General features: G+C 70.6%; 52 protein-coding genes (1 of these 52 cut by a window edge). 34 read left to right on the top strand and 18 right to left on the bottom strand.

Annotated elements, in window-relative coordinates; all coding sequences use genetic code 11:
• The first annotated feature begins 225 nt into the window (after positions 1-225).
• Positions 226-1,131 (top strand): haloalkane dehalogenase, encoded by a 906-nt coding sequence (locus QQ657_RS23600; protein ID WP_434056770.1) that lies wholly within the window; start codon positions 226-228, stop codon positions 1,129-1,131.
• A 3-nt stretch (positions 1,132-1,134) separates the two neighbouring features.
• Here QQ657_RS23600 and QQ657_RS23605 read toward each other — a convergent pair whose 3' ends face one another.
• Positions 1,135-1,980 (bottom strand): helix-turn-helix transcriptional regulator, encoded by an 846-nt coding sequence (locus QQ657_RS23605; RefSeq protein WP_491047356.1) that lies wholly within the window; start codon positions 1,978-1,980, stop codon positions 1,135-1,137.
• Positions 1,981-2,082: 102 nt separating this feature from the next.
• On the opposite strand from QQ657_RS23605, the gene QQ657_RS23610 reads away from it, so the two are divergent.
• The gene (locus tag QQ657_RS23610; protein ID WP_284744403.1) at positions 2,083-3,009 is read left to right on the top strand and encodes an SDR family NAD(P)-dependent oxidoreductase; all 927 of its coding nucleotides are present in this window, start codon (positions 2,083-2,085) and stop codon (positions 3,007-3,009) included.
• On the opposite strand, the gene QQ657_RS23615 is transcribed toward QQ657_RS23610, so the two are convergent.
• Entirely contained in the window at positions 3,006-4,298 is a 1,293-nt protein-coding gene (locus QQ657_RS23615) for an aspartate aminotransferase family protein (RefSeq protein WP_284744404.1), read from the bottom strand. The genes QQ657_RS23610 and QQ657_RS23615 overlap by 4 nt on opposite strands.
• Positions 4,299-4,417: 119 nt before the next feature.
• Here QQ657_RS23615 and serS point away from each other — a divergent pair, with 119 nt between their 5' ends.
• Positions 4,418-5,680 (top strand): serine--tRNA ligase, encoded by a 1,263-nt coding sequence (gene serS, locus QQ657_RS23620; protein ID WP_284744405.1) that lies wholly within the window; start codon positions 4,418-4,420, stop codon positions 5,678-5,680.
• Between the two features lie 71 nt (positions 5,681-5,751).
• Positions 5,752-6,756, top strand: coding sequence for a DUF3558 family protein (locus QQ657_RS23625; RefSeq protein WP_284744406.1), 1,005 nt, complete (start codon positions 5,752-5,754; stop codon positions 6,754-6,756).
• Here QQ657_RS23625 and lhgO read toward each other — a convergent pair.
• Both lhgO and QQ657_RS23635 read right to left on the bottom strand, forming a co-directional pair.
• Positions 6,753-7,940 carry an L-2-hydroxyglutarate oxidase gene (gene lhgO, locus QQ657_RS23630; RefSeq protein WP_284744407.1) on the bottom strand — a complete coding sequence of 396 codons (1,188 nt, stop codon included), beginning with the start codon at positions 7,938-7,940 and terminating at the stop codon, positions 6,753-6,755. The genes QQ657_RS23625 and lhgO overlap by 4 nt on opposite strands.
• A 53-nt stretch (positions 7,941-7,993) precedes the next feature.
• Positions 7,994-11,095 carry an AfsR/SARP family transcriptional regulator gene (locus QQ657_RS23635; protein ID WP_284744408.1) on the bottom strand — a complete coding sequence of 1,034 codons (3,102 nt, stop codon included), beginning with the start codon at positions 11,093-11,095 and terminating at the stop codon, positions 7,994-7,996.
• Positions 11,096-11,222: 127 nt separating this feature from the next.
• Between QQ657_RS23635 and QQ657_RS23640 the strand changes: the two genes are divergently transcribed.
• The 5 genes from QQ657_RS23640 to QQ657_RS23660 are packed head-to-tail and all read left to right on the top strand — an operon-like array spanning position 11,223 to position 15,789.
• Positions 11,223-12,356, top strand: coding sequence for a DegT/DnrJ/EryC1/StrS family aminotransferase (locus QQ657_RS23640; RefSeq protein ID WP_284744409.1), 1,134 nt, complete (start codon positions 11,223-11,225; stop codon positions 12,354-12,356).
• Positions 12,357-12,380: 24 nt separating this feature from the next.
• Positions 12,381-13,310 (top strand): NAD-dependent epimerase/dehydratase family protein, encoded by a 930-nt coding sequence (locus tag QQ657_RS23645; protein ID WP_284744410.1) that lies wholly within the window; start codon positions 12,381-12,383, stop codon positions 13,308-13,310.
• 32 nt (positions 13,311-13,342) lie between these two features.
• Positions 13,343-14,539, top strand: a complete 1,197-nt coding sequence (locus QQ657_RS23650) for a glycosyltransferase family 4 protein (protein ID WP_284744411.1) — start codon at positions 13,343-13,345, stop codon at positions 14,537-14,539.
• Positions 14,526-15,155, top strand: coding sequence for an acyltransferase (locus tag QQ657_RS23655; RefSeq protein WP_284744412.1), 630 nt, complete (start codon positions 14,526-14,528; stop codon positions 15,153-15,155). The genes QQ657_RS23650 and QQ657_RS23655 overlap by 14 nt, the downstream gene beginning before the upstream one ends.
• Positions 15,156-15,180: 25 nt before the next feature.
• On the top strand, positions 15,181-15,789 hold the full coding sequence (locus QQ657_RS23660) for a Uma2 family endonuclease (protein ID WP_284744413.1): 609 nt from the start codon (positions 15,181-15,183) through the stop codon (positions 15,787-15,789).
• 254 nt (positions 15,790-16,043) lie between these two features.
• On the opposite strand, the gene QQ657_RS23665 is transcribed toward QQ657_RS23660, so the two are convergent.
• Positions 16,044-16,568, bottom strand: coding sequence for a hypothetical protein (locus tag QQ657_RS23665; protein ID WP_284744414.1), 525 nt, complete (start codon positions 16,566-16,568; stop codon positions 16,044-16,046).
• Positions 16,569-16,687: 119 nt separating this feature from the next.
• Here QQ657_RS23665 and QQ657_RS23670 point away from each other — a divergent pair, with 119 nt between their 5' ends.
• From QQ657_RS23670 to QQ657_RS23680, 3 genes are read left to right on the top strand one after another with little or no spacing between them, the layout of a single operon-like run.
• Complete coding sequence (locus QQ657_RS23670; protein WP_284744415.1) at positions 16,688-17,200, top strand: SigE family RNA polymerase sigma factor; 513 nt, start codon at positions 16,688-16,690, stop codon at positions 17,198-17,200.
• Positions 17,197-17,913: a hypothetical protein gene (locus tag QQ657_RS23675; RefSeq protein ID WP_284744416.1), complete on the top strand. Its 717-nt coding sequence runs from the start codon at positions 17,197-17,199 to the stop codon at positions 17,911-17,913. Before QQ657_RS23670 ends, QQ657_RS23675 begins: the two co-directional genes overlap by 4 nt.
• Positions 17,914-17,968: 55 nt before the next feature.
• Entirely contained in the window at positions 17,969-19,354 is a 1,386-nt protein-coding gene (locus QQ657_RS23680) for a M20/M25/M40 family metallo-hydrolase (RefSeq protein ID WP_284744417.1), read from the top strand.
• On the opposite strand, the gene QQ657_RS23685 is transcribed toward QQ657_RS23680, so the two are convergent.
• Positions 19,351-20,307, bottom strand: coding sequence for a Gfo/Idh/MocA family protein (locus QQ657_RS23685; protein WP_284744418.1), 957 nt, complete (start codon positions 20,305-20,307; stop codon positions 19,351-19,353). The two genes, QQ657_RS23680 and QQ657_RS23685, sit on opposite strands and share 4 nt — an antisense overlap.
• Entirely contained in the window at positions 20,304-21,410 is a 1,107-nt protein-coding gene (locus QQ657_RS23690; protein ID WP_284744419.1) for a DegT/DnrJ/EryC1/StrS family aminotransferase, read from the bottom strand. Before QQ657_RS23690 ends, QQ657_RS23685 begins: the two co-directional genes overlap by 4 nt.
• 149 nt (positions 21,411-21,559) lie before the next feature.
• Between QQ657_RS23690 and QQ657_RS23695 the strand changes: the two genes are divergently transcribed.
• Genes QQ657_RS23695 through QQ657_RS23725 form a run of 7 tightly spaced genes read left to right on the top strand, consistent with a single transcriptional unit; the run spans position 21,560 to position 27,961 of the window.
• A complete protein-coding gene (locus QQ657_RS23695) occupies positions 21,560-22,279 on the top strand; it encodes an acyl-ACP--UDP-N-acetylglucosamine O-acyltransferase family protein (protein WP_284744420.1) in 720 nt (239 codons plus the stop codon).
• Positions 22,280-22,289: 10 nt separating this feature from the next.
• The gene (locus QQ657_RS23700) at positions 22,290-22,535 is read left to right on the top strand and encodes an acyl carrier protein (RefSeq protein ID WP_284744421.1); all 246 of its coding nucleotides are present in this window, start codon (positions 22,290-22,292) and stop codon (positions 22,533-22,535) included.
• Positions 22,528-23,259, top strand: coding sequence for an SDR family NAD(P)-dependent oxidoreductase (locus QQ657_RS23705; protein ID WP_284744422.1), 732 nt, complete (start codon positions 22,528-22,530; stop codon positions 23,257-23,259). The genes QQ657_RS23700 and QQ657_RS23705 overlap by 8 nt, the downstream gene beginning before the upstream one ends.
• A complete protein-coding gene (locus tag QQ657_RS23710; RefSeq protein ID WP_284744423.1) occupies positions 23,256-24,650 on the top strand; it encodes an AMP-binding protein in 1,395 nt (464 codons plus the stop codon). Before QQ657_RS23705 ends, QQ657_RS23710 begins: the two co-directional genes overlap by 4 nt.
• Positions 24,647-25,699 (top strand): LuxE/PaaK family acyltransferase, encoded by a 1,053-nt coding sequence (locus tag QQ657_RS23715; RefSeq protein ID WP_284744424.1) that lies wholly within the window; start codon positions 24,647-24,649, stop codon positions 25,697-25,699. The genes QQ657_RS23710 and QQ657_RS23715 overlap by 4 nt, the downstream gene beginning before the upstream one ends.
• The gene (locus QQ657_RS23720; RefSeq protein ID WP_284744425.1) at positions 25,696-26,937 is read left to right on the top strand and encodes an acyl-CoA reductase; all 1,242 of its coding nucleotides are present in this window, start codon (positions 25,696-25,698) and stop codon (positions 26,935-26,937) included. Before QQ657_RS23715 ends, QQ657_RS23720 begins: the two co-directional genes overlap by 4 nt.
• Before the next feature lie 46 nt (positions 26,938-26,983).
• Positions 26,984-27,961 (top strand): lysylphosphatidylglycerol synthase transmembrane domain-containing protein, encoded by a 978-nt coding sequence (locus QQ657_RS23725; protein ID WP_284744426.1) that lies wholly within the window; start codon positions 26,984-26,986, stop codon positions 27,959-27,961.
• Between the two features lie 66 nt (positions 27,962-28,027).
• Here the strand turns inward: QQ657_RS23725 and QQ657_RS23730 are convergent, their stop codons facing one another.
• Positions 28,028-29,914, bottom strand: a complete 1,887-nt coding sequence (locus QQ657_RS23730) for a DUF6541 family protein (protein ID WP_284744427.1) — start codon at positions 29,912-29,914, stop codon at positions 28,028-28,030.
• A 163-nt stretch (positions 29,915-30,077) separates the two neighbouring features.
• Here QQ657_RS23730 and QQ657_RS23735 point away from each other — a divergent pair, with 163 nt between their 5' ends.
• The 3 genes from QQ657_RS23735 to QQ657_RS23745 all read left to right on the top strand — a co-directional run bounded on the left by QQ657_RS23735 (position 30,078) and on the right by QQ657_RS23745 (position 35,253).
• Positions 30,078-31,772: an ArnT family glycosyltransferase gene (locus tag QQ657_RS23735; protein ID WP_284744428.1), complete on the top strand. Its 1,695-nt coding sequence runs from the start codon at positions 30,078-30,080 to the stop codon at positions 31,770-31,772.
• Entirely contained in the window at positions 31,769-33,358 is a 1,590-nt protein-coding gene (gene wsfD / locus QQ657_RS23740; RefSeq protein ID WP_284744429.1) for a glycan biosynthesis hexose transferase WsfD, read from the top strand. Before QQ657_RS23735 ends, wsfD begins: the two co-directional genes overlap by 4 nt.
• 1,166 nt (positions 33,359-34,524) lie before the next feature.
• The gene (locus tag QQ657_RS23745) at positions 34,525-35,253 is read left to right on the top strand and encodes a lysophospholipid acyltransferase family protein (protein ID WP_284744430.1); all 729 of its coding nucleotides are present in this window, start codon (positions 34,525-34,527) and stop codon (positions 35,251-35,253) included.
• Positions 35,254-35,309: 56 nt separating this feature from the next.
• On the opposite strand, the gene QQ657_RS23750 is transcribed toward QQ657_RS23745, so the two are convergent.
• A complete protein-coding gene (locus QQ657_RS23750) occupies positions 35,310-36,107 on the bottom strand; it encodes an HAD family hydrolase (RefSeq protein ID WP_284744610.1) in 798 nt (265 codons plus the stop codon).
• Positions 36,108-36,203: 96 nt separating this feature from the next.
• Between QQ657_RS23750 and QQ657_RS23755 the strand changes: the two genes are divergently transcribed.
• Positions 36,204-37,100 carry an LLM class flavin-dependent oxidoreductase gene (locus tag QQ657_RS23755; RefSeq protein ID WP_284744431.1) on the top strand — a complete coding sequence of 299 codons (897 nt, stop codon included), beginning with the start codon at positions 36,204-36,206 and terminating at the stop codon, positions 37,098-37,100.
• Between the two features lie 148 nt (positions 37,101-37,248).
• On the opposite strand, the gene QQ657_RS23760 is transcribed toward QQ657_RS23755, so the two are convergent.
• Positions 37,249-39,258, bottom strand: a complete 2,010-nt coding sequence (locus QQ657_RS23760) for a DUF6541 family protein (RefSeq protein WP_284744432.1) — start codon at positions 39,256-39,258, stop codon at positions 37,249-37,251.
• 79 nt (positions 39,259-39,337) lie between these two features.
• Here QQ657_RS23760 and glf point away from each other — a divergent pair, with 79 nt between their 5' ends.
• The 5 genes from glf to QQ657_RS23785 all read left to right on the top strand — a co-directional run bounded on the left by glf (position 39,338) and on the right by QQ657_RS23785 (position 44,453).
• Complete coding sequence (gene glf / locus QQ657_RS23765; protein WP_284744433.1) at positions 39,338-40,561, top strand: UDP-galactopyranose mutase; 1,224 nt, start codon at positions 39,338-39,340, stop codon at positions 40,559-40,561.
• Positions 40,554-41,072 (top strand): phosphatase PAP2 family protein, encoded by a 519-nt coding sequence (locus QQ657_RS23770; RefSeq protein WP_284744434.1) that lies wholly within the window; start codon positions 40,554-40,556, stop codon positions 41,070-41,072. The genes glf and QQ657_RS23770 overlap by 8 nt, the downstream gene beginning before the upstream one ends.
• Positions 41,069-42,055, top strand: coding sequence for a decaprenyl-phosphate phosphoribosyltransferase (locus tag QQ657_RS23775; RefSeq protein ID WP_284744435.1), 987 nt, complete (start codon positions 41,069-41,071; stop codon positions 42,053-42,055). The genes QQ657_RS23770 and QQ657_RS23775 overlap by 4 nt, the downstream gene beginning before the upstream one ends.
• 107 nt (positions 42,056-42,162) lie before the next feature.
• On the top strand, positions 42,163-42,864 hold the full coding sequence (locus QQ657_RS23780; RefSeq protein WP_284744436.1) for a hypothetical protein: 702 nt from the start codon (positions 42,163-42,165) through the stop codon (positions 42,862-42,864).
• A gap of 71 nt (positions 42,865-42,935) precedes the next feature.
• A complete protein-coding gene (locus tag QQ657_RS23785) occupies positions 42,936-44,453 on the top strand; it encodes a hypothetical protein (RefSeq protein ID WP_284744437.1) in 1,518 nt (505 codons plus the stop codon).
• On the opposite strand, the gene QQ657_RS23790 is transcribed toward QQ657_RS23785, so the two are convergent.
• The 4 genes from QQ657_RS23790 to dprE1 form a co-directional block, all read right to left on the bottom strand.
• Positions 44,435-45,055: a VC0807 family protein gene (locus tag QQ657_RS23790; RefSeq protein ID WP_284744438.1), complete on the bottom strand. Its 621-nt coding sequence runs from the start codon at positions 45,053-45,055 to the stop codon at positions 44,435-44,437. The genes QQ657_RS23785 and QQ657_RS23790 overlap by 19 nt on opposite strands.
• A 50-nt stretch (positions 45,056-45,105) precedes the next feature.
• Positions 45,106-45,720: a VC0807 family protein gene (locus QQ657_RS23795; protein WP_284744439.1), complete on the bottom strand. Its 615-nt coding sequence runs from the start codon at positions 45,718-45,720 to the stop codon at positions 45,106-45,108.
• Positions 45,721-45,809: 89 nt separating this feature from the next.
• Positions 45,810-46,565 carry a decaprenylphospho-beta-D-erythro-pentofuranosid-2-ulose 2-reductase gene (dprE2, locus tag QQ657_RS23800; protein WP_284744440.1) on the bottom strand — a complete coding sequence of 252 codons (756 nt, stop codon included), beginning with the start codon at positions 46,563-46,565 and terminating at the stop codon, positions 45,810-45,812.
• A complete protein-coding gene (dprE1, locus tag QQ657_RS23805; RefSeq protein ID WP_284744441.1) occupies positions 46,562-47,935 on the bottom strand; it encodes a decaprenylphosphoryl-beta-D-ribose oxidase in 1,374 nt (457 codons plus the stop codon). The genes dprE2 and dprE1 overlap by 4 nt, the downstream gene beginning before the upstream one ends.
• Positions 47,936-48,060: 125 nt before the next feature.
• Here dprE1 and QQ657_RS23810 point away from each other — a divergent pair, with 125 nt between their 5' ends.
• Positions 48,061-48,531, top strand: coding sequence for a GtrA family protein (locus tag QQ657_RS23810; RefSeq protein WP_284744442.1), 471 nt, complete (start codon positions 48,061-48,063; stop codon positions 48,529-48,531).
• A gap of 8 nt (positions 48,532-48,539) precedes the next feature.
• Positions 48,540-50,459, top strand: coding sequence for a glycosyltransferase (locus QQ657_RS23815; RefSeq protein ID WP_284744443.1), 1,920 nt, complete (start codon positions 48,540-48,542; stop codon positions 50,457-50,459).
• A 53-nt stretch (positions 50,460-50,512) separates the two neighbouring features.
• Here the strand turns inward: QQ657_RS23815 and QQ657_RS23820 are convergent, their stop codons facing one another.
• Complete coding sequence (locus tag QQ657_RS23820) at positions 50,513-50,758, bottom strand: hypothetical protein (protein ID WP_284744444.1); 246 nt, start codon at positions 50,756-50,758, stop codon at positions 50,513-50,515.
• Positions 50,759-50,918: 160 nt separating this feature from the next.
• Between QQ657_RS23820 and QQ657_RS23825 the strand changes: the two genes are divergently transcribed.
• The 4 genes from QQ657_RS23825 (at position 50,919) to QQ657_RS23840 (ending at position 54,320) form a co-directional block, all read left to right on the top strand.
• Complete coding sequence (locus tag QQ657_RS23825; RefSeq protein ID WP_284744445.1) at positions 50,919-51,683, top strand: ESX secretion-associated protein EspG; 765 nt, start codon at positions 50,919-50,921, stop codon at positions 51,681-51,683.
• A 130-nt stretch (positions 51,684-51,813) separates the two neighbouring features.
• Complete coding sequence (locus QQ657_RS23830; protein WP_284744446.1) at positions 51,814-52,242, top strand: hypothetical protein; 429 nt, start codon at positions 51,814-51,816, stop codon at positions 52,240-52,242.
• Between the two features lie 4 nt (positions 52,243-52,246).
• Complete coding sequence (locus QQ657_RS23835; protein WP_284744447.1) at positions 52,247-52,828, top strand: DUF3558 family protein; 582 nt, start codon at positions 52,247-52,249, stop codon at positions 52,826-52,828.
• A 10-nt stretch (positions 52,829-52,838) separates the two neighbouring features.
• The gene (locus QQ657_RS23840) at positions 52,839-54,320 is read left to right on the top strand and encodes a hypothetical protein (RefSeq protein ID WP_284744448.1); all 1,482 of its coding nucleotides are present in this window, start codon (positions 52,839-52,841) and stop codon (positions 54,318-54,320) included.
• 51 nt (positions 54,321-54,371) lie between these two features.
• On the opposite strand, the gene glfT1 is transcribed toward QQ657_RS23840, so the two are convergent.
• The 3 genes in view from glfT1 to wzm are tightly spaced (at most 5 nt apart) and all read right to left on the bottom strand, a layout consistent with a single transcriptional unit that may run on beyond the window.
• On the bottom strand, positions 54,372-55,280 hold the full coding sequence (gene glfT1 / locus QQ657_RS23845; RefSeq protein WP_284744449.1) for a galactofuranosyltransferase GlfT1: 909 nt from the start codon (positions 55,278-55,280) through the stop codon (positions 54,372-54,374).
• Positions 55,280-56,095: a galactan export ABC transporter ATP-binding subunit Wzt/RfbE gene (wzt, locus tag QQ657_RS23850; RefSeq protein ID WP_284744450.1), complete on the bottom strand. Its 816-nt coding sequence runs from the start codon at positions 56,093-56,095 to the stop codon at positions 55,280-55,282. Before wzt ends, glfT1 begins: the two co-directional genes overlap by 1 nt.
• A gap of 5 nt (positions 56,096-56,100) precedes the next feature.
• Positions 56,101-56,740: the 3' portion of a galactan export ABC transporter permease subunit Wzm/RfbD gene (gene wzm / locus QQ657_RS23855; protein WP_284744451.1), read on the bottom strand. It continues 311 nt past the right edge of the window; 640 of the gene's 951 nt are visible here — the last part of the coding sequence; the start codon falls outside the window, past its right edge — the gene reads right to left on this strand; its stop codon occupies positions 56,101-56,103.

A 56,740-nucleotide genomic window follows, 5' to 3' on the forward strand; every position in this document is an offset into this window, starting at 1 on the left:
CCGGGGCTTCGCCCCAGGCCGGGGGGTGCGCCCCCCCGCGCCCCCGCAAAGAAGGGGAGCCATCCCGGGGGTCGCCCCCCGCCGGGGGGGGCGCCCCCCCCGGCCACGCGGGGGGGGGGGGTGGTTGGGGGGGGGGGGAGCCCGCCCCGGGGCGGGGGGGCGCCGGCGGGGGGCCCCCCCCCACGGACGTGGCCGCGTTCGCCCGTTCGCACTAGCGTGGAGTTCGTGCGCCTGCTGAGGACACCGGACGACCGGTTCACGGACCTGCCCGACTTCCCCTTCGAGCCCCAGTACGTCGAGCTCGACGACCCGCACGGCGGCGTGATCAGAGTCGGCTACGTGGAGGCGGGACCCGCCGACGGCCGGCCGGTGCTCCTGCTGCACGGCGAGCCCAGCTGGTCGTTCCTCTACCGCAAGATGCTCCCGGTGCTGGCCGCGGCCGGGCTGCGCGCGATCGCGCCGGACCTGGTCGGCTTCGGGCGGTCCGACAAGCCCGGCGACCAGGTCGACCACACCTACGCGCGGCACGTCGAGTGGATGCGCGGCTTCGCGTTCGACGCACTGGATCTGCACGACGTGACGCTGGTCGGCCAGGACTGGGGCGGCCTGATCGGCCTGCGGCTGGTCGCGGAGAACCCCTCGCGGTTTTCCGGCGTCGTGGCGGCCAACACGGGCCTGCCCACGGGAGACATCGACATGCCTGCCGTGTGGCACTCGTTCCGGGAGGCCGTGGAGAAGGCCCAGGTGCTGGACGTCGCACGGTTCGTCCAGTCGGGCTGCCGCTCGAAGCTGTCCGAAGCCGAGCGGGTCGCCTACGACGCGCCGTTCCCCAACGAGATGTACAAAGCGGGCCCGCGGGCGATGCCGTCGCTGGTGCCGTACCGGCCGGACGACCCGGCTTCGGAGGCGAACCGCGCGGCGTGGAAGACGTTGACGGAACTGGAGATCCCGTTCCTGGTGGCGTTCTCCGACGGCGACCCGATCACCGGCGGGATGGCCCCGATCCTGCGGCGCTCGATGAAGGGCGCGCAGGGTCTGGACCACCCGGTGATCGCGGGGGCGGGTCACTTCCTGCAGGAGGACAAGGGCGAGGAGCTGGCCGAACACGTCGTGCGGTTCATCCGCAGTTGACGCTCAGATCCCCAGTGACTGGGTGCCGAGGACGGCGGCGAGCTCCAGGCGGTCGGCGTCCTCGGTGCCGGGCTCGGCGGTGTAGACGCTGATGCGCAGGTCATCGAGGGCGACGAGCAGCGTGTCGCAGTCGAGGGTGATCGGCCCGACCGCCGGGTGGTCGACGGTCTTGCGCCGGGACGGGTCGGCCAGGGGCGGCGGGGCTTCGGCGTCCCACAGCTCGGCGAACCGCGGGCTGCCGGCGGCCAGCTCGGCGATCAGCCGCCGCAGCGCGCGGTCGGCCGGGTAGCGCGAAGTCGTCAGGCGCAGGTCCGCCACGAGCCGGGCCTCGTGGTCGGCCTGTTCCCGCGGGGTGTGCACGACTCGCGTGGGCAGGCCGGTGACGTTGCGCCAGACGGCGTTGCGGTCCAGGCCGCGCCAGGTGCTCGTGTCGCCCATGAGCGCGTTGTAGGGCGCGTTGGCCAGCACGAGCGTCCAGCTGGCGTCGTACACGACGACCGGGGTGTGCGACAGCCGGTCGAGCAGCCGCTGCACGCTCGGGGTGACCCGCGACGGCACGACGTCCGGGCCGGGCGCGGCGTGCCCGGCCAGCCGGTAGAGCAGGTCCCGTTCGTGGTCGGCCAGGCGCAGGGCCCGGGCCAGCGACTCCACCACCTGCGCCGACGGCGCGGTCGCGCGTCCCTGCTCGAGCCGGGTCAGGTAGTCGGCCGAGATCCCGGCGAGCGTGGCCAGTTCTTCGCGGCGCAACCCGCTCGCGCGCCGTCGCCGGCCCACCGGCACCCCGACGGCCTCGGGCGCCACCCGGTCGCGCCAGCGGCGCACCGTCCGGCCGAACTCCCACGCCTCCACGCCGTCCATTCTGGACGAGCCGGCACCCCTTGTCCTGGTCCTGGCAGTCCTACGAAAACCGGACGCCTGGTTGCGGCGCGGGTGTGCTCGCAGGCTGGAGCCATGACCGAACCCGGAACCGTCCTCATCACCGGCCCGACCCGCAACCTGGGCCGCCACGCCGTGCTGGCCATGGCCGGCCGCCCGGAGGGGCAGCGACCCGACCTGCTGCTCGTCGGCCGGGCCGGGCGCGACCTGACCGCCGTCGCCGACGAGGCCCGCGCCCTCGGCGCCCGCGTCCGCGAGATCGGCTGCGACCTGGCGAGCCTGGCCGACGTCCGGGCCGCCGCGGCCACCGCACGCGAGCTGCTCGCCGACGGTGCCGTCCGTCCGCTGCGCGCACTGGTCGCCAACGCCGGCGTCATGTCGGCCGACACCCGGCAGGCCTCGGCCGATGGCCACGAGCTGACCTTCGCCGTCAACTACCTGGCCCACGCCCAGCTCGTCGGCGACCTGCTCGGCTCGTTCACCGCCCCGGCGCGGGTCGTGCTGATCGGCTCGAACACCTACCACGCCAACTTCTGGCGCAAGCTGCTCCACGTGCCCGCGGCCGAGTGGGCCGACCCCGTCGAGCTGGCCCGCCCGGCCACCGGCGAGCCGAGCATGGAGACGTCAGGCATCGCCTACTCCAACGCCAAGCTGGCGATCCTGTACTACGCCCACGAACTGCAGCGGCACACGGACGTCGACGTGTCCGTGTTCGAGCCGGGCTGGATGCCCGGCACCGCGCTGGGCCGCGGCGCCCCCGCGGCGTTCCAGGCGATGAGCCGCGCGCTGGGCCGGCTTCCCGGCGTCTCGACGCCCCAGCGCTCGGGGCCGCTGCTGGCCGCGCTGGCCCTCGACGACCGGTGGGCGCACCTGCGTGCCGGCGCGTTCGTGGTGAAGGACCGGCTGACCGAGGTCGAGCCGGTCGCCCACGACCGTGACCGGGAGCGGCGCCTGTGGGAGGCGACCGCCGAGCTGCTGGAGCGTTCGGGCTCGCCGCGTTAGGCGAGCGCCGCGTGCGTTGCCGCCAGGGAGTCCACGAGGATGTCCAAGCCCTCCTGGGCCTCCTCGGCGGTGAGCGTCATCGGCGGGCCCAGCCTCAGCACGTTTCCGTGCAAACCGCCCTTGCCGATCAGGAGCCCGCGCTTCTTCGTCTCCTCCAGCATCCGGGCCGCGGCCGCCACATGAGGTTCCGTCGTGCCCGGCTTGATCAGCTCGATGCCGATCATCAGGCCCTTGCCGCGCACCTCGGCCACCAGCGGCGAAGACGCGGCCCGGAGACCGGACAGCAGCTGCGCACCCCGGGCCGCGCAGTTGGCCTGGAGGTCGTGGTCCTTGATGTAGTCGAGCACCGCCGTCGCGCCGGCCATGGACACCGGGTTGCCGCCGAACGTCGAGAACGACTGGGCCTGGAAGCAGTCCAGGACGTCCCCGCGAGCGACCACGCCACCGACCGCGAGCCCGTTCCCCAGGCCCTTCGCGAACGTCATCATGTCCGGCGTCACGCCGTGCGCGTCGATGCCCCAGAAGTGCTCGCCCGTGCGGCCCCAGCCGGTCTGGACCTCGTCGGAGATGAACAGCACGCCGTAGGAGTCCAGGACCTCCTTCATAGCCCGGAACAGGCCGTCCGGCGGCAGGCTGAAGCCGCCGACGCCCTGGATGGGCTCGGCGATCAGGCACGCGACGTCGCCCGCCGTCGCCGTGTCCAGCACGTCCACCAGGTCCGCGACGCAGGCCTTGATGTAGTCGGCGTCGGACATGTCCCGGAACGGGCTGCGGTAGCGGTAGCCGCCGTGGACGTAGTTGACCTTGACCGGGCTCAGCGCCGACGCCGACCAGCCGCGGTTGCCGGTGATCGCGACCGTCCCGAAGGACCGGCCGTGGTAGGAGTTGCGCATCGCCAGCACCTGGTTGCTGCGCCGGAACTGCGTCGCGAGCATCAGCGCCGTGTCGTTGGCCTCGCTGCCGGAGTTGGTGAAGAAGACCTTCGCGTCCGGGATGTTCGACAGCTTCGCGATCCGCTCGGCCAGCTCGACCTGCGACCGGATCAGGTACAGCGTCGAGGTGTGCAGGATGCCGGTGTCGAGCTGCTTGCGGACCGCGTCGCCGATCTCGGCGACGTCGTAGCCCATCGAGTTGGTCAGCACGCCGGCGAAGAAGTCGAGGTAGGTGCGGCCCAGCGAATCGGTCATCCGCCGGTCGTGCGCGTGCACGATCTCGATCGGCTCTTCGTAGAGCAGGGACATCCAGGACGGCATCACAGCGCGGTGCCGGGCGAGCAGCTCGTCGGTCATCGAACGCCTCCTCGTGGTCTCAAGCGAGTATGAGGAGGCCGTGAACAGCGCTTCAACGATCAGACTGTCGGGATAACCCAGTAGGGACGCACAGTCTGTACGGACTACCCTCTGTCTTCGTGATTGACCCCAGGACTCTGCGCGATGACCCGGAAGCCGTGCGCGCGTCGCAGCGCGCCCGAGGCGAGGACGAAGGAGTGGTCGACAAGCTGCTCTCCCTCGACTCCCGGCGCCGCTCTTCGATCGCGGCCGCGGACAAGCTGCGCAACGAGCAGAAGATCCTGGGCAAGCAGATCCCGAAGGCGCCGCCGGAGGAGAAGCAGCAGCTGCTCGCGACGGCCAAGGAGCTCTCCGCGCAGGTCAAGGCCGCCGAGGCGGAGCAGAACACGTCGTCGGAGGAGTTCGACCAGCTCTTCCGCACCGTGGCGAACCTCGTCCACCCGGACGCGCCGGTCGGCGGCGAAGACGACTTCACCGTGCTCAAGCACGTCGGCGAGCCGACGAAGCTCGGCTTCGCCCCGAAGGACCACCTCGAGCTGCTCGAAGCGCTCGGCGGCGTCGACATGGAACGCGGCGCGAAGGTCTCGGGCTCGCGGTTCTACTTCCTCACCGGCGTCGGCGCTCAGCTGCAGCTCGGCCTGCTCAACATGGCCATCGCGCAGGCGCTCGAGAACGGCTTCACGCCGATGATCACGCCGTCGCTGGTCCGCCCGGAAATCATGGCCGGCACCGGCTTCCTCGGCCAGCACTCGAGCGAGATCTACCACCTCGAGGACGACGACCTGTACCTCGTCGGCACGTCGGAGGTGCCGCTCGCCGGCTTCCACGCCGACGAGATCCTCGACCTGAACGACGACGCGAAGCGCTACGCGGGCTGGTCGTCCTGCTACCGCCGCGAGGCCGGCTCGTACGGCAAGGACACCCGCGGCATCATCCGCGTGCACCAGTTCGACAAGGTCGAGATGTTCGTCTACACCAAGCCGGAGGACGCCGAGGCGGAGCACGCCCGGCTGCTGGACTGGGAAGAGCAGATGCTCGCGAAGATCGAGGTGCCCTACCGGGTCATCGACACCGCGACCGGCGACCTCGGCACGTCCGCGCACCGCAAGTTCGACTGCGAAGCGTGGATCCCGACGCAGGACACCTACCGCGAGCTGACCTCGACGTCCAACTGCACGACGTTCCAGGCCCGCCGGCTGTCGGTGCGCTACCGCGGCGAGAACGGCAAGCCGCTGATCGCCGCGACGCTCAACGGCACCCTGGCCACCACCCGGTGGATCGTCGCGATCGTCGAGAACCACCAGCAGGAGGACGGCTCGGTCCGCGTGCCGGAGGCGCTGCGCCCGTTCGTCGGCGGCAAGGAAGTCCTCACCCCCCGCTGATTCGGCGTTATGCCAGGTGCGCACCCGTTCGGCCCAGTAAGGTCCGGGCCGAACGGGAGAGGACTCTTCGCATGCGCATGAAGTGGCAGGTCGTCGCGGCCGTGGCGGCCCTGACCGTGGTGGTGTCCGGCTGCACGGTGGCCGTCGGCGGCTCGGCGTCGCCGGTGCCGGGCCAGGGCCCGATCGTCAAGGCGATCGACGCCTGTTCTCTCCTCGACGAGGGCCAGCTCGACGCCCTCGGCTACGACGCCAAGGGCCGTTCGGTGCCGGAGAACAAGGACCGGAACCAGACGGCGATGTGCCTCTGGAACACAAAGGACGACATCAAGCCGTCGGCGATCCTCAACGTCGGCTACACGACGGACATCGACTTCAACGAGTACATCGCCGGCGCCGTCCCGAAGGGCGACCCGCAGCAGATCGCCGGCTTCAGCTGGCGGCAGTACCCGTCGATCCTCTCCGACGACTGCGTGCTGTACGCGCTCCTCGGCGACAAGTCCTTCGCGTACGTCAGTGTGTCGGAACCGCCGATCGAAAAGTCGTGCGAGCTGGCGAAGGCGGCGGTCCCGCAGGTCGCGGCGCACCTGCCCGGCGGCCAGGACGCGCCGTCGATCACCCCGACGACGCCGGCCAAGACGGAGCCGGGCGGGCCGCTGCTGTCGGCCGACCCGTGCGCCATGCTGAAGCCGGACCAGGTGGCGCAGCTGAAGAACATCTCGCCGACCGGGGAGAAGGACACCTCGTCGTCGGTGCCCAACGCGACCTACTGCCTCTGGGACGACACCGACGGCGACGAGGGCCAGAAGGCGTTCGAGGTCTGGTTCGGCCCCAGCACGCCGGTCGGGGACTGGCCGGGCGCGAGCGGCGTTAGCCCGGCCGAGACCGTCGACGTCGGCGGGAAGAAGTGGGGCCTCTTCCCGAACATGGGCGGCCTGCGCGCGACCTGCGGCGCGACCCTGCCGATCACCGACACGTCGTCGGTGCAGGTGGTCAGCGGGTTCATCGGCGACGACACCAAGACCTGCGACGTCCTCAAGCAGGGCCTGCCGCTGGTGACGGCGAACCTGCCGAGCTAGCCCTCTGATACCTGGTCGGCGATGTGGCGCGCGATCTCCAGCGCGCTCGTCGCGGCCGGCGACGGCGCGTTCAGGACGTGCACCTGGTCGCGCGCGGTCTCGATGAGGAAGTCGTCGACGAGCGAGCCGTCGCGGCGCATGGCCTGCGCGCGCACACCGGAGCCGTGGCGGACGATGTCGTCCTCGGTGACGGCCGGGACGAGCCGGGCGAGGCTCGCGGCGAAGCGCTTCTTCGAGAACGAGCGCCGGACCTCCTCGAGCCCGGTCGGGAACGCGTACTTCTTCGCGAGCCGCCAGACGCCGGGGAAGGCCGCGACCTCGGCGACGTCCTTCGCGGAGAAGTCGGCCCAGCGGTAGCCCTCGCGGCGCAGCGCGAGCACGGCGTTCGGGCCCGCGTGCACGCTGCCGTCGAGCATCCGCGTGAGGTGCACGCCGAGGAACGGCAGCGTCGGGTCGGGCACCGGGTAGATCAGGCCCTTGACCAGGCCGCGGCGTTCGGGCTTGAGCTCGTAGTACTCACCCCGGAACGGCACGATCTTCGCCGACGGCGTCAGCCCGGCCAGCCGCGCGACGCGGTCGGAGTGCAGGCCGGCGCAGTTCACCAGCCCGTCCGCGACGATGACGTCTTCCCCGGTCGCGACCTCGACCCCGCCGGTGCTCCCGGCGCGGATGGCCAGCGCGGGGCTGTTCAGCCGGAGGTCGACGCCGGCCTCGTCGAGCAGCCGGACGAGCGCCTGGCAGACACCGGGGAAGTCGATGATCCCGGTGGACTCGACCCGCAGCGCGGCGACGCAGGCGACCTCGGGCTCGTACTCGCGCGCTTCGGCGGGGGAGATCTTCTTCGCCGGGACGCCGTTGGCCTCGGCCCGCTCGGCGAGCGTGTTCAGCGCCGGGATCTCCTTCTCGTCGGTCGCGACGACGAGCTTGCCGCAGACCTCGACGGGCACGCCGTACTGCCGAGCGAAGTCCACGATGGACCGGTTCCCGGCGACGGACATGCGCGCCTTGAAGGATCCGGGCTTGTAGTAGAGCCCGGCGTGGACGACGTTCGAGTTGTGCCCGGTCTGGTGCGCCGCCCACTGCGGCTCCTTTTCCAGCACCGTGACGTCCAGCCCGCGCCTGGTCAGCTCCCAGGCCACGGCCAGACCGACGATCCCACCCCCGACGACCACCACGTTGCGCACGATCGACCAGGCTACGCGAGCGGGGAAGGGACGTGACCAGTGACCACGGCCGCTCAGTCCACCAGCCCGGCCGTGGTCAGCGCCTTCTGGGTGCTCATCCCCAAGCCCGTGCCGTAAGCCCGCTCGAAACCGTCCGCCCCCAGCGACTCGACGACCCGCGCCCGCACCGACGAGACGTCCGGGTCGCCGCTGATGGCCGTCCCGCGCACGGACGCCGCCGTGCCCAGGAGCACTGCCGCCTGCTCCGGGCGCGACTCGGCCGCGGCAACCCCGGCCAGGCCCTCCAACGCGAACGCCACGACGTCGCCGGCGTGCCGTCGCCGTCCCGTGAGCAGCGCTTCGCGATGCAACTGGGCCGCTTCCGCGGTCCGGCCTTCCACCACCGAGAGCCAGCCGAGGGCGATCATCGCCGCCGCGCGGACCGATTCCGCCGAAAACGAGCCGGCCGGGCTCTCGGTCAGCGCGCGCTCGCAGAGCTCCCGGGAAGCGGGCAGGTCGCCGGCCAGCCGCGCCAGCGTCGCCAGGCCGATGTAAGCCGCGGAGCGGGATTCCGGCATTCCGGAGCGGCGGGCCGTCGCCGCGGCCAGTTCGTAGTCCGCGCGAGCGCCGGCGCGGTCGCCCGACAGCAGCCGGGTCCACCCGCGGCGGCAGATCAGGTCCGCGACGTCGTCCCGCGCGCCGATCTCGTGCATCAGGCCCAGCGCCTCGTCCATCATCGGCAGCGCGGTGCCGTAGTCGCCGCGCCACGTGAGCAGCTGCGACAGGTGGTCGAGCGCCATCGACAGGCCCCACCGCTCACCCAGCTCGCGGAACTGCGCCGCGCCCTCGCGCAGTCCTTCTTCGGCGCCGGCCAGGTCGCCGCTCATCATCGAGCGCAGGCCCATCCCCGTCGGCAGCAGGGCCCAGCTCCACGGGTCGCCGTTGGCCAGCAGAGCTTCGCCGCGGCCGAGCAGCTGCTCGTCGTCGTCCGGCGGACCGGCGACCACGCCCAGCAGCATCACCAGCATCGGGTGCCGGGGCGCCCAGTCCACACTCGTCGCGTACCGGTGGACCATCGGCAGGTACTGCTCCAAGGACTCGTCCGGCTGCCCGGACAGCGCGCCGAGCACGCACACCAGGAACTCCTCGACGTACTCCTCGCGCACTTCCGGCTCGCAGCGTCCGACGACCGCGAGCGACAAGCCGGCACCTTCGAACCGCCGTCCGCGCATCCACCAGTACATCGCCAGCAGCGGCACCAGCCGCAGCGCGAGCACGACGTCGTGCTCGGTCGCCCAGCGCAGGGCGGCCAGGAGGTTGTCGTACTCGGCGTCGATGCGGTCCAGCCACTCGAGCTGCGCCGCGGTCCGCAGCATCGGGTCGGCTTCCTCGGCGAACCGCAGGAAGTACTCGGCGTGCGCACGGTGGAACAGCTCGGTCTCGCCCGCGTCGGCGAGCTTCCCGGCGCCGAACGCGCGGATCGTCTCCAGCATCCGGAACCGCCCGCCGAGGGCTTCCACCAGCGACTTGTCGGCCAGTTCGAGGAGCAGGTCGGAGTCGGCGCCGCAGACCTCGGCCGCCGCCGCGAGCGTCGCGCCGCCGGGGAACACGGTGAGCCGCCGGGCGAGCTCGCGCTCGTCGTCGCCGAGCAGGTCCCAGCTCCACTCGACGACCCCGCGCAGCGAACGGTGCCGCTCTTCGGCCGTCCGGCTGCCTCGGGCGAGCAGCCGGAACCGGTCGTCGAGCCGGGCCGCGATCTCCCCGACGGCCAGGCTCCGGACGCGCGCCGCGGCCAGCTCCAGCGCCAGCGGCAGGCCGTCGAGGGCCGCGCAGACGTGCTGGACGTCGCCGATCGTCGCCTCGCCGACGGTGAACGCGGGGTCGCTCGCGGCCGCGCGGTCGGCGAACAGCCTGATCGCCGGGTACGCCAGTGCCTCCGCGGCGGGCGTCCCCGGCGGCGGGACGGCCAGCCGCGGCACCGGCGCCAGCTGCTCGCCGGTGATGCCGAGCGGCTCGCGGCTGGTGGCCAGCACCCGCAGCCCCGGGCACGCGCCGAGCAGCCGCGCGGCCAGCCGGGCCGCGACGTCGACGACGTGCTCGCAGTTGTCGAGCACGAGCAGCGCCGCCCGGTCGCGCAGCGCCGAGATCAGCCGGTCGGCCGGGTCCTGCGGGCCGCCGCGCGTGCTCTCGCGCAGGCCGAGCGCGCCCAGCACCGCGCCCGCGACGCCGTCGCCGCTGTGCGGAGCGAGTTCGACGAACGCGACCGGCCCGGTTTCCGTGGCAGCGATTTCTACGGCCAGCCGCGTCTTGCCGGTACCGCCGGGCCCGGTCAGCGTCACGAGCCGGCTGCGCTCCAGCAGCCCGGCCACCTGCCGCAGCTCGCCGGCCCGGCCGACGAAGCTGGTCAGCTGCGCGGGCAGCGCGGGGATCGCCGGCCTCTCGGTTTCGCCGCGCAGCACGGCGAGGTGGGCTTCGGCGAGGTCTGGACCAGGGTCGGCGCCCAGCTCGTCGGCCAGCGTGCGGCGGGCGTCTTCGAACGCGGCGAGCGCGTCGGCCGGCCGGCCCGCGGCGGCGAGCGCGCGGACCAGCTGCGCGTGTGGCCGTTCCCGCAACGGCTGCGCGGCGACGGTCTCGCGCAGCTCGGCGAGGACGTCTTCGGCCCGGCCCAGGGCCAGCCGGGCCTCGACGTGGTCGTCCGCCGCGTCGGCCCGCAGCTCCTCGAGCCGGGCGGCCTGGGCGGCGGCGAACGGGGCGTCGGCCAGGTCGGTGAACGCGGCTCCGCGCCACAACGCCATCGCTTCGCCCAATGTGGACGCCGCGCGTGCGTGCTCGCCGTCCTTCAGCAGCGCCCGGCCTTCGCGCGCCAGGCGTTCGAAGGCGTGAACGTCCACTTCGTCCGGTTCGACGACCAGGCGGTACCCGGCGGCGGTGAACTCGACCGGGGCCAGCTCCTTCAAGGCCGTCCGCAGCCGGGAGACCTGCGACTGGAGGGCGTTCGCCGCGCCGTCCGGCGGGAATTCGCCGTACATGCCGTCGATCAGCCGCTCGGCGGGGACGAACCGCCCGGCCTCCAAGGCGAGCAGCGCCAGCAGCGTCCGCGACCGCGGGCCGCCGACCGGCAGCTGCGTGCCGTCCGGGCGCCACGCGGCGACCGCCCCCAGGACCCCGAATCGCATGGACCCAGCCTAGAACGTCCGCCGACCAGGGAAAGTTTTCACTCGAAAGTGGTCTTCGGCGTGGGGCTGTGAATCACCTGAGCGAGCGTATATACACTTCGCCGGGTCCCCACGCAATGGGAGAGGTATGTCGACCGACAGCATTGCCCTAGGTCAGCCGACCGTGGGCGAAGAAGAGCTCGCCGCCGTAGCCGAGGTCTTCCGATCCGGCTGGCTGGCCGGAGCCGGACCGGCGTGCCGCCGCTTCGAGGAGCGGTTCGCGCAGGTCACCGGCACCGCGCACGCGTTGACGACCGCGAACTGCGGCTCCGCGCTCTTCCTCGGCCTCAAGGTACTGGGCGTCCGGCCCGGCGACGAGGTCATCGTCGGCGACTACACGTTCCCCGCCACCGGCCACGCCGTCGTGCAGGCCGGCGCGACTCCGGTGTTCGCCGACATCCGCCCGGACGTCTTCAGCGCGGACCCGGCCCACGTCGAGTCCCTGATCACCCCGAAGACCGTCGGCATCCTCGTCGTCGACGTCGCCGGCCAACCGGGCGACTTCGACGAGTACCGCGCGATCGCCGACAAGCACGGTCTCTGGCTCTTCGAGGACGCCGCCTGCGCCGCGGGCGCGACGTACAAGACGCGCCCGGCCGGCAGCCTCGCCGACCTCGCCGCGTTCTCCTTCCACGGTCGCAAGGGCATCACCGCGGGCGAGGGCGGCGCGCTCGTCTCCGACCGCGAAGACCTCATCGCGCACGCCCGCAAGCTGCACACCTACGGCATCGAGCCGGCGATCAGCCGCGAAGGCTCGAACACGCTGCCGATCCCGGAGTTCCACGAGCTCGGCTACAACTTCCGCATGTCGGACGTCCAGGCCGCGATCATGAACGTCCAGCTCGACCGGCTGCCGGACCTCCTCGCCGCCCGCCGTTCGGTCGCGAAGCGCTACCACGAGGCCTTCGACGACGTCGCCGCGCTGACCGTCCCGGTGGAACTGTCCGATCGCGAGCACCCGTGGCAGGCCTACCTGCTCACGGTCGCGCCCGAGGTCAGCCGCGACACCCTCGCCCTGCGGATCCGTGAGCAGGGCGTCCAGTGCAACTTCGGCACCTACGCCTCCCACCTCCAGCCGATCTACGGGCCCCAGACCCCGCTGCCCGTCTCCGCCGACGCGTTCGCGCGCCAGCTCGCGATCCCCATGCACGCGAACCTCACCGACGCCGAAGTGACGCGCGTCGGCGAGGTCGTGCGCGAAGCCGTGCAGTCCCTGTCCTGAAGCCGCCCTACCGAGGAGAATTTGGTGTCCGACAAGAAGGTGCTCTTCACCGGGGCGGGTGGGTTCATCGCCGCGCACGTCATCCCGCTGCTCATCGAGGGCGGCTACACGGTGCGGATCTTCGACAACATGACCCGCGGCGACCGCGCCCGCGTCAACGAGTTCGTCGCCACCGGCAAGGTCGAGCTGGTCGAGAAGGACGTCCGCTACGGCGGTGCGGTGCGTGAGGCCATGCGCGGCTGCACGCACGTCATCCACTTCGCCACGGTCTCGATCAACAAGTCGATCGCCGACCCGCACGAGTCGTTCGACATCAACATGACCGGCAACCACAACGTGTTCGCCGCGGCCGCCGACGAGGGCGTCGAGCGCTTGGTGTTCGCGTCGACGGCGTCGGTCTACGGCGAGCCGAAGCGCCTGCCGATGCACGAGGACGACGAGCTCAAGCCGCTCACGCCGTACTGCATCTCGAAGCGCGCGGGCGAGGACATGCTCGGGTTCTACGAGCGCCAGAAGGGCCTGTCCTGGAACGCGCTGCGGTTCTTCAACGTGTACGGCCCCGGCCAGAAGATCGAGGCCTACTACACGTCGGTGATCAACCACTTCATCCAGCGCCTGCGCGCCGGCCAGCCGCCGATCATCGACGGCCGCGGCGACCAGTCGATGGACTTCGTGCACGTCAGCGACCTCGCGCGGGCCGTCGTCGCCGCGCTGGAGTCCGAGCAGGCGAACCTGCCGATCAACATCGGCACCGGCATCGACACGTCGATCGCCGCGCTGGCCAAGATCCTGATCGAGGCCGTCGGCGTCGACGTCGAGCCGCTGTTCAACGAGCGTGACGTGCTGGTCTCGCGCCGCGCCGCCGACATCACCCGCGCCCGCGAGGTGCTCGGCTGGGAGCCGCGGATCACTGTCGAAGAAGGCATGCGACAGCTGGTCGAGGACTCAGAGTGAGTACCACCGCGGGCCCTGCCCGAGGACGTGCGATGCGCATCGCGGTGGTCAACAACTTCTTCCCGCCCCGGGTGGGCGGGAGCGCGCACATGTCGGCGTCGCTCGCGGCGCAGTTCGTCGAGTCCGGGCACGAGGTCCTGGCGATCACGGCCGCCTACGCCGACGCCCCGGCCGAGGAGGAGCGCGACGGCTACCGCGTCGTGCGCCTCCCGGCGGTGAAGATGCCGCAGGTCGGCCTGTCGATCGACTTCGACATGAGCTTCGCGTCGCTGCGGCCGGGCAACTGGCGGCGGCTGTGGAAGCTGCTGAACGAGTTCAAGCCGGACGCGATCCACCTGCACGGCCAGTTCTTCGACCTGTCGTGGCTGGCCGGGATCTACGCGCGGCGGCGGAACATCCCGGTGCTCCTGACCATCCACACCCTGCTGATCAGCGACAACAAGCTGTACGGCGGCGTGTTCCGGATGCTCGACTCGGTGCTGGTGAAGCCGATCCTGCGCTACATCCGGCCGAAGTACGTCATCCTGGACAAGCTGGGCGTCGACTACTGCGTCGAGCGCTACGGCACCAGCGACGCGAACTCGGAGTACTTCCCGATCGCGGTCGACACGGGACACTTCGCGAAGCCGGTGACGAAGGACGTCCGCGCGGAGCACGAGATCGGGGACGCCCCGCTGATCGTCTCGCTCGGGCACGTCATCCCGCTGCGCAACCGGCTGCCGCTGATCGAGGCACTGCCGTCCATTTTGGACAAGCACCCGGGCGTGCGGGTGGTCGTCGTCGGCCGCGTCTACCACGACGCGTTCCTCAAGCGGGCCGCGGAACTGGGCGTTTCGGACGCACTGGTCGTCACGGGCGCGGTGCCGAAGGCCGACGTCCCGGCGTACTTCGCGGCGGCGGACATCGTGACGCACGACCTCAACGGCGGCTGCGGAACGGCGTCGCTGGAGGCGATGCTGTCCGGCACGGCGACGATCGCGTCGGTCACCGAGGACAACTACCCCGGCATCGAGCTGCGCAACGGCGAGAACGTGCTGCTGGTCCGCCCGGACGACGCGGAAGCCGTGGCGCGCACGGTGATCGAGCTGCTCGACGACCCGGAGCGCCGCGCGCTGATCGCCCAGCGCGAGAGCGAGATGGTGCGGTCGAACTTCGGCCTCGACGTCGTCGCCGAGGAACACCTTCGTACGTTCGAGAAACTGGTGTCGGAAGCGGATGTTCTTCGATGACGAGCGCAGCCACCGGCTGCGCCCGCAGATCCTGACCGAGCTCGTCTCGCAGTACATGAACGACGCCGAGCGGGCGCAGTTCTACGGCCTGCCCTCGACGTGCCGGGTACGCGAGCGCGTGAAGATCATCAGCCCCGAGAACCTCAAGATGGGCGACCACTGCTGGGTCGGCGAGGGCGCGGCCCTCGACGCGAGCGGCGGCCTGGAGATCGGCGAGCACACCAGCATCGGCCTGAACACGCTGATCTTCACGCACTCGAGCTGGCTCGCGAACATGACGCTGCAGAACCATTCGGGCAGCGACCTGATCGAGCGCAAGCCGGTCAAGATCGGCAAGGGCTGCTTCATCGGCGGCCTGGTGGTGATCATGGCGGGCGTGACGATCGGCGACTTCGCGACGGTGCAGCCGAACTCGGTGGTGGCGAAGGACGTCCCGCCGCGGACACTGGTGGCGGGCAACCCGGCGCGGGTGTTCCAGCGGTACGACGAGGAGTACATCCAGTCCGAAGTGGACCGGGTCCGGGCGGAGAACGCGCGGCGCCGCGAGCTCGCGGAGTCACACGGGCAGAACACTTCGGGCTGGGGAGCCCCATCGGGCGACTACTCGGAGCAGTAGCTTTGTGGCAGCCTGACGTGCGAAGATGACGTCCAGTTACTGCGGCGAGGAGAAGGCGATGAGTGTCATGGAGTGGCCTCACCACCTCTTGTCCCTTGAAGACTGGATCGACCTGCCGGAAACCCCGGAGTACCAGGTCGAAGCGGTCGAAGGGGTTCTCGTCGTGGCGCCGCGTCCGATGCCATTCCACCAGTGGGCTGTTACGAGACTGGGCTACTTGATCAACGAGCAGCTCCCGGAGGAGTACTGCGCGCTGAGCGAGGTCGAGATGGTCGTCGCGGAGGCGCCGCTGACCGTCCGCGTGCCCGATGTGATCGTGGGCCCGACCGCCGTGGTGGAGACCAACCCGGCGCGGCTGAACGCCGCCGATGCGCGGCTGGTCGTCGAGGTGTTGTCCGAGGGCACCAGGCGGACCGACCAGGTCACGAAATTCTCCGAGTACGCCGAGGCCGGGATCGAGTACTACTGGATCGTCGATCTCGCTCGTCCGGCCAGCGTGATCGCTTACCGTTTGGTCGACGAGGACTACGAGAGTCTCGGCGAGCAGTCCGGCGTCGCCGAACTCGACTTCGACGGCGACGTGCTGACCATCGACCTGGATGCGCTCACCACCCGGCGCGCCCAGCGTCCTTAGCGCCGGTCCGCCGGCTCACGAAGTGGATGACGGCGACGCCGACGTGGTCGCCGGCGCCGCCGTCGTGGAGCCGCCCCAACACGCTGTGACGCAGGTCAGCAGGCAAGCGGCGGCGAAGCTGGCCCCCGAGAAGCGCACGCAACACAATTTAGTGCCCCGTAACCGAGCGCAGGATTGCGGTTACGCAACGTTTCAGCCGTGGCCGACGTCCGTGTTGCCCCCGGGCAGCTTGTTGCCGGCCGCGTCGTAGGCCTTCAGGCGCGCCGGGTCGGGGGCCCCAGGTCGAACCAGAACACGACCACGTTCGGGTCCGCGCTCCACCGCGCCTGGTGCGCGACGCCCGCCGAGCTCGTGATCTTCGCCGCCGGGCCGACGTAGTAGCCGAACGTCGGCACGTCGTGGCCGTTGGCGTTCAGCCCGCCGCTCACCGCGTGGAAGCCCGGCGCCTTGTCGGACCCCGACGTCTCGTTCGTGATGACGAGGTCCTCGCCGGCGCGCGTCCCGGCCATGATGCCGAACGTCGTCTGCGGGAGCCGCGGCTCCCGCAGCTTGACGCCGTAGAAGACCAGGTCGCCGAGGCCCGACGGGATCACCTCGCCCAGCACCTCGTGCTCGGGCTCGGCGTCGCGGGTCGGCGGCGGGGAAACCGGCGCGGCGGCGAGGGCGACCGGGGCCGTGGGTGCGGCCGGTGCCGCGTTCGCGCTGGTCAGCACGCCGGACACGGCCAGCGCGCCGCACGCGGCGACGACGGTTCCGGCGATGACGAGGCGTTTCCTCATGCGAATTCCTCCCTCGGAGACAAGATCGTCGGGAAGAACGACGGGCGTACGCTCGAAAAGGTTGAGAGCAACCTTTCCGCGGCCCGGCCGTCGCTGGGAGGGACGGAACGGGGTGAGGCATGGCGCGCGGCGACGAGGAGTTCGCGGACTTCGTGCGCGCCTCCTCGGCCCGGCTCACCCACGCCGCCTACCTGCTCACCGGTGACCGCCACCAGGCGGAGGACGCCGCGCAGACCGCCTTCACCCGCACCTACGCGGCCTGGTCGCGGGTCCGGCACAAGGACGCCTACGGCTACGCCCGCACCGTCCTGATGAACCACGTCATCGACGGCTGGCGGCGCCCGATCCGCGAGTACGCCACCGAGGCGATGCCCGACCAGCAGGACCGCTTCGACGTCGACAAGGCCGTCACCCAGCGCGCGTGGCTCACCGCCGTGCTGCGGACGCTGACCGACCGCGAACGCGCCGTCGTCGTGCTCCGCCACTTCTTCGACCTGCCCGAAGCCGACGTGGCCCGTGAGCTCGGCGTTTCGCTGGGTACCGTGAAGAGCACGAACTCGCGCGCGCTGGCCAAGCTGCGCGTCGAGGCCGGCACCGGTGAGGACACGCTGATCGGAGGGAACGGGCGATGAACGACCTCGACGACTTCCGCGCCGCCCTCCGGCAGCCGCCCGACGAGCCCTTCGCCGAGCCGGACCTGGCCGAGATCATGGCCGGGGGCACGCGCATCCGGCGTCGCCGCCGCGTGTTGACGACCACTGCGGGCATTGCCGCCGCGGCCGCCGTCGTGCTGGTGGTCGTGTTCGCCGTCCAGGTGCGCCAGCCCCCGCCCGCGCCGGTCGCGCAGCCGCCGGCCCCCTCGGCGTCGTCCGCTCCCGCGTCGACCAGCTCCCCGCCGGAACGGCCGCCGATCGGCGACGTCGTCGGGACGGGGATCCGGACGCAGGCCGGCGAGATCGTCTTCTTCGCGCGGGCCATCGACGAGCCGCAGATCCTGCCGGACATCCACTTCGGCCTGGTCGCCGGATTCCGCTCCGGCACCTCGCTGCAGGCCGCGCTGGCCACGAACGAGGTCCGCGGCTCGGACCGGTCGTTCGGCTTCCACGCCACCGACGGCGGCGAGCTCATCAGCGACCAGCTCATCCCGGTCTTCGGCTACTTCGCCGGCCCGGCGGCGCGGATCACCACGACGGTGCACGGCAAGACCGTCGAGGCCACCCTGACCAAGTGGACCGAGGACCCGAACGTGGTCTTCTTCTGGTTCGACCCCGTCGCCGTGCCGGACTCGGCGTCGCTGACCCCGCTGATCGCCTACGACCCGAACGGCAAGCGGCTCACCAAGTAGCCGGGCGGCCGGTCGGCGGTACACGACGGCCCCGCGCGGGCGTAAGACGGCAACCGTGACCTCGCGACGAGCGTTCCTGACCGCTTCAGCCGTGCTGGGGGCCGTCTCCGCGGCCGGGGTCCCGGCAAGCGCCGCCCAACCCGGTGCGCCTGGTGCTCCGGTCCGCCCGCAGCGTCCCGGCCCGGACCTGCGGGCGCTGCTCCGGCAGGTCGACGAGCGGCGGATCGAGGCGACCGTGCGTCGGCTGGCCGCGTTCGGCACTCGGCACACGCTGTCGGTACAGGACGATCCGGCGCGCGGCATCGGCGCCGCACGCGACTGGCTGTACGCGCAGTTCCAGCAGGTCGCGGCCGCTTCCGAAGGCCGGTTGACCGTCGAGCTGCAGTCGTACGTCCAGCCGCCGGCCGACCGGATCCCGGTGGCAACGAAGATCACGAACGTCGTCGCGACGCTGCACGGGTCCACCGAGCCCGGCCGCGTGTACGTCGTTTCGGGGCACTACGACTCGCGCCGCACCGACGTCATGGACTTCACCGGCGACGCGCCGGGAGCGGACGACGACGCTTCGGGCGTCGCGGTCGCGTTGGAGCTGGCGCGGGTCCTCTCGACCCGGCAGCCGGTCGCGACGATCGTGTTCGCCGCCGTCGCGGGCGAGGAGCAGGGCCTCTACGGAGCGCGGCACATGGCGCAGCAGTTCAAGGCGGCCGGCGCGGACGTCCAGGCGATGTTCACCGACGACATCGTCGGCTCCAGCCGCGCGGACGACGGCACGCGGGACCCGACGACGGTCCGCCTGTTCGCCGAGGGCGTCCCGACCGCGGAGACACCGGCCGAAGCGAACCTGCGGCGCAGCATCGGCGGCGAGAACGACTCACCGCCGCGGCAGCTGGCCCGGTTCGTGAAGTCCGTGGCGGAGAACGACTCCACGGGCATGAACGTCCGGGTGATCTACCGCCGCGACCGGTACCTGCGCGGCGGCGACCACATCGGTTTCCTGGAGCAGGGCTACCCGGCGGCGCGGTTCACCGAGCCGGCCGAGGACTTCGCGCACCAGCACCGGGACGTCCGCGTGGAGAACGGCGTCCAGTACGGCGACCTGCCGGAGTTCTGCGACTTCCCGTTCATCGCCAGGGTCGCGCGGGTGAACGGCGCCGCGCTGTGGTCGCTCGCGACGGCGCCTGGAACGCCCAAGGGTGTGAAGATCCGCACGGCAGCGCTGACGAACGACTCGGAACTGCTGTGGGACGCGACCCCGGGCGCGACGAGCTACGAGGTCCTCTGGCGCGAGACGACAGCACCCGACTGGACCCACGCGATCGACGTCGGCCCGGCGTTGACGGCGAAGATCGACCTGTCGAAGGACAACGTCTTCTTCGCCGTCCGTGCGGTGGGCCCCGGCGGGCGCCGGAGCCCGGCCGCGTTCCCGGTTCCCGTCAGCTAGGCCGCGGCCTGCGTGAGGACCTGCTCGACGACGTGGTGCGACGGCAGGATCAGCTCGCGCTCGGTGTCGGCGTCGACCTTGCCCTCCAGTAGGTCGCAGAACCGGTCCAGCTGGGAGGCCAGCGGCTCGCGCGCCGTGATCAGCTCCGGGATCTCTATCACCGTCTGCTGCCGGTAGCCGAGGCCGTCCGGGGTGACGGAGTCGTGCGAGACGTGCCGGTAGATCGTGACGTCGCGGCGCAGCAGGTCGATCTCGATCGAGCGGTCGATTTCGGACACCACCAGCGATCGGACCTTCCGCTGCCCCAGCCGGGACGCCGAAACCGTCGCCAGGCCGGTGTCGAACGAAAGCACCGTCTCGATGGTGTCCTCGGCCCCCTCGACCGACGACGGGTGGAAGTACCCCGCGCCGGAGGTCACGCGCGACGGCGTCGCGCCGCCGAAGAACTGGATCGCCAGGTCGACGTCGTGCACCAGCAGGTCCCACGCGACGCCGGTCTTGATCCGGGGCGCGTACGGGCCGTGCCGGCGGGCCATCAGGTGGATCGGCTCCTGCACCAGCGCCCGCGCGGTCATGACCGCCGGGTTGTAGCGCTCGAGCAGCCCGCACATCAGCGCGACGCCCTGCTTCTTCGACAGCGCGACGATCTCTTGCGACTTCTCGTAGCTGTTGCACACCGGCTTTTCGACCAGCATCGGCTTGCCCTGGCCGAGGATCTCCTGCGCGAGGTCGTAGTGCACCTCGGTGGCCGAAGCCAGCACGACAGCGTCCACATCGGACAGTGAGCCGAGCTCGGGCGTCCACTTCGTCTCGTACCGCTCGGCGACGGCCTTGCCCGCTTCCTCACGCGGATCGATCACGCGGACCAGGTCCACGCGGTCGTTGCCGGCGAGGACACGAGCGTGGAGGGAACCCATGTTCCCGGTCCCGACAAGAGCGATCCGATGCGTCATGCGCCCAGTACCTCGCGAACGGTTTCGATGATGGTGTCCAGGTCGGACTCGGTCAGGTGCGGGTGCACCGGCAGCGAAAGCGCCTGGTTGGCGACCGCTTGCGCCACCGGGAAGTCCTCGACGCGCGCGCCCGGGATCAGGTCGTGATCCGCGTAGCACTCGTAGTCGAAGACGATCTTGGGGTAGTAGATGCCATTGCCGATGCCGCGCTCGGTGAGCGCCGCGGCCAGCTCGTCACGCGAGAGGAACGCGTGCGGCCCGACCAGCACGGTGTACTGGTGCCACACGTGTTCGCGGCCCGGCAGCACCTGCGGGATGTCGAGGCCCGGCGTGCCCGCGAGACCCTCCGACAGCCGCTTCGCGTTCGCCTGGCGGGCCGCGGTCAGCTGGTCGAGCTTGGCCAGCTGCGGGATGCCGACCGCCGCGTGCAGGTCGGTCATCCGGTAGTTGTGCCCGGCGACCTCGTACTGGTAGCGGGCGCGCATGCCCTGGTTGCGGAGCACGCGCAGCTTGTCGGCCAGCGCGTCGTCGTCCGTCGTGATGACGCCGCCCTCGGCGGTGGTGATGTTCTTCGTCGCGTACAGCGAGAAGCAGCCGATGCCGAACGAGCCGGCCTGCTTGCCCTCGAACGACGCGCCGACGGCCTGCGCGGAGTCCTCGATCACCTTCAGCCCGTGCTCGGCCGCGAGCGGGGCGAGCTTGCCCATGTCCGCGGTCTGGCCGTAGAGGTGCACCGGCATGAGCACCTTGGTGCGGTCGGTCACGACCTTGGCCACGGCGTCGGGGTCGATCGCGAAGTCGTCGCGCCGGATGTCGGCGAACCGGACGGTCGCGCCGGCTTCGAGGATGGCGTTCAGCGTCGCGACGAAGGTGAACGGCGAGGTGATCACCTCGTCACCGGGCTTCAGGTCGAGGACCTGGAGCGACGCGACGAGCGCGGTCGTCCCGTTGTTGACCGCGATCGCGTGCTTCGTCCCGGAGACGGCCGCGAAGGCGTCTTCGAAGCGCTTGACCATCGGTCCCTGTGCGATGGCGCCGGAGCGCAGCACCTCGACGACGAGGTCCTCCGCGTCGCGGACGTCGACCACAGTGATGGGGATCATGGGCAGTCTCTCTCGGCAGGCGATTTCGGCGCGTCCGGTACAGTGAGCCGCCGGTTCTGCGCCCGGCCGCCCTGCATGAACGCGGGCCTCACGTTACCGGGCGCGGTAGCACGCCCAGTACCCAGCCGCCGACGAACGGATACCCGCCCGTGGCCAACCGCATCCACCCGACCGCCGTCCTCGGCGAAGGCGTCGAACTCGGGGACGACAACGTGATCGGGCCGTTCGCGGTGATCGTCGGCCCGGCCCGGATCGGCGACGGCAACTGGATCGGCCCCCACGTGACGATCGGCACGCCCGGCGAGGACCGCGGCCGCCCCCACCCGGCGGCCTGGGATGAAGCTCCGTCCGGTGACCCGGATCACGACGGCCACGGGGTCGTCATCGGCAGCCGCAACCGCATCCGCGAGTACGTGAGTGTCCACCAAGGGACCTGGCGGACAACGACGATCGGCAGCGACGGCTACTTCCTCCGCAACTCCCACATCGCGCACGACTGCCTGGTCGGCGACGGCGTGACCATCGCCTCCAACGCCGTCACAGGTGGGCACTGCCACATCTGGGACGGCGCCAACCTCGGCATGGGCGCGATCCTGCACCAGAAGGTCGTGGTCGGCCCCGGCGCGATGATCGGGATGGGCTCGGCGGTGCGGCGCGAGATCGGCGCGTTCACCATCGCCGTCGGCAACCCGGCCCGCGTCACCGGCGTCAACGTCGTGGGCCTGTCCCGCCGCGGCGTGGACGAGGCGACGATCGAGGCGCTCGGGCCGTGGCTGAAGGGCAAGGAAGGTCTCCCGGACGCCACCCTGCCCGGCGACCTCTCTACCTTGGTAAAGGCGTGGGACGCCCGCCCGCGCGAAGAGCACTAGGAGCTGTCTGATGTCGGAAGTCGCCCCCAAGCTGCGCGAGGTCTTCGTCGAGGCGCTGGACCTCGACGGCGACGTGGACGTCGAGAACCTGAAGTACCGCGACCTCGAGGCGTGGGACTCGGTCGGCCACATGGCGCTGGTCGCGGCCATCGAGGACGAGTTCGACGTCGAGTTCGACACCGACCAGGTGATCGACATGTCGAGCTTCAAGGTCGCCGTGGACATGGTGACCGAGCTGCAGGCGAAGAATGACTGATCTGTCCGGTCGCGTCGCGCTCGTCACCGGCGGGACGCGGGGGATCGGCCTGGCCACCGTGCGCGCGCTCGCCGAAGCGGGCGCGACGGTGGTGCTCACCGGCCGCGACGAGGCCCGCGCCAAGGAAGCGGCTTCGGCCGCGGGCGCCGCGGCCGGGCTCGCGCTGGACGTCACTGACGCGAAGGCCGTGTCTTCGCTGGTCAGGGGTGTCGCGAAGGAGCACGGCAAGCTCGACATCGTCGTGGCCAACGCCGGGATCATGGAGGACGCGCTCCTCGGGATGATCCGCGAAGAGCTCGTCGACACGACGCTGAGCACGAACGTCGCCGGCACGCTGCACACCGTCCAGGCCGCGGCCCGGGCGATGATGCGGAAGAAGACCGGCTCGATCGTCGTGCTCGCCTCCATCGTCGGCGAGTACGGAAGCGCCGGCCAGACGGTGTACGCGGCGTCGAAGGCGGCCGTGGCGAACATCGCGCGGTCGGCGGCGAAGGAGCTCGGCCGCTCGGGCATCCGGGTCAACGCGGTCGCGCCGGGCGTGATCGAGACGGACCTGACCGCGGGCTTGAGCGAGGACGCGAAGGCGGAGAACACCGGCAAGACGCCGCTCGGGCGCCTCGGCCGGGCGGAAGACGTGGCGAACGCGATCCGGTTCCTGGTGAGTGATGAAGCGTCCTTCATCACCGGACAGGTGCTGGGCGTCGACGGAGGCTTGGTGTTGTGACGCTGTTGGGTGCGGGAGCCCGGCTGGTGGATGTGGCCGGGGGCCGCACGCTGGCGGGCGCGGAACTGTCGGCCGAGGTCGGCCGCTCGATGGAAGCCCTGGCCGGGCTGCCGGTCGGCGTCGTGTTCGCGCGGATGTCGGTCGACCTGCCGAGCGTGCTGACCTACCTGGGCGCGTTCGAATCCGGCCGGGCGATCGCGCTGATCGACCCGGCGCTGGACGCGGACGTGCTCGCCGGGCTCGTCGAACGCTTCCGGCCGGCGGCGGTGCTGTCGGCTTCGGGGGACGCGCCCGCGGGGTACGTCACCCGCGGCGCCGACTGGGTCCGGACGTCGGCCGAGGGCGTGCAGCCGCATCCCGACCTGGCCGTGCTGCTCCCGACCAGCGGGTCCACCGGCAACCCCAAGCTCGTCCGGCTCTCGCGGCAGGCGATCCTCTCGAACGCCGACGCCATCGCGCAGGTCCTGCACATCGACTCCGACGAGGTCGCGCCGACCTGCCTGCCGCTGCACTACAGCTACGGCCTTTCGGTGCTGAACTCGCACCTGGTGCGCGACGCGACGATCGTGATCGAGCCGTCCGGCGTGCTCGGCCGTGGCTTCTGGGACGCGGTGAACACGTACGGCGTCACGTCCCTTTCGGGCGTCCCGTACCACTACGAAATGCTGCGGCGGCTCAAGTTCGACCCCGCGAAGTACCCGACGCTGCGCACGCTGACGCAGGCCGGCGGGAAGCTGCGCGACGACCTGATCGCCGAGTTCAACGACAAGATGCTGGCCGTCGGCGGCCGGATGTACGTCATGTACGGCCAGACCGAGGCCGCGCCGCGGATGACGACCGTGCCCGCCGAAAGGCTGGCCGAAAAGCTCGGTTCCGCCGGGCCGGCGCTGCCGGGCGGCAAGTTCGCCGTCCGCCGCGACGACGGGTCGGAGACCACGCACCCCAAAATTGTCGGTGAGGTCGTCTACCGTGGGCCCAATGTGATGCTGGGTTACGCGGACGACGAGTCCGGCCTGGCCAAGGGCGACGAATACGCCGGCGTGCTCGCCACCGGTGACCTCGGGTACCTCGACCAAGAGGGGTACCTGTTCATCACCGGGCGGCTCAAGCGCATCGGCAAGGTGTTCGGCAACCGCGTCAGCCTCGACGACCTCGAGCAGGCGGCCCGCGCGGCGGCGGTCGGGATCGACGTCGTGGCGGCGGTGCCGGCCGGCGACAAGGTCGTGCTGTTCGCGGAGGGCGTCGACAAGGCGATCTGCAAGGACGCGTCGAGGGCGCTGTCCGAGCGGCTGCACCTGCACGCCAGCGGGTTCGACGTCCGCCCGATCGACACCGTGCCGCTGCTGGCCAGCGGCAAGATCGACTACCGGTCACTGGAGGCGAAGGTATGAGTGTGTTCACTCGGTCGCAGGCCGACCGGGAGGCCTTGCTGCTGCCCGAGCTCGCCGCGTTGACGGCCCACCACCGGGCGAACTCCGAAGGCTACGAGCGGATCCTGTCGTCGCTGGGAATCGCGCCGGACTCGACCTTCGGCACGATCGCTGACCTGCCCTGGCTGCCCGTGCGGATGTTCAAGACGCACGACCTCAAGTCGATCCCGGACGGCGAGGTCTTCAAGACCCTCACGTCGTCCGGCACCACCGGCGCCGGCGCGTCGCGGATCTACCTGGACAAGGAAGCCGCGGGCGCGCAGACCAAGCAGCTGGGCGCGACGCTGCAGGAGGTCCTCGGCGGCGAGCGGCTGCCGATGCTGATGGTCGACACGATCGGCATCATCAAGAACCGCCGGTCGTTCTCCGCGCGCGGCGCGGGCGTGCTGGGCATGGCGAACTTCGGCCGCAAGCACACGTACGTGCTCGACGAGAACGACCAGCCGGACGTCGAGGCGGTCAAGAAGTTCCTGGCCGAGTACGGCGACAAGCCCTTCCTCATCTTCGGCTTCACGTTCATGGTGTGGCAGTACCTGTACGAAGTGGCGCGGGACAACGGTCTCGACCTCTCGAACGGCATCCTCATCCACAGTGGTGGCTGGAAGAAGCTGATCGACCGCGCGGTGGACAACACCGAGTTCCGGCGGCGCTTCAAGGAAGACACCGGGCTCACCCGGATCCACAACTACTACGGGATGATCGAGCAGATCGGCACGGTGTTCCTCGAAGGCCCGTCCGGGAACTCGCTGTACTGCCCGGACTTCGCCGACGTCGTGATCCGGAACCCGGAGACGTGGGAAGAGCAGCCGGTCGGGGAGCCGGGTGTGATCGAGGTCGTCTCGACGCTGCCGCGGTCGTACCCGGGCCACGTCCTGCTCACCGAAGACCTCGGCGTCTACAACGGGATCGACGACGGCGACTGGCCGGGCAAGCACTTCTCCGTGCTCGGCCGGCTGCCCAAGGCCGAGGCCCGCGGCTGCTCGGACACGTTCTCGGGAGCGGCGGCATGACCACTCTGACCCAGCGTTTCCCTTCGTCGGACGCGGTTTCCGTCAGCGACCTGGTCTCCGAGCTGCGTGCCGAGCCGTCGGGCGGCCGGTTGCGCGTCGGTGACCCGCGGATCGTCGAATTCATCACCAAGTTCGCGCGCAAGCTGCTGGCCCCGGCCACCGCGCGCCGGTTCCCGGAACTGGCGTCGCTCGGGTTCTTCCTGCGCAAGGGTGAGATCGCCAAGGCGTTGTCCACTCTGGACACGTCTTCGGGGTCGTTGCGGTTCCCGCGCGGGCTGGTGTTCCACGTGCCGCCGGCGAACGTCGACACGATCTTCGTCTACTCGTGGGCGCTGTCGGCGCTGGCGGGCAACCACAACGTCGTGCGGGTGTCGTCGCGCTCGGCCGGTGCCGCCGAGGCGGTGCTGGAGGCACTGAACGCGGCTCTGTCCGAAGTGGACTCCTCGGTCGCGGAGGCCGTCACGGCGACCCAGCGCATGGTGACGTACGACCGCAGCGACGAGGTGAGCGGCGCCCTGTCGCTGGCCGCCGACCTGCGCGTCATCTGGGGCGGCGACGGCTCGGTCGCGGCCCTGCGGAAGTACCCGCTCGCGCCGCACGCGCGTGACCTGACGTTCCCGGACCGCTCGTCGTTCGCCGTCGCTTCGGTGGCGGGCTGGCAGCGGGCGTCCGAGGCGGAGCGCCGCACGGCCGCCGAGGGCTTCTACAACGACTCGTACTGGTTCGACCAGGCCGCCTGCTCGTCGCCGCGTGCGGTGTTCTGGGTCGGCGGCGCCGCCGGTGCCCAGGCCGCGGGCCAGGAGTTCCGCGCGCTGCTGGCCGCGGTGCTGGAGACGAAACAGCACGTCACCGAGCCGGCGATGGCGGTCCAGAAGCGCGTCTCGGCGTACGGCGCGGCGGTCGACGGGCTGGTCAAGGAGATCGCGTTCGACGGCAACGGGCTGGCCACTCTGGAGCTCGCGGACCCGGCGGTGCTGCCGCGCGAGTGGCTCGGCGCCGGCACGTTCGCGAACGCTCAGGTGTCCACTTTGTCCGATCTGGTGCCGATCGTCCTGCGCAAGGACCAGACGGTCAGCCAGTTCGGCTTCACGGCCGAGGAGCTGACGGCGTTCGCCCACGAGCTCGCGGGCCGCGGCGTCGACCGGATCGTGCCGTTCGGCTCGGCCCTGACGTTCTCCGCGGTGTGGGACGGTTACGATCTGCTGGCCGAATTCAGCCGCCTGGTCACGGTGCAATGAGGCTTGTTCAGCACCAGAACAAGCCTCAGACCTGAGGAGACCGTCGATGACGACAGTTGAGACGCCGGAGGAGCTCCCGGCTGCCGGAAAGCAGCGGAAGTCCACCAAGGCGAAGATCCTCGACGTCGTCAGATGGGTCGCGATCCTGCTGGTCATCGGCTTCGCGGCGAAGCAGCTGGCGTCCAACTGGGGCGAGTTCTGGCACACCCTGCGCGACGTGGCGTGGCAGTCGTCGCTGCTCAGCCTGGTGGCCCTGGTCGCGGCGATCATGGTGTCGACCTGGGGCTGGCAGGTGATGGTCGACGACCTGGGCAAGCCGATCGGCTACGCCCGCGGGGCCCAGATCTGCCTGGTCGGCTCGCTGGGCAAGTACGTGCCGGGGTCGGTCTGGGCGTACCTGCTGCAGATGGAGCTGGGCCGCAAGGCGGGCCTGGCCCGCGCCCGGATTTTCACGGGCTCGCTGATCCAGCTGGGCGTGGGCATGGTGTCGGCGCTGGTGGTGTCCCTCCTGGCGGCGCCGGCGGTGTTCAGCAACAGCCCCCGCGCGCTGTGGTTGTTCGTGCTGATCCCGGTCGGCCTGGCGATGCTGCACCCGAAGATCCTGACCTGGGGCACGTCCCTGGTGCTGAAGCTGCTGCGCCGCCCACCCCTGGCCCACCCCCTGAGCTGGCGCGTGGTGGGCAAGGTCTTCGGCGCCTCGACGGCGGCGTGGTGCCTGCAGGGCATCCACCTCTGGCTCCTGGCGAACTCGGTGGGCACGCCCGGTTTCAGCGGGTTCGTCCTGTGCGTGGGCGCGATGGCGGTGGCCATGACGGTGGGGACGTTCGCGTTCATCCTCCCGAGCGGAGTGGGCGTCCGCGAGGTGGCCCAGGTGGCGGTGCTGACGGCGAGCGGCTTGACGGTCGGCCAGGCCACGGCGTTCGCGGTGGCGTCCCGGGTGATGTTCACGGTGGCGGACCTGCTGACGGCGGGCCTGGCAGCGGTGGCGGCCCGGTCGACCCGCCCGGCGGTCACCGCAGCCTGACCAGGTTGTCCACCCGCTGTCCCCAAGTTGTCCACAGGCGTTACGCACATGTGGACAACTCCGTGCTCACGGCAGCAACCGGTAAATCACCGCGTCCGAATTGCGCCAGGCTTCCTTCAAGAACGGCTCTTCGGCCAACCCGATCAGCCCTGGCTGATAAGGCGGTTCCGGAGCCGCCAACGGGTCACCCAGGATCACCCAATGGACATTCAGCCGCTGAACCGCCGCCCGCACCGCGGGATCAGTCCGGTAATCCCGGAACCGCTGAGCCAGCAATATGGCGTCCGAAGGTGGTGAAGTCTGGTCGTAGTGCGCCGCCACCGTGCGAACTCCCGACAGCGCATACGTCCACGCCGTTCCGTCGAAGCGGTCGTTCATCGCCCACTCGCCCGGGGCCGCCAGCTTGCCCAGCTCCACCATCGCCGCTTCCTCACCCGGCGTCACGTGCAGCTTCGACGGGTCTGCCGCCTGGTAGCCCGTGTGCACCCGGGCACCGTTCGACCTGAAGTACAACCCGTTGGAAAGCGCCACGAAACCCAGCAGCACCACCACCGCGACGGCCACCGCCGGTACGCGCGCCGGCAGGTGTTCGCGTAGCCAGGCCTGGGTCGATGCCAAGCCGTGTGCCGCCAGGACGCACAGCGGGATCGCCGCCATCGAAAAGAACCGGTACGGGTCGTCCCACCACGGCCGGGACAACGCCATCACCAGCGGGGCGTTCGACGACGCCACCGCCATGTACGCCAGGCCCGTCACCCCCGCCGTCAGCCCGATCCAGCGCAACGCGCCCGCCCGCGCGAAGAACACGATCCCGAGGAACAGCGCCACCGACAGCCACACCTGCGGATGCGCTTCGAAGTGCTGGAACCCCAGCAACGCGCCCAGCGCCGTCGACGCGCGCCACTCGCTCGGCCAGCCGTAGTACGGGAGGTCGCTCTGGGCCAGGCCCAGCGCCCCGAACAACTGCAGCCATGCCAGGAGGAACGACATCACCGCGATCGGCAGCAGCGCCAGCAGGTCGCGGCCGATCCGGCGCCAGCCCGACAGCCAGCGCTGCACCAGCAGCGGCCCGGCGAACAGGATCCCGCCGAACAACGTCGACGAATGGATGCACAGCAACCCCACCGCCGCCAGCAGCAGCACGAAACCCGTGTCCGGCGCGACGCGCTCCAGGTACCGCCGCACCGCCACCGCCGCCAGCGGGGTCAGCGTCACGCCCAGCGCGAACGGCAGCAGCGGCCCGCGGTCCATCGACTCGTAGACGCCCATCACCGGCGCCACCGCCGTCAGCGCCACCGCGCCCGCCAGCACCGCGCGGCCGCGGAACTCGCGGACCAGCGTCACCAGCGACAGCGCCAGCAAACCCGGCAGCAGCAGCGTGTTCGCGTCCAGCGTCGCCGGGATCGACGCACCGCTGAGCCGGTTCGTCACCGCCGCCAGCAGGTGGTAGGCGTTGGGGTAGAACACCGGCGCCGCGTCGCCGTACCAGTTCACGTGGCCCGTGCCGAACAGGCTGCCGTCGCCGGTGTCGGCGATGTAGCGGACGGCGTTCCCGTGGTACACCGCGTCGAACCCCTGGGGCAGCGCGCCGATGTGACCCAGGCCGCGCAGCGTCGCGTAAAAGCCCACCGCCGCCCCGAACAGCAGGCACGCGCCCACCGCGAGGTGCCCGCGACGGTCCCACAGCCCGGGTTCCGGCTCATGCGCCCAACGCCGGACCGTCAGTTTCCGGACACCGTAAGCGATCGCGACGAAGACGACGGTCGAAACCGCGTACGTCACCGGCGTGAACGACCACCCGAGGGCCGCCGTCCACGGTCCGGTCAGGCCGCCGATGGCGTAGCTCAGCAACGGGGCCAAGCCGGCCAGGGCCCAGCCGCGCAATCCCGCGACCAGTCCGGTCAGGAGGCCCGGGACGGCGATGACGACAATGGCAACGCAGACGGAGAGCACGCTGGAGACTAAGCCGACAACGATCCGCAGAACGCTCCGGGGTGAGCAGTCCGATCGGGACGATTCGCGAATGTCCCTTCGCGATACCCGAACGGGTTATATTGACGAGTGCGTTTCCCTGCTTGACTGACGCCGGGCGGAGCGAGCTTCACAAGGGGGCCGGGTGGTCTACGCGGTCGTGGTGGCGTGGCTGGTCCTCGCCGCGATCGTGGTCCTCACCTGGGGCCGGCTCGACACCGACCGCGGCTGGCGCGGGTTCGTCCTCACGCTCACCCTCGGCCTTTCGCTGCTGCACCAGCTGTTGTTCGCGACGGTCACCGAGGACGCGCTCGTTTCGTTCCGCTATGCGCAGAACATCGCCGACGGAAACGGCCCGGTCTTCAACCCCGGAGAACGCGTCGAGGGGTATACGAACTTCTTCTGGCTGGTGCTGATCGCCCTGCCGCGGGCCGCGTTCGGCGCCGACGTGCAGACCACCGCCGTCGTCTTCGGGGTCCTCGCCGCGCTCGGGTGCGTGCTCGTGGCCTACCTCCTGGTGAACCGGATCGTCGCGGGAGCCGACGCCGAGTGGCGGCCGGCGATCGGCGTCGCCGCCGCGGTGCTGACCGCGAGCGCCGGCGGCCTCGCCGTCTACGGGCCGTCCGGCTCCGAGGTCCCGCTGTTCGTGCTGCTCCTGCTCGCCGTCTGCTACTCGCTCGCGGCGCGCCGCCCGGTGGTCGCCGGGGTGCTCGTCGCGTTCGCCGTGATGACCAGCCCGGAAGGCCTGGTGGTCGCCGTGCTGGGCGGGCTCTGGCTGGCCGGCGCCGCGCTGCGGAAGAAGCACAGCTGGTGGGCGCCGGTGGGCTACGTCCTGGGCGCGCTGGTGTTCCTGATCCCGCGGCTGGCCTGGCGTGCGACGTTCTACCAGCACTTCCTCCCCGCGCCGCTGGCCGCGAAGCTCGGCGGGCCGTTCGGCTCGCAGGTCGCCAGTGGCTGGCCGTACCTGTCCGGGTTCGCCTTGGCGCACCAGGGTTTCCTCCTGCTCGGGCTGGTTGCCGCGGTCGCGCTGCTGCTGCGCCGCACCCAACCCGCGTTTCGGGGGTTCCGGGTGGCGGAGCCCCCGGTTGGCACAGACGTCGAAGCCCGCGCCCTGATCTGGCTGCTGTTCGCGACGGCTGCCACGGTCGCCGCCGCCGCGGTGCTGATCGGCGGCGACCCCGGTCCGTCGTGGCGGCTGCTGGCCCCGGTACCGCCGCTGATCGCGGTGGCGGCCGTCAGCGCGTACGGCGTGCTCACCGTGGACGCCGACGCGAAGCCGTCGCCGCGGCCGAGGGCGTGGCCCGCCGCGACGCGGCTCGTCCCGGTGACCGCCTGCGGGCTCGCCGGCATCGCGGTGCTCGTCTCGGTGTTCAGCCCCGAGATGCTCGACCGCGTGCGCGACTGGCGCGCGCACGGCGCCGAGCTGACCGAGGTCGGCGGCTGGCTGGGCCGGTACCTGCCGCCCGGGTCGGTCGTCAGCGCCGCCGCGCCCGGCGCGCTCGCGGCCCACGGCGGGCAGCTGCTCATCATCGACGTCCTCGGCCGCACCGACGACCACATCGCCCGCGAGGGCCGGCACGACGACGGCGTCGCGACCGACTACGACTACGTCGTCAACGGCCGCCGCCCGACCGTCGCCGTGCCCGCCGACAGCGGCTACGCCGACCGCCAGCACTGCGCGATCGACCCGGTCTACGCCGGCAAGTACGAGGTCGCCACCTTCCGCCGCGTCGGCACGCCCTACTGGGTCTCGGTGTACCCGCGCACGGAGCAGGCGAAGTCGGTGGTCACGGACCTCGACAAGGGCCCGGACTTCCGCTACGTACCCTGTCCTACGTGAAGCTCGAGGTCCCGAAACGCCGGCTCGGCGCCGAAGCGAAGCTCGGGATCGGGGTCTTCGGGACGTCGTTCGCGCTGTTCGTGCTGCGGTTCCTGGTGCCGCGCCCGGTCGCGATGTCCAACAACGGTGACGGCGGTCGCGTGCTGTGCGGCGCCGGGATCACCTGGAAGGGCCTGCCGGAGGCGTTCGTCCACCTCGCCTACACGCCCGCGGCCGGGGCGACGCCGTGCCGGCCGACTTACCTGCTTACGCAGAGCTGGCTCGCGGACCTGGCCGTCGGGATCGGCCGGCTGATCGGCCTGCCCGGGACGCTCAGCCTGGTCGTGCTGGGCCTGCTGAGCAGCGTCGTCGCCGCGGGGGCGATCGCCGCGATCGTGCTCGGCCTGCCGTACTCCCGGCGCGTCCGGCTGGCCGTGGCCGCCGGACTGGTGCTGGTTGTCGCCGACTCGGCGTTCTTCGGGTACTTCGCCGCGGTGCTCGGCGAAGGCGCGGCCTTCCTCGGTCTCCTGCTGATCGTCGGCGGCCTGCTGCTGACCGCGCGCGAAGGCCGCTGGAGCTACGCCGGTATGGCGGTGACGTTCGCCGGGGGCGTGCTGGCGGTCAACGCCAAGGTCCAGACGCTGACGATCCTGCCGATCCTCGCGCTCGCCGTGTTCCTGGTCCGGCCGGGCACGCTGCGCGGGCCGAAGCGGTGGGCGGCGGCGGTGCTGGTCGTCGGCGCGCTCGGCGCCGTGACGCTGGCCGCGCAGCAGAGCGTCGAACCCGCCCGGGCGCCGGACGGCACCTACAGCGAGTTCCCCGGCGACGACTCGCGCGAGATCAACGTGTTCAACTCGGTCTTCCTGAACATCGTCGACGGCCAGCACGACACCCAGGCCGACCTGGCCGCGCTCGGGCTGCCGCCGTCGTTCGCGCAGTACGCGGGCAACGGCTGGTGGCACCCGCATCCGGCGACCATGGACCCGCTCTACCCGCGGTACCGCGGCCAGTTGACCCGCGAGAACGTCGTCGCGTACTTCGCGAGCCACCCCGGGCGGACCCTCGAGGTGCTGAACCGGGCCGCGACCGACCAGCTCACCGCCCGCCCGGACTACCTCGGCAGCTTCGACCAGGAGGCGGGCTTCGCGCCGCACGCGCAGGAGTACCGGGTGCCGGTGGTGTCGTGGCTGACCGGCCTGCTCAGCCCGCTCGGCCTGTTCGCGCTGGTGCCGATCTGGCTGTTCGTGCTGGTCAGAGCCTGGACGCAGCGCCGTGGCGCGCTCGGTGTGGTGCTGGCGTTCCTGTTCGCCGTCTCGCTGACGCAGTTCGGCGCCGCGGCCCTCGGCGACGGCATCGAGGGCATCAAGCACCAGTCCGTCGCGCTGTTCACGATCCTGCTGGCCCTCGTGCTGGCGGCGGTGCCTCAGTCGCGCTCGAGTGAGCCCCGGTGGGGCAGGAACTCCTCGGTCGGCGGGCCGTCGACGTCGTGTTGTCCGACCCGCTTCGACGGCGGTTTCGGCCAGAACGGCGGCACCTCGAGCAGCACGAAGACGAGCAGCCCGGCCAAGCCGACCAGGAAGATCGTCGACGACGACGCCAGCTTGTAGTTCACCGCGAAGTACAGGAAGAACACCACGCCGACCCAGAGGCGCCGGGCGTCGCCGCGGTGCCGGTCGAGCACGACCGCGACCAGCCCGATGACCAGCGGCGCGAGCATCACGAAGACGCGCTGGGTGTCCGTGGCGACCAGCCGCCCGGCCAGGCAGCACAGCCCCAGCCAGACGCTGGACACGAGCAGCAGGCTCCGGGTGCCGTTCCGCCGGTACTCGAGGTAGAGGCCGTAGGCGAAGATCAGCCAGAAGAAACCGAACGTGCTGTAGAGGGCCGCTTGGTCCATGCCCTTGTTCGACGACAGGGCGAAGCGGATGTTGCCCAGCAGGCCGCTGTTGGCCTGCCCGGCGCCGAACCCGTAGTCGCCGCCGATCAGTGCCTGGGCCCACAGCCGGAACGCGAAGTACAGCCCGGCCGCGACCACGACGGCGACGAGCCCGCCGATCACCTGCTTGTCACGCAGCGACCGCGACCGCGTCCACGCCGCCAGCGGGTACAGCGGCGCGAGCAGGAGCGTCGTCTCCTTGTTGATCGTGCCGATGACGATCACCACCGCGAACCAGATCAGCCGCCGGTCGAACAGCAGCCACAGCGCGACCAGGTAGAGCAGGTTGTTCAGCGGGTCGACCAGGTAGGGGTTGCCGAACGCGTACGGCGCGTACCAGAACGTGCAGGCCAGCGCGGTCGCGGCGAGCGCCGAGGTGTACAGCCGCAGGTCCAGGCGGACCCAGAGGAACTCGAAGAAGACGATCGCCGCGGCGAGGACCAGCGCGAAGGTGAACGCCAGCCACACGGAGTCGAGGGAGATGCCGGTCAGCCGGTTGGCGGTGTGGACGAGCCACGGGCTGAGCATCCGCAGGGCGAAGGGGTTGTCGACGCGCGCGCCGGTCTGCACCGACATCTGGTAGTACTCGGCGGCGTCGCCCCACGCCTTCTCGTGCGCGTTCGGCTGCAGGGGTGCGTAGGAGATCAGGTTGAGGAGCGTCACCGTGGCCAGGCCCAGGTACACCGCGACCCGGTGGCCGGCTCGTCTGACGGGCGAGGCGGGCTCCTCGATCACTGGCAACACACCCGGCAGCCTAGTGGGCGTGAGCTTCGCCCGGTTTGTGTCCTTCACCGCTTGAACGACGGCCAACAACCTACGGTCCCGTAACCTGGCGGGATGGCTGACCTCGTGTACCCGCCCGTGATCGCGGCGGCCCGGACGATGTTCCGGGTACTGGACAACCGCATCACGATCGAGGGCGCGGAGCACATCCCGCGCCGTGGTGGTGCGGTCATCGCGTGCAACCACGTGAGCTACCTCGACTTCATCTTCTGCGGCCTCGGCGCGCGCCCGGCCAAGCGGCTGACGCGGTTCATGGCGAAGAAGGAGATCTTCGACAACAAGATCGCCGGGCCGCTGATGCGCGGGATGCACCACATCTCCGTCGACCGCTCCGCAGGCCTGGCCTCCTACCGCGAAGCGCTCGAAAAGCTGCAGGCCGGCGAGGTCGTGGGCGTCTTCCCCGAAGCCACCATCAGCCGGTCGTTCACCGTCAAGGAGATCAAGTCGGGTGCCGTCCGGATGGCCGCGGCGGCGGACGTCCCGGTCGTGCCGATGGCGCTGTGGGGCACGCAACGGCTCTGGACGAAGGGCCGGCCGAAGGACCTGACCCGCCGCCACGTGCCGGTCTCGATCCTCATCGGCGAGCCGCTGCACCCGGCCAAGGGCGACGACTGGGACGTCGTGACGAAGGAGCTGCGCACGCGGATGAGCGCGCTCGTCGACCGCGCCCAGGCCGAGTACCCGGACCAGCCCGCGTCCGACGAAGAACGCTGGTGGCTGCCCGCCCACCTGGGCGGCACGGCGCCGACGCCGGAGGAAGCGGCCGAGCTCGACCGCGGCTGACATCCGGGGCTTCGCCCCGGGCCGGGGGCTCCGCCACCCGGACCCCCGCAAGACGGCTAGAACCAGCGCTCGAGCACCTGCGCGACGCCGTCGTCGCCGGCCGGGCCGGTGACCTCGTCGGCCACCGCGAGCACCGCCCGGTGCCCGTTCTCCATCGCGACGCCGTGGCCGGCCCAGCGCAGCATCTGGACGTCGTTGGGCATGTCGCCGAACGCGATCACCTGCTCGCGCTCGACGCCCAGCCGCTCGGCGACGTCGGCGAGGCCGGTCGCCTTCGTGATCCCGTGCGCGGACAGCTCCACCAGGCCGCCCGACGACGAGTACGTGACGTCGACGTCGCGGTCGAAGAGGGCGTTGATCGCCTCGGACATCTCGTCGGACGACATCCCGCGGTGGCTGACCAGGAGCTTGATCGCCGGGTGCCCGAGCACCTCGGCGCGCGGCGCCGTGCGGCCTTCGCCGTCGCCCCACGGGTTGTGGTAGTCCGGCTCGATCACGAAGCTGCGCATTTCGTGGTCGGCGTCGGCACTGACGCGTTCGGCGGCCAGCCGGCAACCGGGCAGGGCCTTGTCGAGCGCGTGCGCGATGTCGTGGAGCAGCTCCGGCTTCAGCAGGCCGTGCACCGCGACGACCTCCTCGCGGCCGCAGTCGTACAGGACGGCGCCGTTCGCGCAGACCGCGTACCCGGTCAGTTCGAGGGGCTTGGCCACGGGCGCGATCCAGCGCGGCGGACGGCCGCTCGCCAGCACGAACGGCACGCCCGCGTCGATCGCCCGGCGGACGGTCGCGATGGTGCGGGCGCTGAGGGATTCGGAGGGGCCGAGCAGGGTGCCGTCGACGTCGGACGCGATCAACTGAGGTCTCTCCACCCGCCCATTGTCCCTGACCCGTCCGGGTGGCCTCGTCCCCGTCCGAGCGATTGTCGGTGGGTACCAGTACGGTCCGGCAGTGTGCGACTAGGCATCGTGATTCTTCCGGAAGATCGTTGGTGGGCAGCCGAGCCGAAGTGGCGCGCCGCCGAGGAATACGGCTTCGACCACGCCTGGACGTATGACCACCTGGGCTGGCGCAACCTGGTCGACGGCCCGTGGTTCTCCGCGGTCCCGACCCTGACGGCGGCCGCGATGGTGACGTCCCGCATCCGGCTGGGCACGTTCGTGGCGTCCCCGGTCGCGCGGCACCCGGTGCCGTTCATGCGCGAGCTGACCACCCTCGACGACATCTCGGACGGCCGCTTCGTCCTCGGCGTCGGCGCGGGCGTCGACCACCAGCGCTACGACGGCAAGGTGCTGGACGCGCCGGAGCTGACGACGAAGCAGCGCGTCGACCGGTTCACCGAGTTCGTCGAGGCGCTCGACGGGCTGCTCATGACGGACAAGTTCGACTTCGACGGCGAGTACTACCGGGCCCGCGAGGCCCGCAACCTGCCGGGCACGGTCCAGCGGCCGCGGCTGCCGTTCGTGGTCGCGGCGAACGGCCCCCGCACGATGACCCTGGCGGCGCGCTTCGGCGCGGGCTGGGTCACGACGGGCAAGGGTGGCACGACCGAGGACGAGTGGTGGGGCGGCATCAAGCAGCTCACCGAGGTCTTCGACGAGCGGCTGGACGCGGTGGGCCGCGAGCGGGCGGGCATCCAGCGGTACCTGAGCCTGGACGCGTCGCCGGTCTTCTCGCTGAGCAGCGTCGAGGCGTTCCGGGACGCGGCCGGCCGCGCGGGGGAGCTGGGCTTCACCGACGTCATCTCGCACTGGCCGCGGTCGTCTTCGCCGTACGAAGGCCGCGAAGCCGTGCTGGAACAGGTGGCGAGCGACGTGCTGCCGGAGCTCCACGCTAGTCCGAACGGGTGACATCTGAGTAGCAGGGAAACCGATTGCCGTCCCACGGGCGTCCTTCACTGCAGACGTCAGAGATCACCCCGGGGGTGGTTGGGGGACGGAGGGCCCTCGTGGCCGCGGCACGGGGCGCCGCGGCCACGAGGGCTTTGTCTTGTCCGGGCTACTTCACGATCCGGTAGATCACGGCGCCCGGGTTCCGGTAGACCTGCTTCACGAAGTCGTGCCCGTCCAGGTGCTGCAAGCCCGGCGCGATCGGCGTGTCACGGCGGATCGTCCCGCTGCCTACCAGCACGTAGTGGATGTTCAGCCGCTGCGTCGCCGCCCGGACCTCCGGGTCGCTGTCGTAGTCGCCGAAGTGCAGGGCCAGGTAGAGCGCGTCCGGGGGAGCGATGCCCGCGTCGTAGTGGCCGGCCACCGGGTGCACGCCGGTGAGCGCGTACATCCACGCCGTGCCGTCCATCCGGTCGTTGAGCACCTTCTGGTCGGCGGGGATCCCCAGCGTGCCGAGGTGGTCCATCGCGTCGATCTCGTCCTGGCTGACCGGCGGGACCGTCTCGCCGGGCAGGCCGTTGTAGTACAGCAGCGACACGGTCTTGGCGTTGGCCGCGCGGTAGAACCCGCCGGTCAGCACGCCCATCGCCACGACCAGCAGCACCGCCGTCGCCAGCCCGACCCGGCCGGTCAGCCACGGCCGCGCCCGCACCCAGGCGCGTCCGCTCGCGACCTTCGCCAGCCACTGCTGGGTCTCGCTCATCCCGTGCGCGGCGAGCAGGCACATCGGGATCGCCGCCAGCGCCATCAGCCGGAACCGGTCGTTCCACCAGGGCCGCGACAGGGTGATCACCCAGTCTTCGCCGCCGAAGCACGCGACCACCACGAACAGCGCGGACAGCCCGACCGCCGAGAGCACCACCCAGCGCATCCGCCGCAGCCGCAGCAGCGTGAACACGCCCAGGGCGAGGAACACCGTCAGCCAGATCTGCGGCACCGGCAGCACCTGCTTGAACGTCGCCAGCATCGCCAGCGCCTTCCACACCGGCATGTGCGAGCCCCACGCGTGGTACGGGTACGACCCGGACGTGAAGGTGATCGCGCCGAGGATCATCGGCGCGGCCAGCACGCCCGCCGCCACCATCACCGGCAGCATCCGCAGGAGGTCGCCGCCGACCACCCGCCAAGCCGCCCGGTGCTCGGGCACGCCGTCGAGGCGCTTGCCCCGCAGCGCCCGGTACCAGCGCTGCACCACCAGCGGGAACGCGAACAGGATCGCCCCGAACAACGCGCTCGAGTGCGCCGCGAGCAGGCCGGTGGCGCTCAGCGCCAGCACCGCGCCGGTGTCGACGCCCGGCCGCACGACGAACCGCTGCAGCGTGACCACCGCCAGCGGCGTCAGCACGATGCCGAGCGCGAACGGCAGCAGCCCGCTCGACACCGACTCGTACGCCCCGGTCGTCGCGCCGCCCGCCACCAGCGCCGCGCTGCCGGCGAACACCGCGCGGCCACCGAGCTGGCGCACCAGCGCGACCATGGCCAGCGCGAACAGCCCGGCGATCGGCATCGTCACGGCGTTGAGCGTGACCGGGACCGACGTGCCCGACAGCTGGTAGACGAGGGCGCCGACCAGGTGGTACGCGTTCGGGTAGAACGAGCCGTCCGGGTACCAGTTGATGGTGCCCATGCCGGTCAGCGAGCCGTCGCCGGTCTCGGCGATGTAGCGGATGCCGTTCGCGTGGAAGACGGTGTCCCAGCGCTGGAACACCGCGGTCGTCCCGCCGCGGCCGGTGACCACCACGGCGATCGACACGGCCGTGGCGACCGCCACGCAGGCACCCACGGCCAGGTGCGCCCGGCGCGTCCACGGCTGTGGCGGCTCCTCGGCACCCGGTGTGATCCAGCCCCGGGCGATCGAGAACCGGCGAAGGCCGTGGATCACGGCGGCGAGCAGCAGGGTGCAGGCGGCGACGCTCAGCGGGCCGTAGGGCACGTGCGCGATCGCCAGCCACGGGCCGGCCAGGCCGGTGATGGCGTAGCTGAGCAGCGGCGCGAGCCCCGCCAGCGTCCAGCCGCGGACCCCGGCGGCCCATCCGACGACGCCGCCAGGCACCGCCAGCACGGCCAGATAGGTGGCCACGGCGGTGAAGTAGCTCCAGAAGTCCTCGGGTGCAGGCACTGCTTTCCAGGTGTGTCGTAGGCCGAAATGTGATAGTCGGGTGCGGGCCGGGTCAGCGACCTGCGTACCCTCGACGCCCGTGAGCGCGCACACGAACCCCGCACAGATTACTGAAGACGATTTCGCAGGTTACGACCTCGTCGTCGTCGGGTCCGGTTTCTTCGGCCTGACCGTCGCCGAACGGGCAGCGGCCGAGCTGGGCAAGAAGGTCCTCATCCTCGAGCGGCGCAGCCACCTCGGCGGCAACGCGTACTCCGAGGCCGAGCCCGAGACCGGGATCGAGGTGCACAAGTACGGCGCGCACCTCTTCCACACCTCGAACAAGCGCGTCTGGGAGTACGTGAACCGCTTCACCGAGTTCACGAACTACCAGCACCGCGTGTTCGCGCGGGTCAAGGACCAGGTCTACTCGTTCCCGATGAACCTGGCCCTGATCAACCAGTTCTTCGGCAAGTCCCACACGCCGGACGAGGCCCGCGAGCTGATCGCCAAGCAGTCGTCGGAGTTCGAGACCAGCGCCGCGCAGAACCTCGAGGAGAAGGCGATCTCGCTGGTCGGGCGCCCGCTCTACGAGGCGTTCATCCGCGGGTACACCGCGAAGCAGTGGGAGAACGACCCCAAGAACCTGGGCGAGAACATCATCACGCGCCTGCCGGTCCGGTACAACTTCGACAACCGGTACTTCAACGACACCTACGAGGGCCTGCCCGTCAACGGGTACACCGCGTGGCTCGAGAAGATGGCCGAGCACGAGAACATCGAGATCCGGCTGAACGTCGACTACTTCGACGTCCGCGAGCACATCCCGGCGGGCACCCCGACCGTCTACACCGGGCCGCTGGACCGCTACTTCGGCTACTCGGCGGGCCGGTTCACCTGGCGCACCGTCGACTTCGAGTCCGAGGTCGCGGAGACCGGCGACTTCCAGGGCACCTCGGTCGTCAACTACAACGACCAGGAAGTTCCGTACACCCGGATCATCGAGTTCCGCCACTTCCACCCGGAGCGGGACTACCCCAAGGACAAGACGGTCATCTTCCGCGAGTTCTCCCGCTTCGCGACCGACGAAGACGAGCCGTACTACCCGATCAACACGCCGGAGAACCGGGAGAAGCTCGAGGCCTACCGCGAGCTGGCCAAGACCGAGGCGCGCGAGAAGAACGTGCTGTTCGGCGGCCGTCTCGGCACCTACAAGTACCTCGACATGCACATGGCCATCGGGTCGGCGCTGTCGGCGTTCGACAACAAGATCGCCCCGCACCTGACCGACGGCGCGCCGCTCGACGGGTCCCTCGATGCTTGAGAAGGGCACCCCGACGGGTGAGGTCGCTGTCCTCTCGAAGGCGCAGGGCTTTCTGAAGAGTGACGTTTCGGTGAAAGCCGCGCGCGGCATGTCGCACTTCGGCGAGCACGCGATCGGCTGGTTCGGCCTGGGCCTGATCGGCGCCGTGGTCGACAAGAAGCGGCGCAAGGACTGGCTGATCGCGTCGGCGGGCGTCGTCGGCGCGCACGCCGCCTCCATCGCGGTGAAACGCGTGGTCAGGCGGCCGCGACCGGACCACCCGAGCGTCGAGGTACTGGTCGGTACGCCGAGCAAGCTGAGCTTCCCGTCGTCGCACGCGACGTCCACGACAGCGGCGGCGGTGCTCTACTCGGGATTGACCGGGCGTAACCTGGTGCCCGCCCTGGTACCGCCGATGCTCGCCTCGCGGCTCGTGCTCGGCGTTCACTATCCGACAGACGTTCTGGCCGGTGCGGCCCTCGGGGGGCTCGTCGGTGGTCTGATACGACGGAAGCTGAAGAAGAATCCATGAGCGAAACGACCGAGCAGCGCAACAGCGACGAAGCGGCCGTGACTCCTGAGGCACCGGAGACTCCGGTGACGGCGGAGGCGAGCACGGGGACCGCCGCACGCGGCCCCCTCGGCCTGGTCGGCGGCGTCATCAAGACGGCGCGGCCCCGGCAGTGGGTGAAGAACGTCCTGGTCTTCGCGGCCCCGTTCTTCGCGTTCTCGAAGTCGACCGACCGCACGGGCCTCCTGCTCGACGCGATCGTCGCCTTCGTGGCGTTTTCGCTGGTGGCGAGCTCGGTCTACCTCATCAACGACGCCATCGACGTCGAGGCCGACCGGGCCCACCCGACCAAGCGGAACCGGCCGATCGCGGCCGGCATCGTGCCGGTCCCCGTCGCGTACGGGGCCGCGGTCGTGTTCTTCCTGGCCGGCCTCGGCGTGTCGTTCGCGGCGAGCTGGCAGCTCGCCGTGGTGCTGGGGGTCTACGAGGCCGTCCAGCTCGGCTACTGCTTCGGCCTGAAGCACCAGCCGGTGGTCGACCTGGCCATCGTCGGCTCGGGCTTCCTGATGCGCTCGATCGCCGGCGGTGTCGCGGGCGGGATCGCGCTTTCGCAGTGGTTCCTGCTGGTCACGGCGTTCGGTTCGCTGTTCATGGTCGCCGGCAAGCGCTACGCGGAGATCATGCTGTTCGAGCGCACCGGCGCGAAGATCCGCTCGTCGCTGAAGAAGTACTCGGCCAGCTACCTGCGGTTCGTCTGGGCGACGTCGGCGGCGATCCTGATCATGTCGTACTGCCTGTGGGCGTTCGAGATCCGCCAGACCGAGCACAACTCGGTGTGGGCGCTCATCTCGATGGTCCCGTTCGTGGTGGCGGTGCTGCGCTACGCGGTCGACGTCGACGGCGGCATCGCGGGCGAGCCCGAGGAGATCGCGCTCAAGGACCGCATCCTGCAGGTCCTCGGCGCGACCTGGGTGGTCACGCTGTTCCTTTCGTTCTACCTGTGACTCATGGCGGATCGACAGGTTCGTTTCAGGTGACGCACAGCTGACGGGCGCACCCTGAGGTGGTGGGGGCGGGCAGTGCGCCCGTCCCCGTGACCACAGGAGCCACGATGAACGACCAGCCGCGCGAGGAGAAGGTCCCGGAAGGGGCCGACCACCCGACCGTCGAGCAGCCCACGGCGCAGGCCGCGGCCGACCAGCCCACCACCCACGCACCGGCGACGCCCGCGGCCGACCAGCCGACCACGCAGCAGCCGGCAGCTCAGAGCCCCGCTGCGCAGGCCGAGCCCGCCGCCGCGCCGGCGGCCGACCCGACCGCCGTGCACGGCCAGCAGCCGCCGCCCGCCGCACCTGGGACCACTGCCCTGCCGAACGCCGCGCAGGCGACCGACCAGGGTCAGCAGCCGCCCGCCGCGCCCGGGACCACTGCCTTGCCGAACGCCGCGCAGGCATCCGGCCAAGCCGCTCCGCCCACCCCGCAGCTCTCCCAGCCCGGTCCCGGCCAGGCCTACGGCGCCTGGGGCCCGCCCCAGGCCGCCCCACGGCAGCCCGGCGGCTTCCGGCGGTTCGTCGGCCACCGCGCGACGCAGCTCGTCGCCGTCGGCGTCCTGGGCCTGCTGATCGGCGGCGGCATCGTCGGCGGGATCGCGGCCGCGACCAGCCACGGCCCCCGCGGCGACCGTCCGGGGATCCATCGCCAGTACAACGGCCCCAACCAGGGGCCCGACGGCCGCGGTTTCCCCGGCCGCGGCGGCGGCAATTCCGGCAACTCCGGCAACTCGAACAACTCCGGCCCCGGGAACGGCATCTGACCACTGTGGTCTGAGCCACCCGTACCTCGCTCAGATCACGGAATCATCACGGGCGAGGTACGGTGTCCGGGATGCGAAGCGCCTCCGCAGAACTCCCCAAGGCCGCCACCGCGCTGTCGGCGGCCGTGCCCCTTGCCCGCTCGTGGGCCTTGCCGGCGGGGGCCGCGACGGCTTCCGCGCTGGTGTTCGCCCTGGTCAGCAGCCATCTCATCGATGACACCTACATCACGCTCTCGTACGCGAAGAACCTGGCGTTCCACGCCCACTGGGGCCTGATCGAACAGGGGACGGCGAACACCGCGACGTCCCCGCTGAACGTCCTGGTCCTGGCCGCGGTCACGTTCTTCGTCCGCGACGCCGTGCTGGCCGCCGGGATCGTGTTCGTCGCCGCGCAGGTGCTGCTCGTCCTCGGCCTGCGCCGGCTGGGCGAATGCACCGGGCTGCCGGCGGCGTTCGCGCCGGTGACGTTCGCGTTGCTGCTGGTCAACCCGCTGCTGCTGTCCTCGGTCGGGCTGGAGGTCGCGCTCGGCGCCACCGGCGTCGTCTGGACGCTGGTCTACGCGGGGGAGCGCAAGGCGGGCCGCCTCGGCGTCGTGATCGGGCTGCTCGCGCTCGTCCGGATCGACCTGCTGCTCATCGCGGCGGTGCTGTTCGCCGCCCGTCGCGAGTTCTGGACCGGCATCTGGCGCACGGCGTTCGCCGCCCTCGCGGTGACGCTGCCGTGGTTCGGGTTCAGCTGGGTCGTGCTCGGCTCGGCCGTGCCGGACACGCTCGTCATCAAGATCAGCCAGCAGTCGTGGGGCCCGTTCAGCTTCACGAACGGCCCGCTCCTGTACTGGCGCAACTTCCCGGCCGAGGCCGCGCTGTCGTTCCTGCCGCTGCCCCTCGCCGGCCTGGTGGGCGTGCTCTGGATCGTCCAGTACCGCCGCGGGTCCGAGGTGGCCCGCCGCCTGACGCCGTTCGCGGCGCTCGCCGTCGCCGGCGCGCTGCACTACGTGGCGTACAGCCGGCTCGGCGTGCCGCCGTACCACTGGTACTACGCGCCGAGCATCATCGGCGCGACGATCTTCCTGGCGGCCTGCGCGTGCGCGGTGCCGGAACGCTTCCGCCGCGGCACGTGGACGCTCGTCGGCGGCGTCCTCGCGGCGAGCGTCGTGGTGTACGCGCTGCCGGGCCTCCCGCGCCAGTTCGCGCCGATCACGAGCAACCACGCGTCGACGACGGAGTACCGCGAGATCGGCCAGGAACTGGCCTCGATCGCGCACGGCCGCAAGGTGGAGACGGCGGGCGAGGTCGGCGCGCTGGCGTACGCGTGCGACTGCGAACTGGTGGACGAGTTCTCCGACCGCGGCGCGGTCGACCCGGCGATCGCGGAGACGAAGCGCCGCAGCGGCGACCTCGGCCGCGCGCTGCTGGAGGCCAACTTCCACAACTTCGACCACAGCGTCGCCCCGATCAGCCCGGACCTGGTCCTGGCGACGACGCGGCGCACGCCACCCCCGACGGCGCTGGCGAGCTGGCGGATCGACTCACCGTGGATGGGCACCCAGAACCTGTACCTGATGCCCGCTCACGCGGCCGGCAGCTGAGCGCGGCCGCGGAACATCCGGTTCATCGTCCCTTCCCGGGCCAGCAGCACCTGCGTGATCACCTGGAGCACGACGAAGCTCCCGATCGACAACGCGGTGTCGAGCCCGGGCACGACGTCCACCGGCAGCGTGTACGCCATCGCGATGCTCCCCGCGCTGTGCAGGAGCCCGCCGACGCCCCACACGACCGTCAGGACCCACCAGACCCGCCGGAACGACGGCGTGTCCGCCCAGCGGGCCTCCAGCGTCGAAGCCCGGCCCGGCAGCAGGGCCAGGGTCGCCTGGTACGTCGTCGGCCGGCGGCCGACGCGCAGGCTCGCCAGCATCCACACCCCGATCAGCACGCTGAACCACGCACCGCGGACCAGCTGCAGCCGCGCGTCGCCGGTCAGCAGGGACGTCGCGAACCCGATCGCCACGATCGCCAGCACGAACACGCCCATGCCGTCGACCCGCCGGTGCCGCGCCGCCAGGTACAGCACCCGCAGCGCGGGCGGCAGGCCGCTCAACGTCAGCGCCCAGATCGGGGCCACGTCGAACGCCCGCAGCAGGTAGTAGCCGCCGACCGGGGCGGCGATGTCGCAGAGCAGTGTGCCGAGCATGCCCTGAGCATCGGGGATCCGCGCCGCCGGCAACATCGTCGAGCCGGCTGTTACGCATCCACCGTCCGGTTGATGCCCATCCGCTGCCGCGTGAGCTTCGCGCCGAGCACCACGGTCCCGACGGTCAGCGCGGTGTCGAGGATCGGCACGATGTCGACCGGCAGCGTGAACGCCATCACGACGACCGCGCAGGCCAGCAGGACGCACCCGGCACCCCAGCCCAGGGTCGCCGTGCGCCACCGCTGCCGGAACGCCGGGGAGAGGCCCCACAGCTGTTCGAGCTCACCGGCGCGGGCGGGCTGGAGGGTGCACACCGCCCGGAAGAGGAGCGGACGGCGGCCGATGAGCAGGCTGGCCAGCATCGCCACGCCGAGGGGCAGCGTGATCCAGGCGCTGCGGACGAGCAGCAGCCGGGGGTCACCGGAGAACACCGCCACCGCGCCGTTGATCAGCAGCACGGCCAGCACGAACGCGCTGACCGGGTCGATCCGCCGGTGCCGCACCAGGACGTAGCCGGTCCGCAGCACCGGTGGCACGGCGCTGACCAGCAGTGCCCACAACGCGTCGACGTCGAAGGAACGCAGGACGTAGTACAGGGCCATCGGGAGCGCGACGTCGCGGAGGAGCATCGTCAGCCCGGCCTGCTTGCTGTTCGTGGTCGTCATGGTGACAGTCTGTGGCGACTGCCCGGCGACCACATCGGCGTGCGGGCGGGGCCCGGATGGAACCCCGCCTCAACCTCCGGGTGGAGACGTCAGATCGGGAGCTTGCGGAAGATCGGCCGCGGGACGTGCCGCAGCGCCGACATCACCAGCCGGAACGGCGCCGGCGCCCAGATCAGGTCCTTGCCCGCGCGGGCCGCCGCCACGGCCTGCTCGGCCACCTGGTCCGCGTTCTGCGTCAGCGGGGCGTCCTTGAGGCCGTCGGTCATCTTCGTCCGGACCTGGCCCGAGCGGACGACCGTCACCTTCACGCCGTGCGGCGCGAGAGCCTCGCCGAGACCCAGGAAGAACCCGTCGAAACCGGCCTTCGTCGAGCCGTAGACGAAGTTGGACCGCCGGACGCGCTCGCCGGCCACCGACGACAGCGCGATCACCGTGCCGTGGCCCTGGACCTTGAGCTTCTCCGACAGCGCGACGCCGACGGACACGGCGGCGGTGTAGTTCACCGTCGCGGCCTCGACGGCCTTCGCGTGGTCCTGCCAGAGCTCTTCGGGGTCGCCGAGCAGGCCGAAGGCCACGACCGCGACGTCGACGTCGCCGCCCTCGAACGCCTTGTCCAGCACGCCGGGGTGCGACGCCAGGTCCGTCGCGTCGAAGTCCACAGTGGACACCTCGGCGCCCTTGTCCTTCAGGCGCTGCGCGGCCGCGTCGAGCCGCGGCGAGGGACGGGCCGCGAGCACGACCCGCAGCGGCTTCTCGGCCAGGTACTTCTCCGCGATCGCCAGCGCGATGTCGGACGTGCCGCCGAGCAGCAGCAGGGACTGGGGGTTGCCAACAGCGTCGATCACAGCTCGAGCCTCCGGCTCATGTCAGAGGCGAAAACGCCTTCGGGGTCAACGGCGGCGCGCACCTTGCGCCACTCTTCGAGGCGCGGGTACATCTTCGCGAACGTCTCGGGCGAGGTGCGCGAGTCCTTCGCGGTGTACAGCCGCCCGCCCGCGGCCAGGACGTCTTCGTCCAGCTCGGTGCAGAACCGGCTCAGGCCGTTCTTGATCGGGAAGTCCACGCTGAGCATCCAGCCCGGCGACGGCCACGACATCGGGGCCGGGTTCGCGTCGCCCATCCGCTTGAGGACGTTCAGGAACGAGTAGTTGCCCGACGTGGCGATCTTGCGGCAGATGGCCTTGAGCTGGTCTTCCGCGCCGAACGGCACGGAGAACTGGTACTGCAGGAAGCCCTTCGAACCGTAGGCGCGGTTCCACTCGCTGATCATGTCGAGCGGGTGGTAGAACTGCGTCAGGTTCTGGATCTTGCCGCGCGCGCCCTTCTTGGGCACCGTCTTCTGCCACAGCTCGTTGATCAAGCCGAAGGTGAGCTTGTTGCCCAGGCCGTTCGGGAAGACGTCCGGCAGCGTCAGCAGCTGCGGCGCGTCGAACTTCAGCGGTTCGGCACGCAGCTTCGGCGGCAGCTGGTCCAGCGTCGCCAGGGAGCCGCGCGAGAACGTGGCCCGGCCCAGCCTGCCGTCGGAGGAGATCAGGTCCGGCACCGACATCGAGTAGTCGTAGCCGAGGTCCGAGCCGTCGGTGAACAGGCCGAGCGTCTCGTCGAGGTTCGCCGTGCGGTCGGCGTCGACGTAGAAGTACGCGGTCTCGGTCTTCTTCATCCGGATCGTGGCCCGGGTGATGATGCCGGTCAGGCCGATGCCGGCGACGGTCGCCCAGAACAGCTCGGCGTCCGGGCCCTCCGGTGTCAGCGTGCGGACGTTGCCGTCCGCGGTGATGAGGTCCATCGACACGACGTGGTTGCCGAAGCTGCCCGCGCTGTGGTGGTTCTTGCCGTGGATGTCGTTGGCGATCGCCCCACCGATGGTCACCTGGCGCGTGCCGGGCAGGACCGGGACCCACAGGCCGTGGGGCAGCGCCTCGCGCATCAGCTGGTCGAGGCTCACGCCGGCGTCGAGGTCGACGAGCGCGCTGTCCGGGTCGATCGAGTGGATCCGGTTCAGGGCCGTCATGTCGATGACCAGACCGCCCGCGTTCTGCGCCGGGTCGCCGTAGGACCGGCCGAGGCCGCGCGCGATGACACCGCGCTCACCGGCCTGGGTCACGGCCCGCGCGATGGTTTCGACGTCTGCGGTGCTCAGCACGTCGGCGGTGGTCGGTGCCGTCCGCGCCCAGCCCGTGAGCGTGCGACGCTGTGTGTCGGGTGCTTGGGTCACCCGACCAGGGTAGCCACGCCGAACGACGCCCGGAACGTGACCCTGAAGTGCTCGCTTCTACACTTTGCGCATCAAGGCACAAGCGCCCGCGCGGGTGACCATGACTCAGGCAACGAGGTAATGCAGTGGTGGCGACCGATCCGCAAGCCGACATCGCAGCTGCTCAGCCGTCCGATATCGGACTGCTGGGGCAGCTCATTCGCTTCGCCTTGATCGGCGGCTTCTGCGCCCTGATCGACCTGGGCACGTACACGCTGCTGACCCAGGCGGCCGGGATGGCCACTTCACCGTGGGTCGACGTCGCCCGCGCTATCAGTTTCATCGTGGGCACGACCACGGCGTTCTTCCTGAACCGGAAGTTCACCTTCTCCGGCGGGCGCCGCGACGGCAAGGCGCAGATCGGCTCGTTCGTCCTGCTCTACACCGTGACGTTCTTCGTCGCGGTCGGGGTGAACCAGCTGATGCTGCAGGTGCTGCCGGAGTCCGCGTGGCAGCACACCCTGTGCTGGGCCGTGTCGCAGGCAACCGCCACCGTGATCAATTTCGTGATGCTCAAGTGGGTCGTCTTCCGCGAGCCGTCGACCGAGGAGAACTGAGGAACTCAATGCCCGGTAAAACAGCCACCCCGGCGCCGACCACCAAAGCCGGCGCGGCCGCCGAGACGCGGTTCACCGAGCACACTCCGCAGGGTCGCCTGACGGCGCAGCGCGGTCTCTACGCCGGCCCCGCGCCGATCGTGAGCAAGGACCTCTACGCCGAGCTCGAATGGGGCTCGGCCGTGCGGGAACGTGCGGTGATCACGCTCGAGCCCGCCTCCAAGGTGTCGGGTAACACATACTTCGGCCGGTTCCCGGCCTCCTACTGGCAGCGCTGGTCCACGGTGACCGAGGTGTCGGTCGAGGCCGTCGTCACCGGCACCGGCCTGCTGTCGATGGGCGCCTCCGACGTCGAAGGCGAACCCCGCGTGGTCGCCGCCGAGCAGGTCACCGACGTCAAGCAGACGAGGGTGACGCTGACCTCGCAGCTGGACAAGTTCTACGACGGCGGCGCCCTCTGGCTCGACCTGGAAACCGAAGGCGGCCAGACCCTGCGCGTCGAGCAGGTCCGCTGGACGGTCGAAGCGCCGGAGAAGATCCGCCCGACCGCGGTCACCATCTGCACGATGAACCGCGCCGACGACTGCCTCAAAAACCTGCAGGCGTTGGCCGCGGATGTGTCGTCGCTGGAGACCCTGGACGCGATCTACGTCGCCGACCAGGGCACCGACCTGGTCGAGTCCCGCGACGGGTTCGAACAGGTCGCCAAGGACCTCGCCGACAAGCTGCACTACATCAAGCAGCCCAACCTCGGCGGCGCCGGCGGGTTCACCCGCGGGCTGTACGAGGTGGCCGGGCACACCGCCACCGAACACGCCAACGTCCTGTTCATGGACGACGACGTCCTGCTCGAGCCGGACCTGGTGATCCGGATGACGGCGTTCTCCAACCGCGCCGCCAACCCGATCATCGTCGGCGGGCAGATGCTGAACCTGTTCCACCCCAACCAGCTGCACGTCGGCGCCGAATACGCCCGGTTGAACACCCTCGAACCCGGCCAGCCCGTCGAGCACTCGCTCACCACCGCCGACCTGCTCGGGGTGGACGAGGAGACGCTGAAGCCGAACCGCCAGGAACGCCGTCTCGATGCCGGGTACAACGGCTGGTGGTCGTGCCTGATCCCGTATGAGGTGGTGCAGGCCACGGGGTATCCGATGCCGTTCTTCTTCCAGTGGGACGACGCGGAGTACTCCTACCGGGCCCGCGCGCACGGCTTCCCCACGGTGACGCTGCCGGGCGCGGGGGTGTGGCACGCGGACTTCCACATGAAGGACTGGGACGAGTGGCACCGCTACTTCAACCTGCGCAACTCCATCATCACCGCCGCGCTGCACTCGCCGTTCAACCTCAACCTGCTCTCCCGGGTCCTGCTGGCGCAGCTGGTGCGGTATCTGCTGGGGATGCAGTACGGGCTGTCGGCGACGCTGATCAAGGCCGTCGAGGACTTCCTCGAAGGCCCCGAGGTCCTGCGTGACGGTGGTGTGGAGGCGATGAAGGAGATCCGCCGGATCCGCGACCAGTACCCGGAGACCAAGCGCCACAAGGCCACCGACGTCCCTGGCATCGCCTCGAACGACATCGGCATCATCAACAGCGCGCCGCGGCCCAGCATGCAGCGCCTGGTGCTGATCAAGCGCGTGCTCGACCGGGTCCTCGGCCGCAGCCGCTTCGGTCTCGGTGCGGTGCCGATCGACGAGGCGAACTGGTGGCACATCGCCCTGTTCGACACGGCGGTCGTGACGGACGCGAACCAGGAAGGCGTCCGCGTCCGCTCGTACGACAAGGTCAAGATGTTCGACCTGGCCAAGCGCGGCGCGAAGGTGGTCCAGCGGCTGCGCAAGGAAGGCGCGGCGGTGCAGGAGCAGTACAAGCGCGCCATGCCGGAGCTCACCTCGCGCGAGAACTGGCAGCGCCTGTACAAGCTCTGACGACAGGCTCACGAAAGGCCGTCTCACGCTCGTCGTGAGGCGGCCTTCGTGCGTCAGCCGTGCATGCCGAAGACGGTGCTCTTCCGGGTGAGGTCGTCGACGTACGCGGCGGCCACGTGGGCGAAGTTGATCGCGACCTCCGAGTGGTCCTTGGTGGTCACCGTCTCGACCGCGCCGGTCCGCACGAGCTGGGCGAGCTTGCCCGCCAGCTCGGCGGATCCTTCGGTCTTCAGTGCGAACAGCAGCGGTTCCCCGCCGGTGGCGAGGTGCAGCACGAGTGCGGGTTTCGGGTCGGCCATGCGTCCATCGGACCAGCGGCGATCTCGCCGCGGCAAGCGGGTTCGCTGAGGGCGGAGTTGTCTTCCGGGGGCTCCGGGTGGCGGAGCCCCGGTTGTCACAGCGGCCGGGTGGACTACCGTTTTCCCCAAGTCCGGAAGAACCCGCGGGGGGATGGAAGCGATGCCGCACTCGTTCTCGCTGTCACTGGCAGCGGTGGACATCCTGCTGGAGCACCTGGGATTCGGCCGCGCGCCGACGCCGTTCGAGGTCCCGCACGTCGGCACGACCGTCGAGCAGCGCGCGATGATCCGCGACGCCGTCGTCCGCGACCTGTCCGGGCGCGGGATGTGGAGCCGTGGCCGTCTCGACGCGGACGCCGAGCTGGCGCTGGCCACGTTCGTCCGCGGGAGCGTGGTGATCAACGCGGCCGCCGAGCTGGGCGACCGGCACCTCTTCGCGCGCGTCGCGTCCGACGGCCAGTTCGCGGTGCTCGCCCGCCAGGAGGAGAACCTCATCGTCTTCGAGGAGGTCCGCCCGACGGGCATCGTCCCGGCGATCGTCGACCTCCTCCCGCTGACCCCGGCGGCGCCCGGCCAGTCGGTCACCATCGCCCGCCCGGCCGAACAGCCCCGCCACCAGCGCCGCGACGACGCGTACGACCCGTTCGCGGGAGTGAGCGGCCCGCGCTCGCAGAGCAGCGGCGGCGGCCCCCAGCTCCGCATGATCGAGCGCGTGTTCCAGGAGCCGAAGAAGCGCGTGGGCCAGTTCACGGCCCAGACCCGCGGCGGCGCGTTCCCGCCCTTGGCCTGGTTCGACACCCCGTCCGGCCGCTGGCTGATGTCCTCCCGCGCGGCCGCGGACGGCCAGCGCTGGGTAACCTACGCCCCGGCCGACAACGCCCGCCTGGCCCAGCAGCTGTACGCGCAGCTCGAAGGCCAGTTCTGATCACGGGGAACCGGCGGTCGGCCGTCGACGTCCAAAAGTGAAGATCGGTGAACAGCCGTTGCGCAGGGTGCCCGGCTAGTAGACTTCCGGGTGCACACGCACGGGCTGAGTGATACGGGGTGAAACTGCGATGTTGATGGCCGATGGCGGTGGCGGCGGCTCGTTCGCGGACATCATGAACCTCGGCGCCATCCAGGGCGTCACGGCGGAGACCCAGAAGCTGGTCGACGCGGCCAAGGGCGGCGGTTTCAAGATCACCCCGGAGGGCGTGAAGCCGATCCGGGACGCCTTGACCGAGCTGGTCAACGACCTCGCGAACCTTGGCTTCGACACGATGGCGCTGGACCAGGCCCCGAAGCTCGGCAACCACCCGTACGGGCACACCATCGCTTCGCACGACCAGAAGAGCGCTTCGCAGGCCGAAGGCTCGGCCACCGAGGTCCTGTCAAAGCTCAGGCAGGTCGCCCAGCAGGCCGACGAAGCACTCGCCAGGGCCGCGGGCTTGTACAAAGGCACCGAGAACGACGCTTTCGCCGCGCTCCAGACCAAGCAGGCCTGAGGTAATGACCAAACTTCTCCTCCGAGTCGTACTGCCGCTCCTCGCCGGCGGGGCCCTCCTGACCGGGTGCACGAGCACCCAGGGCGGCACGGCGTCTCCCGCGCAGTCGCCCTCGGCCAGTGAGTCCGGGGCCCCGGAGACCTCTTCGTCGTCCTCGGCAGGCGGTGGGACCGAGTCGATCACCGACGCCTGCTCGCTCATCGAGATGAGCGACCTCAGCAGCTACGGCGAGTTCAACCCGCCGCAGAGCCAGACGATCAGTGGCGCGCGCAGCTGCAAGTACCAGAAGAAGATCGCCTCCGCGAGCGACAAGTCCATGGTGATCGGCGCGAACATCCGCGACACCGCGTCGGTCGCGCAGGTGAACGACACGGGCGGCGGAGTCGTCGACAAGGAAATCAACGGGCGGCAGGCGAAGGAGGCGCCCGGCGGCGGCTCGGTCGACGGGTGCACGCTCGCGCTGCCGGTGGGCGATTCGTCGCGGGTCGACGTAGCGGTGATCGGCGTCGGCTCGGCGGATGAGGCTTGCCAGATCGCCGAAGCGGTGGCCAAGGCCGCCGTCGAACCGCGGCTGCCGAAGGGATAGGGGAACCCACATGACGACGCGACAGGGCCCGCCGCCGAAGACCCCGGACAAGACGCCGCAAGAAGTCCAGGACATGGCGCCGGCCGAGCGGGACGCGTACCTGCAGAAGAAGGCCGACGAGGGTGTCGACCCGGGCAACTGGCTCTTCGGACCGCTCCAGCAGTGGGTGGCGCAGCAGAAGGCCAAGAACCAGTCCCAGGAGCTCGGCGACAAGAACGTCGCCGATGCCACCAAGGGCCGCGACGTCGAGTACGTCCAGGGCCTGAACGCGCCGAACGCGGACTACAAAGGCACCGACCACACCCAGCTCCAGGCGTTCCTCGCGAGCAACCTCGACGTCGAGCAGGTGTCCGAGGTCTCGACGGCCTACCACAAGGTCCACCAGGTTTTCGACAAGTTCTCGACGTCGATGAACACCGCCGTGAACGCCTCCAAGGGCACCTGGGAAGGCTCCGCGGCCCAAAACGCCCAGAAGTACTTCACCAGCCTCGGCACGTGGTCCGACGCGAACTCGCAGAACGCGAAGCTCGCCTCGGAGACCATCTACGACCAGGGCCAAGCCGCGTCGACGGCCAAGAACTCCATGCCCGCCCCGATCCCGTTCTCCTGGGGCGACGAGTTCAAGTCCTGGGCGACGTCGAACCCGTTCAGCCTGCCGGACAACGTCGACAAGTCGCTCCAGAAGCAGAAGGACAGCCAGGCGGCGCACGACCAGGCCGCCGGCGTCATGTCGACCTACGACAAGAACCTCTACGAGGCCGCGTCGAAGCAGCCCGCCTTCGCGCCGCCGCCCAGCTTCAGCACCGGTGGCGGCAGCGGTGACCCCAACGGCGGCGATGACAAGGGCGGCATCAACACCCCGTCCAGCGTGAACATGCCGGGCTCCGGCTCGGTGAACACGCCGGGCGGCAGCAACAACTTCACCACCGGGAACATCCCCGGCACCACCGGCACGCCGCACTTCTCGGGCCCCGGCTCGACGACCGGCGCGGGCCTGATCCCGGCCGGCACCACCACGCCGTCCAGCTTCACACCGGGGTCGATCCCCGGTGGGTCGACGCCGAACCCGAACCAGTCCTTCGGTGGCATGCCGCCGATGAGCCCGATGCCGATGGGCGGCATGAACTTCGGTGGCGACGAGGCCTACAACTCCAAGGTCGGCGGCGGCGCCGGACGCGGGGGCGGCGGTGGCTTCGGCCCCGGTGGCTCGGGTGGCGCCGGCAGCTCCACGGGTGCGGGTTCCGCCTCGGGTGCGGCCCGGCCGGGTGGCATCGGCGCGGCGGAAGCGGCCGCGGGACGCGGGATGGGCGGTCTCGGCTCGGGCGGCGCGGCCGGGCGCGGTGGCGCGGCCGGCGGCGGGATGGGCCGCGGCCAGAAGGGCGAGGGTGACGAGGACACCGAGCACTCGCGCCCGACGTACCTGGTCGAGGGCGACCCCGACGAGGTCTTCGGCACCGACATGCGCACCGCTCCGCCGGTCATCGGCGAATAACGGGCAAACGAGAAAGGGCCCCCGCCGCGGCGGGGGCCCTTTCTCGTGAACTCAGTAGCGGTAGAACTTCTCCGCGCGGCCTTGGCGCACCAGCTTCAGCCACTGCAGGAACGCCTTCGGATCACGCTTCACGCCCACGAAGTACAGTCCGAACCGGACGATCTCCAGCGCGCCGATCTTGCGCATTCCCGGCTGGGACAACAGGTATCCGCGGTTGCGGTACGTGTAGTACCGCTTGACCTCGTTCTCCGGGTCCTGCGCGTGGAACTTGCCACCCAGCATGGGCTTGAACTCGTCCGAGCCGTCCGGGTGCAGGTACTTCGTCTTCAGCGACGTGCCGAACGGCAGCCCCGAACGCACCAGCCGGCGGTGCAGCTCGACCTCGTCGCCGCGGAAGAACAGGCGCAGGTCCGGCACTCCGACGACGTCCAAAGTGGACGCTCGGAACAGCGCGCCGTTCATCAGGGACGCGATGCCGGGCAGGAAGTCCACACCCAGCTCGGACTGCGACCGCTTCCACGTCAAGCCGCGGCGGAGCGGGAACGCCAGCTTCTCCGGGGCGTCGATGTTGGACACCACCGGCGAAATCTCGGCCAGGTCCCGCTTTTCCGCCTCCGCCAGCAGGATCGCCAGCACGTTCTCGTCGGCCGGGCGCCCGTCGTCGTCGGCCAGCCAGACCCAGTCCGCGCCCATCGACAGCGCGTGCAGCATGCCCAGCGCGAACCCGCCCGCGCCACCGAGGTTGCGGTGCGAAGGCAGGTACGTGTGCGGCAGCGGGTAGTTCTCGACGACCTCACGGGCCGAGTCGTCCGGCCCGTTGTCCACCACGACCAGGTGGTCGACCGGCCGGGTCTGCGCCGCGATGATCTTCAGCGAGTCCGCGAGCAGCTCCCGCCGATGCCGCGTGACGACCACGCCCACCACCGCGCCGTCGGGCAGCTGCCGGGTCTCGCTGGCCATCATTCCCCGCCGTTCGTCGTCGCCGCCGGCTCGACGCCGAAGCGCGCCAAGGTTTCCTGGCTCATGTTCTCGAAGGGGTCGCGCCCCTTGTACGACGTGAGGACGTCCCGCAGCGAGCCCTGCTGCCTGAGGTGCCCCTCGTCCATCCAGATGGCCGAGTCGCACAGCTCGAACAGGAACTCGTCCGAATGGCTGGCGAAGACCAGGATGCCGGAGCGCTTCACCAGGTCCTTGAGCCGGTCCCGCGCCTTGTTGAGGAACGCCGCGTCGACCGCGCCGATGCCCTCGTCGAGGATCAGGATCTCCGGGTCGATCGACGTGACGACGCCCAGCGCCAGCCGCACGCGCATGCCCGTCGAGTACGTCCGCAGCGGCATCTGCAGGTAGTCGCCGAGCTCGGTGAACTCCGCGATGTCGTCGACCCGCTTCTCCATCTCCTTGGCGGTCATGCCGAGGAAGAGGCCGCGGATGATGATGTTCTCGACGCCCGAAATCTCCGGGTCCATGCCGATGCCGAGGTCGAACACCGGCGCGATCTTGCCCTGGATCCGCGACGAGCCGCGGGTCGGCTCGTAGATCCCGGCGAGCAGCCGCAGCAGCGTGGACTTTCCGGCGCCGTTGTGCCCGACCAGGCCGACCCGGTCGCCTTCACGCAGGTTGAGGGTCACGTCGTGCAGGGCTTCGATGATCGGGACCTTGGTGTCGGTGCCGATCTTGCCGCCGACCTTGCCGAGGACCTTCTTCTTCATCGACCGGGTCTTCGCATCGAAGATCGGGAAGTCGACGAAGGCGTTGTGGACGTCAATGCTGACCATGTGTGTCACACCCAGTAGGAGACGCGGGCACGGTAGTTGCGCATCGCGACCAGCGCGAGAGCCCAACCGACGACGGTGATGGAGCCGACCACGATCCAGTTCTCCACGGAGAACTCCTGGCCCAGCAGCGGCGCGCGGACGACCTGCATGAAGTGGTAGAGCGGGTTCGCCTTCACGATCGGCAGGATCCACGAGACGCCGGCTCGCGCCCCGCCGCTCATCAGCTGGTCCACCGGCCAGACGATCGGCGTGCCGTAGAACAGCAGCTGGATCAGCGAGTTGACGACCTGCGGGATGTCGCGGAAGCGGGTCGAGATGATGCCGAACAGCAGCGTCACCCAGCCGGCGTTCAGGGCGAGCAGGAAGAAGCCCGGGATGGCCAGCAGGATGTTCCAGCTGAGGCCCGGGTGGCAGATGTGGTCGGGGATGCACAGGCCGTCGCCCAGCAGCGAGTACTGCTTGCTGAGGGCGCCGAAGAAGATCGCCAGCACGACCACGTAGACGATCATGTTGTGGGCCAGCATCAGCGTCTGCCGCCACACCGTGCGCAGCATGTACACGCTCAGCGGCGCCGGGAGCTGCTTGATCAGCCCCTCGTTCGTTATGAACGTCTCCATGCCTTCGGACAGGCAGCCGCTGATGAAG

The organism is Amycolatopsis ponsaeliensis (assembly GCF_030182635.1).
GTDB classification, from domain to species: domain Bacteria; phylum Actinomycetota; class Actinomycetes; order Mycobacteriales; family Pseudonocardiaceae; genus Amycolatopsis; species Amycolatopsis ponsaeliensis.

Excerpts from the sequence above, each read along its gene's own strand:
- QQ657_RS23610 (WP_284744403.1), top strand. The coding sequence starts at position 2,083 with ATGACCGAACCCGGAACCGTCCTCATCACCGGCCCGACCCGCAACCTG.
- QQ657_RS23615 (WP_284744404.1), bottom strand. The coding sequence starts at position 4,298 with ATGACCGACGAGCTGCTCGCCCGGCACCGCGCTGTGATGCCGTCCTGG.
- QQ657_RS23625 (WP_284744406.1), top strand. The coding sequence starts at position 5,752 with ATGCGCATGAAGTGGCAGGTCGTCGCGGCCGTGGCGGCCCTGACCGTG.
- QQ657_RS23635 (WP_284744408.1), bottom strand. The coding sequence starts at position 11,095 with ATGCGATTCGGGGTCCTGGGGGCGGTCGCCGCGTGGCGCCCGGACGGC.
- QQ657_RS23640 (WP_284744409.1), top strand. The coding sequence starts at position 11,223 with ATGTCGACCGACAGCATTGCCCTAGGTCAGCCGACCGTGGGCGAAGAA.
- QQ657_RS23650 (WP_284744411.1), top strand. The coding sequence starts at position 13,343 with ATGCGCATCGCGGTGGTCAACAACTTCTTCCCGCCCCGGGTGGGCGGG.
- QQ657_RS23655 (WP_284744412.1), top strand. The coding sequence starts at position 14,526 with ATGTTCTTCGATGACGAGCGCAGCCACCGGCTGCGCCCGCAGATCCTG.
- QQ657_RS23660 (WP_284744413.1), top strand. The coding sequence starts at position 15,181 with ATGACGTCCAGTTACTGCGGCGAGGAGAAGGCGATGAGTGTCATGGAG.
- QQ657_RS23665 (WP_284744414.1), bottom strand. The coding sequence starts at position 16,568 with ATGAGGAAACGCCTCGTCATCGCCGGAACCGTCGTCGCCGCGTGCGGC.
- QQ657_RS23670 (WP_284744415.1), top strand. The coding sequence starts at position 16,688 with ATGGCGCGCGGCGACGAGGAGTTCGCGGACTTCGTGCGCGCCTCCTCG.
- QQ657_RS23675 (WP_284744416.1), top strand. The coding sequence starts at position 17,197 with ATGAACGACCTCGACGACTTCCGCGCCGCCCTCCGGCAGCCGCCCGAC.
- QQ657_RS23685 (WP_284744418.1), bottom strand. The coding sequence starts at position 20,307 with ATGACGCATCGGATCGCTCTTGTCGGGACCGGGAACATGGGTTCCCTC.
- QQ657_RS23690 (WP_284744419.1), bottom strand. The coding sequence starts at position 21,410 with ATGATCCCCATCACTGTGGTCGACGTCCGCGACGCGGAGGACCTCGTC.
- QQ657_RS23700 (WP_284744421.1), top strand. The coding sequence starts at position 22,290 with ATGTCGGAAGTCGCCCCCAAGCTGCGCGAGGTCTTCGTCGAGGCGCTG.
- QQ657_RS23705 (WP_284744422.1), top strand. The coding sequence starts at position 22,528 with ATGACTGATCTGTCCGGTCGCGTCGCGCTCGTCACCGGCGGGACGCGG.
- QQ657_RS23715 (WP_284744424.1), top strand. The coding sequence starts at position 24,647 with ATGAGTGTGTTCACTCGGTCGCAGGCCGACCGGGAGGCCTTGCTGCTG.
- QQ657_RS23720 (WP_284744425.1), top strand. The coding sequence starts at position 25,696 with ATGACCACTCTGACCCAGCGTTTCCCTTCGTCGGACGCGGTTTCCGTC.
- QQ657_RS23725 (WP_284744426.1), top strand. The coding sequence starts at position 26,984 with ATGACGACAGTTGAGACGCCGGAGGAGCTCCCGGCTGCCGGAAAGCAG.
- QQ657_RS23745 (WP_284744430.1), top strand. The coding sequence starts at position 34,525 with ATGGCTGACCTCGTGTACCCGCCCGTGATCGCGGCGGCCCGGACGATG.
- QQ657_RS23770 (WP_284744434.1), top strand. The coding sequence starts at position 40,554 with ATGCTTGAGAAGGGCACCCCGACGGGTGAGGTCGCTGTCCTCTCGAAG.
- QQ657_RS23775 (WP_284744435.1), top strand. The coding sequence starts at position 41,069 with ATGAGCGAAACGACCGAGCAGCGCAACAGCGACGAAGCGGCCGTGACT.
- QQ657_RS23780 (WP_284744436.1), top strand. The coding sequence starts at position 42,163 with ATGAACGACCAGCCGCGCGAGGAGAAGGTCCCGGAAGGGGCCGACCAC.
- QQ657_RS23785 (WP_284744437.1), top strand. The coding sequence starts at position 42,936 with ATGCGAAGCGCCTCCGCAGAACTCCCCAAGGCCGCCACCGCGCTGTCG.
- QQ657_RS23790 (WP_284744438.1), bottom strand. The coding sequence starts at position 45,055 with ATGCTCGGCACACTGCTCTGCGACATCGCCGCCCCGGTCGGCGGCTAC.
- QQ657_RS23795 (WP_284744439.1), bottom strand. The coding sequence starts at position 45,720 with ATGACGACCACGAACAGCAAGCAGGCCGGGCTGACGATGCTCCTCCGC.
- QQ657_RS23815 (WP_284744443.1), top strand. The coding sequence starts at position 48,540 with ATGCCCGGTAAAACAGCCACCCCGGCGCCGACCACCAAAGCCGGCGCG.
- QQ657_RS23820 (WP_284744444.1), bottom strand. The coding sequence starts at position 50,758 with ATGGCCGACCCGAAACCCGCACTCGTGCTGCACCTCGCCACCGGCGGG.
- QQ657_RS23825 (WP_284744445.1), top strand. The coding sequence starts at position 50,919 with ATGCCGCACTCGTTCTCGCTGTCACTGGCAGCGGTGGACATCCTGCTG.
- QQ657_RS23830 (WP_284744446.1), top strand. The coding sequence starts at position 51,814 with ATGTTGATGGCCGATGGCGGTGGCGGCGGCTCGTTCGCGGACATCATG.
- QQ657_RS23835 (WP_284744447.1), top strand. The coding sequence starts at position 52,247 with ATGACCAAACTTCTCCTCCGAGTCGTACTGCCGCTCCTCGCCGGCGGG.
- QQ657_RS23840 (WP_284744448.1), top strand. The coding sequence starts at position 52,839 with ATGACGACGCGACAGGGCCCGCCGCCGAAGACCCCGGACAAGACGCCG.
- glfT1 (WP_284744449.1), bottom strand. The coding sequence starts at position 55,280 with ATGGCCAGCGAGACCCGGCAGCTGCCCGACGGCGCGGTGGTGGGCGTG.
- wzt (WP_284744450.1), bottom strand. The coding sequence starts at position 56,095 with ATGGTCAGCATTGACGTCCACAACGCCTTCGTCGACTTCCCGATCTTC.